The following is a 57,671-nucleotide window of genomic DNA, read 5'->3' on the forward strand; positions in this document are numbered from 1 at the left end:
ATAATGATAAAACAAATGGATCATCTGGTATCCTGATTCCAATAGTATCTAGTGATGCTGTAAAATAATCATCAATATGTGGGCGTTTCTTTAAAATGATAGTGATCATCCCTGGCATAAAAGCCGCAATAAGTTTTTTTGCATTTTCATTTACATAAGCATATTTTTCAATATCATCTGCCTTGCTAATCATCATAGAAATTGCTTTTCCTCTATCACGATGTTTTAAATCATATAAAGCTTCTAAAGCCTGATGAGAACCAAATTTAACTCCCAACCCAAAAACAGTCTCAGTTGGAAAGGCTACAACTCGACTATCGCTAACCAATTTAGCAACTTGTTCAATAGCATCTTTTTCAACTGAAACTGTATTCATGGAATCACCTCATTTGCCCCATTATACAATAAATATTTAAAAATTTGTAGCTATTTCGTAGATATTTTTTTACATTAATTTTAAAAATAAATATTATAATCTAAAGATTTCATTTTATGTAGATATTAATTATCTATATAAATATATATTGAGGAAAGAATATTATTTCATAAAATAATTAGGGAAATTATTGATTGCTTTATTACTATGTTTTAGTATTGTATAATGTGGGATAAATATAGAACTAAATAAAAAAGTAAAAGATGTCATTGAAATAACTAAGTGTTTTACAAGAATTGTTTATGAGATAAAAAATGTTAAAAATTGATGAAGTTGATACTCTTTCTTTTATTTAAAGAAAACAATAACAACGCTATTTTTCAAATCATTATTTATTTTGAAAATAGCAAATTATATTTAATAGTATATCTTTTATTACCTGCTGATCCTAATGATTATGAAAATGTAATTATTGGTTTTATTTATGCATCTAATAATATAGACAAAAAAGACAGCAAGATTGTTGAGGTTAATGAGAGTGTTATTAAAGTTACTAAAAAATTTTTAAACAAAGATGATTTAAGTCTTGATGAATTTGTTAAATACATTAAAGATGTACATATTATAAATTATCATATATTACTTAATGATATCATTTTCACTTTCGATATTTTAAATATCACTTTTTTCCTATATAACACTTATTTATTATAATTTCTTAATCAAAAAATTAATATATAATTCTTTATTCTTCTAAACTATATGCCACTTACAACTTTTTAAATCGACATTTCCATTATCTTTAAAAATAACCCCTTCTTCTAATAGCAAATAGCGTTGTTCAAACCAGCCAGGTACTAATCTTCCAGCACTATTAACAACACGGTGACATGGATAATCACCATACATTGAAGCATGACTTAATATTTTACCTACTAAACGAGCATTTTGTGGTCGCCCTATTAACGTTGCAATTTGTTTATAACTAGCTACTTTTCCTTGAGGAATTTCTGATACAATTGCTAGTACTTGAAAGATTAAATCTTCATCCATTATTCCTTCCTCTTTCCTAAATATTTATAAATAATAATATAAAACAAGCGTTTTGACACACCAATATTAATAATAGCATTTTATGTTGAAATTTAAAATAATTATAAAATCAGTTATATATCTTATTAACAAATTTTACAATTTTATTAGTTATTTTACTTTTTTTGACTATTAATATATAATATATTTTGGAACAATTACAAAGGATGGAAGAAATATGAAAAAGTTTAGTAAATTATTATTAGTTTTATTATTATGTTTTACTTTTATTGGCTGTAGCAGTGGAAAAAGCACCACTAAAATTACCAAGTTATTAAAAGATGCTGGATATACAATTAAATACAGCAAAGATGATTATACAACGGTTACTATTAGTGAATCTAAAAATGGCAAAGATAAAAGTCAATTTATTGCTTATGTTGAAAAAGAGAAGATTAGTTCAATTGCTTATATCCAATTACCTGAAGACTCTCAAAATTATGATGATATGATAATTGGTTATATCTATTCTAATAATAAAAGTAATGCAAAAGTTGACGATAAATCTAAAAAATCTGCTGAAAAAGTTTTGAAAAAACTAGATCTTTCTATTGATGAATTAGTTGACTATTGCTTAGATATTTATAAAGATAAAGGTAAGTCATTGAATGATTAATAATTCTACATATTAATCTAGAAATAATGAAAAAGACAGTGAATCTATTGGTATACAAGTAGAAACACTGTCTTTTTATTATAAATTTTTTGATTAATTTTCAGGATAAGTTATTACCATTCTTGTTAAAATACCCTTTTGATTTTCTGTTACCATTTCATACTTGTAACCTTGATCATCACTATAATGTAAATGTCCATCAGTATTTTGTGATGCCGGACCAATTAATTTATAAATTTTATTGGTTGAAAACTTTCCATCCATAGGAATTTCTTCATCTTGATTTGTTATAAATACAGTAGATTTTATTCCATAATGATTTTCTTCATTAGCAATTGTATCATAGTCTAAGGTTATTTGAGTTACTTTGCAATCAGCAACAGATAAGTCTTTTTTTGTATCATTTTTATAACGAATCCCAAACCACTGCCATTCATCATCATAATCATCAATATAAACTTTTAAGAAAGCAACCATTGATGATACTCCACCTGCATTTAATTTAGGTGCATCATCAACAGATTTACCTGTGTCACCCAACTCAACTTTACTTCCAATTTTTTCTAAATAACGAACATATTCACCAACAGTTTCTGGTAAACATATTTTTTCTTCACCAATTGTAAAATATTTAATCAATCCATTTGATTCAGTAAAAGGTCTTTCTTGATCTGTAATATTATCCGTACTATTAGTATTATCATTATCGTTTTTATCTGATTCTGAATCATTATCACTACAAGCGCTCAATCCAAACATCATTGTAAGTACTAGACATATACTTAATATTTTTTTTAGCATAAACTATCTCCTTTTATTTTATACATATACAAAAGGTATTATAAATACTTTTTTTATTTTTATCTACTATTTTTGCTATAATTATGATTTATTTATCAAATTTACTTATAAAATTAGTTATTTCAGTAATAATAGCTAGTTTTCGATTTTATTTTTTATAAGCTCAAATTTATATGCATTATTAACAATTTCATCAAGTTTAATCAAATTAGCACAAAAATAATATAACCATATTTATAAAATACGTTACATTATTTGTACATGGTTCTCTATAACATATCAATTAAATATTATTTATTAGTAAAATATGATTAGATTATTATACTCTTCCATCCATATATAAGTGCTATCACTCTTCTATATTACTTTCTTTACAAATATATATTGGCCTATTTTTTGTTTCCAGATATGTTTTAGCCTGATATTCACCCAAAATACCAACACATAATAATTGTATACCGCCCATAGCTAAAATTATACATACCATAGAGGGCCATCCAGATACTGGATCTCCAAATACAAGAGTTCGTACAATTATTATTACAATAAACAAAAATGCTAACAAGCAAAATAGTAACCCAACTATCGCTGCAATTGCTAAAGGTGCTGTAGAAAAAGCCACAATACCTTCAATACTATATATTAATAAACTCCAAAAAGACCATTTCGTCTCCCCAGCTATTCTTTCTATATTTTCATATTCGATCCATTTAGTTTTATATCCAACCCAACCAAAAAGTCCTTTTGAAAACCTATTGTATTCTGATAACTCAAGTATAGAATTTACAAACTGTCTTGTCATCAAACGATAATCACGCGCTCCATCAACAATTTCTGATGATGATATTTTATTCATTATCTTATAAAATAATCTAGCAAAAAGTGACCTAATTATTGGCTCACCTTTACGTGACACTCTTCTAGTAGCAGCAGAATCATATCCTTCTTCTATAATTGCTTTCATTAATTGTGGTAAAAGAGTTGGAGGATCTTGTAGGTCGGCATCCATCATAACAATATAATCTCCTGACGATTTTTTTAATCCAGCATATATAGCTGCCTCTTTTCCAAAATTTCTTGAAAATGATATATATTTGAAAGTATGACTTTTACTTGCTAATTCTTTTAATATTTCTAAAGTTCTATCTTTTGAACCATCATCTATGCCAATAATTTCAAACTCATAATTATTCATTTCCGCCATTACTTTTGATACCTCATTATAAAAAATAGGTAAAGTTTCTTGTTCGTTATAGCATGGGACAATTATTGATATTTTTTCCATTTAATCACCTTTTTCATTTAAACTCCAATGACTATTACTCATTTTATTAAAGATATCTTCTTGTATAATAAGCAATATTATAATAAGTATCGCATAATATAAATATATTGATGTTCTTACACCTGAAACAAAAACTGTTGGTGAAAAGCCTAGAATTATTTTTGATAGAATTCCTGAAATAAATATAACATTTTTCATAAGAAAGTTATTAGTATATTTTGTTATTATATATATTATGCTAAACAAAAAAATTGTTGATAAAATGATTACACATATAAAACTCTTTGTTGAGAAATCAACTATATCAATTTTATTAGCATAAATTTTTACATAATTATACAAATTACCAATAGTATCTAATTTACTGCTAATATATATAAGTAATATCTCACATATTGGTAATATCGATATTAAAAAATCTATTTTTTTTCCTTTATGTAAAATCACACATATAGGCATTAAACATAAAAATAATACAAAAATAATATTTTTATTTGTAAATAAACTGCTAAAGGCACCTACATAGCCCAATGCAGATTTTTCTAACATTGTTAGACTTTTAAACCCCGGAAACCATGTATTAATCTCACTTATTGTTCTCATTTGATTTCCTGGACAAGTCATGTGAAATAATAGCATTGCAATTGAAATTATAAATAATGATATATATAATTTAGAAAGTTTCTTATTTTTAAAATAATATGCTAAATTAAACAAAATCAAATATCCTAACATTAATGCACAGACTTGTTCTTGATTAGTTGCATATATTATTGAAATAAAAACAAAGAAATACTTAAGGGTAGATATGTTTTTTTCTCTAAACCGTTCTACACATATAAATAAACAATATAAACCTAATGCTAATGGCCATAAATAATTTAGGGTTGTTGCATACCATCCAGCAGTGCCAAAATAGGAGAATGGAACAAGAAAAATTAACAATAATATTAAACAGTTTGTTACAATATTTTTTGAGTTATTAAATATTTTATTTAAACTATAATAAACTATGACATACATTAAAGAATCTAAAATAACCCATACAATAGAAGGCAGTTGTAACAACAAAGTCATTAAAGCTTCTATTATCAATCTACTTGTCCAAACATTATACCTCATACTGACAAAATTTATTATTCCTAGTTCCGAGCTCTTTTGTTTAAAAAAAATATCATCATAAACTCCCAATTGTTGATTTAAATGGAAAATAACAGCGATTATAAATACTACTAAATATAATATCCATTGGTGTGTTTTTAAATACTCTTTTATGATTTTCATTAGTCCACAACCTTTATTATTAGTTATTATAATTAATTAATTTTAAATATCGAACTAAAGAATCTTGCCAAGTTAATAACCTATCAAACCTATTTTTATCTAACATTTCTTTAGACATTCTATCGTTATTATATTTTTGAACTTTTGCTAAGAAAGAGCCTGTACTAATTAGATTTTCCTCAACTTCTACACTTCTATTTTTACATTCATTAAAAATATCATATCCTAATTGATATTTAAAACTATTTACTAGTAATCTCATGATTATTCCTCCTATTTTCTTTTTGACTTCATTCTATCATAACAACCACTTATATTAAAGAGATTGTAACAAGTAAATTAATAGATCTGACTCCAATAAGATAATTCCCCTCAACTAGTACTTTGAACTTAACACATAAAAAATGATATTAAAATAAGATAATCAGTAAATCTAATTATCTATATATTATAAAGTATAATAACTTAATTTTTACTATCTTCTACTTCAACAACATAAAATTTAGTCAAAATTTTTGAAACATAATTATATCGTCTTCTGTTCTAAATCTATGATTTTTTATTTCAACTGTTGTAAATTCCTCATACACACGAAAACTACATATAAAAATTTCCCCTTCTTTTTAAAGATAGATTTTACTAAATAAAACTTGTAAGCATGCCTACATGGATTTAATAATATCTGCTATATACGATCACATAATCAAAATGCAATCATAATCATTTATCAAACTTAGACATCGACATTTTTCTATCTCTTATTGAAAATAATATAATTAATTTTATTTTAAACTAATATACTGTACACATTCTGTTCACCCTTGATTTTATAGTAATAACCAAATATAATTAATAAACTTTGATTTTTCACTATTTGATTAGAATATTTATAATTATAAATATCATCTGATATGTTATCTTTGTAAAGTTAGTTTCTCTACATGATACAAAATCATTTCCAATCCTTTACATAGCTTAAGAAATATCTAATGAATATTTGTCTACAATATATTAAATTTATTCATTTGAAATTGCTATAACAACTTTACTAGAATAACTTTATTTTAAAACAAGTTTTTCACTCCTCTAAATAAGTTAGCTAAACCCAAAAATATATGATACTCTCTTAGAGCTTATTGATAAAATCTGTTATTTCATCAATAATTCCCTGTTTATTAGCCACATATTCTTTTGGTTCGAAGTTATGAGCATTATTTACAACTTCATCAAGCCCACTTAAATCAGTACATGGAATAATATACCCTTGTTCATCAAACCGCTTCATAATCTGTACCTGATGATCATTATTCTGTTCTTTAAATTGTCCAAGACGAGGTACAACGATTACTCTTTTTTTCTGTTTAAGTGCTGATACTATTGCACCAACTCCAGCATGTGTAATAATTAAATCGGCAATACTAATTTGATGCATAAGTTCTTCTTCAGTATAATACTCTTGACAATTAATTCCTTCATATGTACCTTTTGTATATCCTAATTGAACATATACATCATTATTTTTAATAAAATCAGATTCTAAAATTGCATTTAATAATCGATCAAAGCGTTTATCCTGGGTTCCAAACATAACAAATATTCTCATTATTTTAGCCCTCCTCGATACTTTGCTTTAGGATAAAGTTTTAACATTTCTTCCCATTGTACTAAAAATAAATCTGCAATTGGATATACTAATTTTCCTGATAGTGTCTTTGTTGTAATATTTGCAAATGTTTCAATAAAAATTACTTTTTTCCCGAATACTTTTGCGATATAGCATATTGGTACCGTTGTATGCGCTCCAGTTGAAATAATAATATCTGGTCTAACTTTTATAAAAACAATAAAACTTTTAAAAATATTTATTGGAAAATTACATAAAAACTTAAATAAATGTTCTTTAGTACCTGCCGGCATATACCATGATCTTGATTTATTTGTTTTTTTATATTCTTTCATCATTTCATGGTCTTCTGTAATCAAAAATGAATTATATCGTTCCATTAACTCTTTTAATTCACATAATTCACTGAAATGCCCTCCAGCAGATGAAGTAAAAATTGCTCTAATTTTTAAGTCATGTATATTGAAATTATTAAATTCTTTTAACCACAATTTTTTTACATTTTGATAAGAAAAATATTCCGCTTTTCTTATCGCATTATTTTGCAATGTTTTAGATGTTTCATTTAAAAGCTCTACTATTTTACTTGCCATTTCATCTAAATTACGATCCTTAATAATAAAACCGTCTTTACCATCTTCAATAATATCCAAAGATCCTTTTGCACTATCAAATGATACACATGGTATTCCATAGCTCATTGCTTCTAATAATACTAGCCCAAAACTTTCATAATGAGAAGTTGTAACAAAGACACTTGTATTCATCAAGACTTCATGTTTTGCCTTACCAACAGTATTTCCATGAAAAACAACTGATTTACTTATTCCTAATTGGTCAGCTAATACGCTTAAAGAAGTTCTTTCTTCACCATCACCAAGAATATTCAATTTAGCTTCAGAATTTTTTTCTAGCACTTTTTTAAATACATTTAACATATCGTCATAAGCTTTTTCTTTTGATAAACGTCCCATAACCGTTATTTGATTTGTTTTTAATAGTGCCTTTTCAGTAGGAATCTCATCAATACATAGAGGTATGTATCTACATTGGGGACCAGTTAAGTACTCTTTATAAAAGTCATAAATTGATTTTGATGCTGGAATAAAAAGATCAAATTTTTTAACTGATTTATATACCTTTTTTGGATAGTTCTGATTACGATCTGGATGACAATGTTCCCAAGCAATTAATAACTTATCTTTTTGATACCTTGCAAATGCTTTATTAAAGGCTAATGTAGTTGAAATAATTATATCAGCATCAGTTACCTTGGCACACTGATTTATCAAACTTCGTTTTTTTAAAACTATTCTTAAAGCTTTATATCCTTCCTTAATAATTTTAATAAAATGTTTATTTTTTAAAGCATATTTTAATTCTTCTTTATTGGGTTTTAAATCTGTTGATAAATAACAGACTTGAACGCGTTCATCAAGATAAAAAGATGGCTCACATAATTTATATACATTAACAATTTCCACATCATAATCATCTACTAACATATTAGCAAGTGAGCAAATTGCTTTTTCAATTCCACCAACTTTTAAGTGTAGTGATAATATGGTTATTTTTTGTTTAGGGCTATTATGTTGATTTATAATTTCCTTTTTTGTTCTTAACCGAGCAAATTTACAAGCCAAGTTAGCTGATTTTTTTAAACGTTTTAATTTATGTTTTGAATGATTAAAACATGTTTGATGATAATATAGCTGCGACTCTTTTAAAATCCTCATTTTACGATATCTATTTATATTTTTATCTATAGTTACAGCATGGTTATGAACGATCTCAACATTATTCAATACACATACTTTAAACCCAGCTTGTCTTGCTTTAAAACATAGTATGTCTTCTTCATAGTATAAAAATGTTCCTTCATCTAAAAAACCAATTTTGTCAATCAATTCTTTCTTAATACCAAAAAAACAACCTGAAATACAATCAACTGAAGTATATACACCTGTATAATGTCGTTTGGGGTAACTTATTCTTTTTTTTAGTAGTCGATTAATTATTGGATAATTATCATATATATCATAATTAATCGTTCTTTGTTTCCAACCTCGATTAATTAGATCATGTTCTTTAACGACTGGTCCAAATATATGATACTTGCTAGTATTCATATATGCAATAAAATCAACTAAACTACATTTATCTATAATTATATCAGGATTAGCTATAATGTAATTATCATAATTTTGCTCATACAAATATTTTAGTCCTGCATTATTACCAACAGCATATCCTCGATTATCATTTAATGCAATTAATTTTACATTTGATAATTTCTTTAGCTCTATCAAAGAATTATCATTGGAATTATTATCAACAACAACAATTTCATCTACAATATCATAACTATTAATATCATTTACAAATTTAACTGTCTCTATTGCATCATTATAATTTAATACAACAATACCAGTTTTCATTATATTCATCTCCTATTCTTTCAAACCTATAATCACATTATTATAGAATTTAGAAGTTTTCTGAACTTCATTACTTAAAGTATCAAAACCAATTTCTTCCATTATCGTTTTTTTATCTGAAAATAAATTAGTTCCTAATCCCAATCTATCACCTTCAATACTTACACCCATTGCTGCTAAAATTGTTGGATACATATCAATTGTACTAAACAATCTATTTTTACTTTTAACTGGTTTAACCACACTATTAATAATACAGTTATAAGGCGTTCTAACATAGTTTTCATCAATTCCTGCAAAAAACTTTTCGGACATACTATTATGATCACCAGTAATTACAATCGTAGTATTTTCATACCAAGATTGTGTTTTACACCAATTAATGAAATTATTTACTTGTCTTGATTGACACTCAATCACATTAGCATATTGATTATTATGAATTTTTTTACATTGATTACATAAATATCCATCTGGTGTATGAGTATCAATAGTTGTAATTTCCATATTAAATGGTTTATCTCCATTAGCTAACTTAGTAATATCGGATTTAGCAAATTCAAATAATTTAGCATCCTCAATTCCCCAAAAAACAAAATAATCATTATCAATATCACCATTTTCTTTGAAACTATTATAATCACGGATTATATAATTTCCATGCTGTTTATAAAAATTTGACGTTCCACCAAAATCAGCATCAGAGCCGCACATGAATTCATTTACATAACCATTAGCTTCTAAAACTTCACCTATTGAATAACCCCCAGGTAAAAATTCACTATTATTATCATACTTTTTACTTTTAATTGATAAGTTCAAAGGAATTCCCATATTTTGAGAGACTTGAGAGGCAATGGTCCATTGCGTCCCATCGATAGTGTGACTCCCACCTATATTATCGTTATTAGAAAAATTAATATTTTCTTTAGCCAACTTTGACAATTCAGGAATATAGTTTATTTCTTCAGCGCCACCAGCTTTTTTACTGGCATAAGTATTCTCTACTGATTCTAGGTATAAATGAATAATATTTCTTTTGCCATTTTCAAAGCTAATATTAGTTTTACTTGGGTCAACATAATACTTTTCATATAAATCAGTAGTTTGACGCATATTATTAATATACCCATGAATATCATAGTTATATATTGTAAAGATTAAAGAGCAAACTATACAAACTATTCCAAATTTAACAAAGTGTTTCTTTAATACTTTTAATATTTTACCACTATATAATCGATGAATATTAAAAATAATCAAATCGACTACTGCTACTACAGCGATACTAATCGGCACAGCCCAAAGAAACCAATCTAAATATATCCCATTATCAGTACCTTCCATTGGTACCTTTAAGTGAAATATTATTTGATTCAGTGTCTTTACAGAAAATGTTCTATTTCCCCATATAACTGAAAAAACTATTACTACACTAACAAATATTAATATTGAACCGATTATATATTTATTATTTACATTTTTTATTTTATTTTTCATTGCAGACCCTCTTTAAATTTTATTTTATATTATTTTACCATAATAATAAACTAATAAAAAGTCTACAACATTTTATTATAAAAAGATAATATAACCTATTAAAAATATACTATTTATAAATATTTTATTAAAATTTTATAATTTTTCTTAATAAATTCTTAATTTTTTATTTTTTAATATATTAAATTATGTTAGAATATTTTTTAAGTAAAGTATGATAACTACTTATTTTACATTAGAATTTTACTATTTTTAATAGTATATAAATTAATTAGACAGGTGAACATAGAATGAAAAAAATTAATTCAAGAGATATTCAAATCATGGAATTAGATATCCTTAAAGAGTTTAAACAATTCGCAAAAAAACATGATATAAAATATTTTTTATGCGGTGGCACTCTTTTAGGAGCTATTCGTCATAAAGGGTTTATTCCCTGGGATGATGATATAGATATTTGTATTCCACGTGACTCATATAATAAGCTTATTTCAATAGTTAAAGAAAACCGTTATCTTGAATCTAATCAAAATTATAAATTTTATTTACCATTAGATAAAAACTACATATATCCTTATATTAAAATTGTTAATGAAAAAACAGTTGTATATGAAAAAGATATAAAAAAACAGTATTGTCTAGGAGTTTGGGTTGATATTTTCCCATTAGATAGTTTTCCTAATACAAATGATCAAATACAAAAAATATTAAAAAAACATTCACGTTATAAATTTTTTAATAAAATATACATTGCTGGCAATTTATCAACTATACCTAAAAAGATAATTGCCTTTATAGGAAAAATAGGTTATTCGATTATTTGTTTTAATAAAGATAATAAATATTGGATAACTAATATTCTATCTTTAGTTAAACCTTATGATTCTAATTTTGTAGGAAACTTAGTTTGGCCTAATCAAGATAGAGAAATATTTAATAAATCTGTATTTAAAGAAACACTTGAATGTAAATTTGAAGATGATATTTTTCCTATCCCCTCTGGATATGAAGAGTATCTTACTAGTATGTATGGCGATTATATGAAAGTTCCAAAAAAATCAGAGCGTGTTATTCATGATTTTGAAGCTTATATTTTAGATGAAAATAGTAATATTAAATCAAAGGGGTTGTAACAAAATAAAGTCACACCCCCTATTTTTATAATTATAAACAAATTTTAAATAAAAAGTTATGAAAATAAATATTACTTAATTTCAAAACTTTTTATAACTAAATTTCATTACCGTACTCATTAATACTCAATTTCTTTTAAATATCTATTTAAAGCATCTTGCCAAGAAGGTAACCTATCAAAACCATTTTTATCTAACATATCTTTAGACATTCTACTATTACTTGGTCTTTTTGCCTTAGTAAGAAACATAGTTGAATCAACTGGGGTTACTTTAACTTCCATACCTGCTTGCTTAAAAATTTCACAAGCAAATTCATACCAAGAACAAAGTCCTTCATTTGTAGCATGATAAATTCCATATTTTTCTGTTTGAATCATATCAACTACTAACTTTGATAAATCATACGTATATGTAGGTGAGCCAATTTGATCATTTACTACACTTACTGCGCCATGTTCCTTTCCTAAACGAAGCATTGTTTTTATAAAATTATTTCCATTAACCCCAAATACCCATGCTATTCTAATAATAAAATATTTATTTAAGGTTTCAACTGCTAATTCACCTTCATATTTAGTTTGTCCATATACATTTAACGGTTCTCTTTTATCATATTCCTTCCAAGGTATATCACCTTCTCCATTAAAAACATAATCAGTTGAAAAATACATCATTGGTATATCAAGTTCTTTACATACATTAACAATATTTTTAGTACCGTTAACATTTACATTTATACAAGCTTCTATTTCTTCCTCTGCCTTATCTACTGCTGTCCAAGCTGCACAATGAATAACACCATCAAAATTTCCACCTTTAATTATTTCTGTTACTTTTTTAGCATCTGTAATATCCATTTCATCAATATCCACACCAACTGCTTCAATATTTCTAGCTTTGCATTCATTTACAATATCATAACCTAATTGGCCTTTAACTCCAGTTACTAATAGCATATTTCATCTTCTCCTATTTATTTATAAGATAATTATTATACATTTTTATACCTTCTTTAAAAGTAATATTATCTTTTGTGTATAATGTTTTAATTCTAGTATTATCTAAAACAATTTTTTTTACATCTACGCTTCTACTACTTTTATAAACAACTTTGGGTTCATGCCCTAATAAATGTAATTCATTTATTATCATATTTTGAGAAATACCTTCATTTGAGGAAATATTAAAAACTTCATTATCTCCATTATAATCCAATAGTGAGTATAACATTCTACATACATCAGTTATATAAATATAATCTCTTATTATGTTTCCATCACCCCATATCTCAATTGTTTCATGATTAATTGCTTTTTTTAAAGCTGCATCAACAAAGCCAACACCTTTTTGGTAATCTTGTCCCGGACCATAAGGATTAGATACTCGAGCAATTAACATCTTTGTATGCAATTGACAATTAAATGTGCGAATTACATTTTCAATACAAAGTTTTATATTTCCATAATGATTAATTGGTAAAGGCTGTTGATATTCTGATATAGGCTGCTGTTCTTGAATCCCATATACAGTTCCCCCTGATGATAAAAAAATTACTCTTATCTTCTTTTCTATTGCTAATGAAAATAATTTAATGCTTTGAATAAAATCTCTGGAATATCCTTGTAAATATCTTTCATTTGAATTTCCAGGATTTACTGTACTTAATGAATGAATGATTACATCCATATCTTCAATCGCTTTTTCTAAATTTTCATCATCAAAGAAATCTCCAATAATATAATTAACTTTTTTATTATAATTATCAGGCTTTTGAATATCAAAAGAATAAACACATTCTCCTTGATTTGAAAAATAATCACATAAATTTTTCCCAATAAAACCATTACCACCAATAACTAAAACATTCTTATTTGGCATCTTCAGCAATTCCTTTCAATATAGCTTCCTTAACCTTTAAACCTTCTTTTAACCAAGAAGTATCTTTTGCAAAAGCTAAACCTTTCTTTCTTATTAATTCTAACTGGGTTGGATTATCTAGATAATATTTCATTGTATTAGCAATTGACACTGGTTCGTAATCAACTAAAATACAATTTTCTTCATTTACAAGCCAAGTACTGTTTTCTCCTTTTGAACATACAGCTACCGAATTAGATGCCATTACTTCTAATGGCAATAGAGATAAGTTTGTATTAGATATTATTAAACACATATCACATTGTGAATATAAATCAGATAAATCTTCCAGTCTAACAATTCCCATATTTTTATGTTTAAAAGGTATTTCATAATTACTAACATCCCATCCAGCAAATACGACCTCAAGCTCAGGAAGCATTTTGGTAAGTTCATTTAATGCCAATAACCCTAATTCAAAATCACGCCTTGGTGTCACTGGCCTAGCATAGAAAAACACCCTTTTTTTAGTATCCTTTTTTTCTTTGGGATGATATAAATCTTTATCATATGAAAATCCAAAACTATCAGCTTCCATCCCAAATTCATTTATACAAATATTTTTTAACCAATCACCTGCTGTTATACCTCTAAAACCAAATTTATATGTATTATAAGCAAATTCATATTCTGACCCTACTGCATAAAATTGAGGTTCAAAATCCTGAACAAAATAAAATTTTGAAATTGTATTATTAAATCTTTTAACAAAGTAGGCAGTATTCCATGCAGTTGCAAAGGTCCCATGGGCAAATTTAGCATACGATACATCATAATATACTTCTACACGTTCATCCAAAATAGAAAAATGTTCTTTTACAAATTTTCTAAGTGATTCGTTATCTTTAAAATTAATCGCATGATCTATATAAACACGATTGTGTATTCCTTCTGCTTCCAACATACTTATAAATCTAAATATATTAATATGTCCGCCAGATCCTTTCCCCATTTCTGGAATTATCCAATTTAAAAGAATTGTTCCATCTTTAAATTTATTATACTCTTCTTCATTTAAAGGAATCTCTTCATTATTAACAATAAAATCAAAATGATCAAATAACTGAATTTTATTAACTGATTCAGCATTTTCTAATTTTTTTGCAACTCCCCGAAAACCATTTTTCTTAATAAATAAAAATGCTTTTTTTATTAATGACATAATCTACTCTCCTATCTATTTCTTTGCTTATATTGTTGTGATATATGTTTATCTAAAAATTCTTGTTTTTGTTTAGAATATCGATGATAATTTCCCCCTAAATATCCTCCTATGTAACGATAACACGTTTTCCAAAATGAATAATTTGCCCATTTAATTTTCTCTTTTTTACTGATATTTAAAGATTTTAAATAATATATATCATTTCTTACAGTTCTATATATATTAACTATTATACTTAATTTTCGATTAACTATTACATACTGATGTAATTCATATAATCCTTTAAATTCATCATAAAACCGTGAAAAATAAGTAGTTAGTTTATAATTATGTGAATGATATACAATAGCTTTAGGACAAAATAGTTTTTTATAACCTAATTCAATCATTTTTCTTGCCCATATTTGATCTTCAGCAAAGTTCACATCATCATATGGGTATTTATTCCAAATATCCCTTCGCATACAAGAATTGTTATCTGAATAATATGCTAACAAATGTCTATATCCTTCTTCTGTCTCATACCTTTTTTTATCTTCTAACTGATAAATTGTATTCTCTTGACCAAAGCCTTGAAAATGTAAAGTTATATCCCTTTTATCAAAAATATTACAATCTTCATATGGCTTATGTGCACCAAATGCTCCTACAACATCTGGATTACGCTCCATTGCAGACACTAGTTCTTCTAACCAAACTTCATTATATGGTAAAGCATCTTGTGTAATAAAAATGATATATTTTCCAGTTCCTTTTGACGCCCCATAATTCCTCGTTTTTCCATGTCCAAAATCTGATGGTTTTATTTGATATAGTTTACAATTATGCTTTTTTATAATCTCAATTGTATCATCCTTAGATCCAGAATCAACACAAATTATCTCATATTGATACTTTGTTACCTGCTCTTCAATCTTGGTTAAAACCTTATTTAATAGTTCACCACCATTTTTTGTTGGTATAACAATAGACACATCCATTATTTTACTCCTTTATAAATTTCAACTTCTTTAATACTTTAACAAAAAAATTATTATTATATTTAGCTAACTTATTTTGATACTCTATTTTATCATTACTTATCGCAATATTTGCTTTAGTTAATTTAATAATATTAGCTATACATCTATCATTTACATAATAAAATAATAATTCTGCCTCTACCTTATCATAATTTCGATTATTTATATATACTTGTGCAAAATCATCAAAATAATAATTATTATTCTCTATAAGGGTAGCATTTGTTTTAAAATCAATCTCTTCTCTATTAAAATTATCCTTTATTCCTACAATACTCTTTATTTTAACAATACAGGGCATTGAACATAATAGTATTTTTATTTCATCTACTTTCTCTTTGATACTAGTAATTAATATATAATCACTAATATTATTACTTAATTTAATCTCATTTGTTTTTAAGTTATCTTCATACACTTTTATTATATGAATATCTTTAAATATATTCATATCTTTTCTAATAACTAAATTATTCATTTTATCAAGTATTTCTGACATTTTATTTCCTTCACCTGAAATATACTTTTGAAAATTTATTTCCATTTGTAAATACACATCTTTTAACTTATCCAAAATACCATATTTAATATATAATTCATCCTTTTTTTCTACTGATAATAAATTAAAAGCTTTACTATGAAAAAGTGATCTGAATATAATAAATGTCTTAGGTACTAAAAAATTATATACCCACTCATAATCAATAATATTAACAGTACCACTAGCATCAATAATCAAATTATCTGGTATTAAATCTATATTAGGAAAACTGACAGCCTCTAAATCCTCTAATCCCTTAATATCACCAAATACCTCTTTAAATTCATTAGAATATTTAAATTTCTCTTTTTTTTGTAAATCTATAACATCTATTAGTATTTCAATATACTTTGTTAATTCATCTTCCTTATGCTCTATAATACATTCTTTGATTAATGTTTCTAAGCTTCTACCATAAATAAAATCAAATATTACTCTATCTTCTTCTATTTTTACTGGACAATATCTGATTTTATTATTATACTTTTTACTCCTATTTATTTCTTTATAATAATTATACATTCTTTCCAAATGTATAATAGATTTATCTGTTAATGGTTTTTTAACTACAAATTTATTTTCACCATCATTAATTATACTAGTTAATATCTGATAATCTTCTTTTCTTTCTCTTGAAAACTTAGAATATTTGCTATTAATCTTAAAATCCTCTTTACTAGAAATAATAAAAAATGAATTACTAAAAAAAGGAAAACTAGAACTATTAATCAATTCATTATATACTTTACTTTCATCAAATAATTCAATTCTATCAGACTCAAAATTCCAATTATTATTATTTAAGTCTCCAAAAGTTGGTAATTTCTCATCACTATATATAGTTTCTGTAAAAAGATGATCAGGATATGGATAATAATACTTAATAAATTTGAAACCCACTTCAGTAAGTTTATTAGCATACTCATTTTTAGAATATGTATGAGTACTTGAATCTTGACAATACCCCTCTATTCCCTCAAATAATTTTTGTGAATAAAATTCATTTTCACCAGAAAAATATCTCAAACCAAATTTATTAAAAGAAATAATGATAATTTTACCATCAGGTCTTAATACTCTATCAACTATATGTAATAACTCTTCAAGATTATTTGATAATTCAATAAAATAATCAACAACTACATAATCAACTTGATTTTCATATTTTTGAATGAACTTCAATTCATCTTCGCATACCCAATCTATATTTTCATAATCACTATTTAATTTTCTATTTATACTAGTTAATTTTTGATTGCTATCTATTGCTACAACCCATTTGCACTTATCTGCTAGACTTTGCGTAATAATACCTGATCCTGATCCTATATGAATAACAACTGATTCACTGTCAAAATCAAACCAATCTATTACATTCTTGCGATGATTAGATAAATGATACAAAAGGGGAAATGAGGGATTCTTTAAAAATATATCTTGTGACATGCCATTTATAATCATATTATCAATTGATGTTAAAACATCTTCATTAAGTAATTTATCTAAAATTCCCATTATCTTGCGCTCCTTGAGATTTATTATAACATACGGCAGATGTTCTCCGCATCCTTATTTGTAAAATAAAAATCAAAACACTTCTCTACCTGTTATATAACTTATATATTGACCTTTTTGGAGAGTATTAAGCTATTCTCCTCTATTTTTGTTAAGAGTGTGTTTTGACATGTTTATCATAGAACATTAGAGTTATAAAATCAATGAGATTTTATTCTCATTTGATTGTATTATAATCAAATGTTTCTTATGTAAAAGATAATGCTGCTTATATTACTTATCTTCTCCTAAAATTAATAAGAATAAACTTGCTAATGCTATTTTTGATAATGATCCTTCTGAAACTGTATTTATTATTGTCTTTTCAGCCGCTGTACTTTGTTGAACCATGACAATAGTATATATAATCACCAGACTATAAAACCGCCTTGTCAACAAACTAAATAGAAGCATTACTATTTTTATTAAAATAAAATGAGTTAGGAAATTTAAACATGCTCTCCTTATTAATCTAAAGGTTTATATTAATGATATATAATAAGCTTTTAAGGCTGTTTAATAAAAATAAGATTATCTATGAAAATGTATCATAATTCTTTTTCCTTATTGACTATTTTGATAAAACAAAACGCTAATAATATTCCCAATAAAAAAACATCTTTATCATTTGGTGGAATGTTAAATCTTCCTGTTATTAAACAAAGGGTCTGATATATTAATAAATGTAAATTTGCAACCAATATAAACTTCAAACAAAAAAGGGTTTATCCTTTATATACAGAAAATTGGTAAAAACTTCATATTTTATTCTCTACTGGCAAGATATTATTTATTATTTGGTCAAAAATTTCAATATATAGTAAGGTTCAAAAGTAAGATTGTTTCTGATTTAATAAACATGGAAAAATTTTTGAATAAAAATCAAATGAATATATATAAATAATCCCAGAACTTAAATCACAACAAACAATCAGTTGAATATAAAGTTCTGAAGTGAGTCATTATGAAATCAGTAGCATAAGGTAAAAAGATAACAATCAATTTTCTGTCATATCCTGGTAAAAAATACCTAGTTAAAATAATACTGGATTGAAGTTATGTATCGCAATAGAAACTATTATTTTCATGCATTTTCAATACAATACCATGATTTAAAACTATGCTAACTTAAAATAAGATAGAATTAAATCTATCTTATTCAAAATTTATTCTACTTTTACTTCTACTTGTGATTCACTATCAAAAAAACCAACTGTTCCTTTATCAGCAACTACACCAACAACACAACAATTATAATTTCTATTATATACAACAAACTGATCACCTTCATAGCCTGTACATCCCAATGATAAAAGATATTGTCCAGGCTGCAAATATTGTTTTTGATTAAAACTAATTGTTACTATATCACCTGCTTTTATATATGCAGTGTCAATTCCTTCCAATAAAGTATTAGTTCCTGTCAACTCAGAACCTTTTACATCTCTAAGTTTATATGCAAAAATAGGCGATTTAATGTTTTCATTGATTCTTACTTTCATTCTAACTTCATAAAAATCACCTTTATATACATTATTTCCAATATTTCCACTCATATCAAATATTCCAAAATCAATAATTTCAGCCCGTCCATCGCCATAAACTTCAATATCGGGATTAATAAGCATATTTTCTTTCCAAAGAAGAGCTTTTTTACTGACATTATTTTTATTACCTATATTTGTTTTAGATATAATTCTTTTTTCTTCATCAGATTTCCATTGTCCAACCATAATTTTTTTATATAAATCAACCATTTCTTGAGAATTTCCTTCAGCTACCTTTTCTCCAGCATTTAATAAAACACATCTATTACAATATTTAATTACACTTCCCATATCATGAGTAACAAACAGTATTGTTTTACCACGATTTCTAAAATCTTCAAATTTACGATAACATTTATTTTGAAAAAAAACATCACCTACAGATAAAGCTTCATCAACTATTAATATATCAGGATCTACACTTATTGCTACTGAAAACGCCAATCTTGCAAACATACCACTTGAATAAGTTTTAACTGGTTGATAAATATGTTCTCCAATATCTGCAAAAGTAACTATATCATCTAACTTTTCATCCATCTCTTCTTTAGTAAAACCTATCATTTGGCCATTTAGATAAATATTCTCTATTCCTGTATATTCCATATTAAAACCTGCACCCAATTCTAATAATGCTGCTATTTTCCCATTAACTTTTGAAGTTCCACTAGTAGGAGTTAATACACTAGTTATAATCTTTAAAATAGTTGATTTTCCTGAACCATTTTTCCCTATTATTCCTAATATTTCTCCTTCATAAACATCAAATGAAACATTTTTTAATGCCATAAAATCTCGATGTAATACTTTTTTTGTAATTGAAAAAGTTTCTTTTAATCTATCAACTGGTTTATTATACAATTTATACACTTTTGTTATGTTAGATATCTCTATTGCTTTATTTTGTTTCATAACACCCTCCTATAAAGAATCTGAAAAATGTGGTTTCATCTTTTTAAAAATTATTGTTCCAATAACAAATAAAACAATTACAAACACCCAAAAATAAATTGTTAAAGAAATACTATTAGTTACAAACCATTGACTTTCCAAAACAACTGCTCTATAACCCTGTACTATATAATACATTGGATTTAACTTTAAAACTATTGATAAAGGATGAGCTGCAACCATACTAAAATCCCACATAATCGGAGTTAACCACATCCCAGCTTGTAACGCTACCTGGACTAATTGACTTAAATCACTAAAGAAAACATTAATTGATGCTGTAATATAGGCTAATGCTAATACTAATGCAATTAAACAAATAGTAAAATATAACAATTGTAAAAATTGTGGCGTTGGATAATAACCAAAAATACATGCTACTAATATTAGTAAAACAACAAAAAAACAATGTACAAATAATGATGAAATTATTTTTATTACTGGTAAAATCTCAATATCAAAAACAACCTTCTTGACTAAATAACTATATTCAATAAAACAAGTAGTTACACTATTTAAGGCATCTGAAAAGAAAAACCAAGGAATTAAACCACACATTATCCATAAAATGAAAGGATAATTTTGACCATTACTGCCAGAGGCCTTAGCTTTTAAACCAATTTCAAATACAAACCAATATATTACGATTGTAACAATAGGTTGAATAAAAGCCCAAATCAACCCAAGATAAGAACCTGCATACTTTTTCTTGATATCATTTTTACTTAAATAAAGAACTAATTTATTGTTTTTTAAAATACTCTTAAATATTTCCATATATTACCTCACCATTTTATCCTATGATACAACACTATTCTATTCAAGTCAAATTGCTGAAACTAATCATCTAATGATATAGAGATTAATCCCTCATTTGCAATATAATTTTTCTTTACACCTATTTTCTTCATCCACTTTTTAGTTTCATCTGTTTTATATAATTTATCTTTATTTTCCCACAACCAATCTGTAGTTGGCCATAAGCAATAATCCGGATTAATTATCTTATAAGCCTCTTCATTTACTCCCGCTTGTCCATGATGAGCCATTTGAACATAATCCATATTTGATATTTTATCTTTACTATTAAGTAATAATTCTTCTTGAGCTTCTACTGCTAAATCACCTAAAAATAAAATTGATTTATTATTAACCACAACCTTATATACTGTTGAAGAATTATTACCAGCATTTTTTATAATTTTAGAATTAAATGTTCTTATTATTTCAACCGTTATACTTTCTAAATTAATTTTATTTTCTTTTTCTACTTTTTCTTTATTATTAACTAAATCTAAACCTCTATTAATTTCAACTAAATCAACATATCTATTTTTTTCATACTTTTCTACCCATGACTCATCAGGAAAATTATAATAAATATTCTTTATTTTCAATTCATTTGTATTATCAAGTAAATAGGAAGCTAAAGCTCCTGTATGGTCTTTGTGATAATGAGTTATCAGCCATGCATCAACTACACCATCTAAACTGACTGTTTTAATCTGTTTGATTAGTTCACTCTTATCTTCCTTAGTTCCACCATCAATTACAATTGTTGTATCATCATAGTGAATTATGTAAGACATCATTTGACTATAGGATTGATTAGATAATTGATAGATATTATTTTTAGAATCTGTACACCCCGATATAAAAATAAGTAAAGTAAAAATTAAATAGTATTTTAAAACTTTTTTCATATATTAACTACCTTTCATATACATAATATGAAACAGCCGCATTTTCATCAATTACATAATCAAATAATTCAAAGTCCATTTTTCTCATATATTTATCGTACTCTTTTGATGGTAGTACAACACAATTAATTGGAAATTTATTTAAAACAGCTTTAAATTTTTGATACGTATCTTCACTTAATGCTGATATAAAATCTTCATAACAACGTTGATCTTCTTCTGTATATTCAAAAAAAGGATTTGATTCAACTTCACCAGCATATCTAAATTTTGCAGATACTGATGTAACAGAAGGGGCAAAAGCAGTTATACTTGTCGCTAAAGGATGAGCTGTTCCGTTCACTGCCTCTAATTCTCTAGATACAACATTTAATTGCTGATCTTTTGTTTCTGATAATCTTTTTAGAATTTCACCCAATTTTATGGTACTGTTAGGAGCAAAATATTTATTTTCAAGTATTATCGAAAGTGAAGCCTTCATATCTAAAGAGCTTAAAGTTCTTTGTTCATTCATAAAGAGATTACCACCTGCCATTTTAGTTGAATAAACTGATCCTAAAAATAAGCACATAGTAACTAACAAAGATAACGTATATACTAATATACTTTTTACTTCAAAGCTACATATAAAAATATACAGCTCCATAAAAGCAATTACAATAATCATGTAAATGATAGCTGTTCCAACTCTGCCCATAACAAAATTATAAAAAGCTGATAAAGAACTTATGTTTGATAATATTGGACAACAATATAAAAGTAGTGATACTATAACTATTATATTAAGTTTAGTAATAATTCTCTTTTTTAATATAAATGATATTAAAATTATTATAAGAGAGCCTATTATTATTGGTGATTGAATATTATTTGTAAATATTTCTAAAGCATAATTTGATACTGGTCGTATTATACTATTATTATTTAATAATAATCCACCTATAAATATTAACAATATTAATACTACTGCAAATATTTTTTCTTTTTTTTCTCCTTGAATCCAAGTTGCAATCAAATATGCAAGAGAAATTATTACAATTATAGGAATTGCAATTGTTGATTTAGAAACCAAAACTACTGCTATACAAACAACAGCACCGACATCTTTTAATCTTATTTTATCTTTAGAGATAAAGGGTACTAGTATAAGAAATGTTCCAATTACTCTTACTACAGATGAGCCATAATACATTGCATTAATAAACTGATTAGAATCTTGTAAACTCAAAATATTATTTGCCTTTAAAAACATTTCATTAAAACCAAACAATAATACTATTGCAGGAATAAATTGGAGTATTTTTTTATTAAATTTAATATCCATCTTATCAAATACTTTTTCAGCAAATGCATAAACACTACATACTAACAATAAATAATTAAACCCTGATAAAAATAACCTTGCATATAATGTAGGTGTACATTTAGTAAGATATATATAAAACGAAGCTTCTAATTCATATGTATTAAAACTGTATGTATTTAAACTTCCTGTTCCAATAAACCCTGTTGAAGGAATAACACCAAATGGTGATTTAACATAAGGTAAGATACTCATTTTATTTATATAAAAACCATCATCTAAATGATTATTAAACCAAAGAGCTATATAACAAAACATCAATATTGATAACAACATTATTACAATAATCATTAAAAATGAATAATTTGCAAATATTTTCTTTAATCCTTTAGGTAATATCTTTTTCTTATCTTTTTTCAATTTATATATAGTAAAACATGTCAAAATTATAAGAACAATAATCATATACCAAAAGAAACTTTCCCAGGTCAATTGAGCACACTGAATAACTATTCCACCAACAGCAACAAAAAAACTATAACTTAGATATCCAATAACAAAACGATATGGTACACTTTCTTCGTTGTCAACTATTGCAGTCCCCAACAAATACAGACCAAATATCATTGTAAAAAATAAACAAGATAAAACTATATATTCATTCATATCCCTTTTGTACAATCAATTTGTATCTAAATCAAATACAAACTTCATACATCTCCTTCCTCAACTATATAAAAATAAATATTTATATAATTGTAACAAAATTTACTTAATACACATATTTAAATATAAAATTACCTCTTATTAATTGCAACTATTAAATCACCTATAAAAGTCTTAAACGTTCCAAACACGCTATATTTTCCTAGAATATATGATTTAAATAGTAAAAAATATTTATTATTATTCATTCCATCTAATCTCATATTTAAATAATCTAAACGTCTAGACATTAGCAAATAATCATTATAACAAAGTTCTTTAAAAGATAAAACAAATTCAGTGATTGTCTTTTCCTCACTTGTTAATTCTATTCTATTTTTTAAACGTTTACTTTTTTCATTCATAATATCTTGTTCTAGAATAGAAGACAAACCTATTGTATTATTATCGTGAATTCTATAATCAATAAGTGCCTCATCTAAATAATAACAACTGCCATTAATTGCTCCGATTAAATTTATCTCCCAATCATGAGGATGTAATCCTATGCTATTATTTAAAAAACTTTGTTTTACACTTTTATCAAATGCCATTGTACAACCTTGTGCAAAATTATTCATAATAACTATTTCTAAATCTATTTTTGTAAGTTTTTTTTCTACACAAATTGGTAATAAATTATTATTTGACATACCTGCTCTTTTTTCAATATCAATAATCTCATCATCTTGATTAATAAAATTACAGCTAGAAGCTAATGTAAGTATTTGATTTTTTTTCATTATATCTGACATTTTTTCAATTTTATCTAAATGCCATATATCATCTTGATCAGCAAAAAAAATTATATCTCCTGTGCATAATGTTAAACCTTTACGAAAATTCTTTTTATACCCAAGATTAACTTCATTTTCTACTAATTTCCAATTATCAAGATGCTTTTCCTTTATAAACGACGTAACGATTTTTTTTGAATCATCACTAGAACAATCATCTACAATTATCACTTCATCAATTTTCTTTGTTTGCATATTTATTGATTCTAACTGTTTTAATAAGTACATACTTCCATTGTAAACAGCCATCACTACTGAAATCTTCATTTAATCACCTTTTTAATCTTTATTATAACTTTCAATAAATTCTATATATCTTACTTTAAACCTAGATGTTGTGAAATTTTCATAACTATTTAATGAATTAATAGATAATTGTTTTAATTGTTCTGTATTTGTGATCATCTCATTTATCTTCTCTTCAAATTCTTTATTATCTTTAACAATATAACCATCTACGCCATTATTAACAACTTCATTAGTTGAATCACCCCATGGTAAAACTATTGCTGGTACACCATAACGTTTTGCTTCTAAAATACTAAGAGGTAAGCCTTCATTTATTGAAGCAGAAACAATTGCTGAATAATTATTATAAACTGTCTTATCAGTAGTAAAACCTTTTAAAGAAATAAAATTTTCTAACCTATTTTCTTCTATATATTTTTTAATATTCTTTTCTAATTCTCCAATTCCATAGATATCTAATTTTACATTTTTACCTTCTTTTTTTACAGATTCAAATATTTTTATTAATCTTATTGGATCTTTATTTTTATCAAGCCGTCCCATAAAAATAAATTTTCCTATTCTATTTTCAACATTAACTTTTCTTATAATTTTTTCACCAGCAAAATTATAAATATAATCTGTTTTATATTTATTACATTTTGCTTTTTTAGCATCTATTTTAGTTCTAAAAACAACTAAACTAGGGTCAGTCATTAATTTAACCTGTAGCTTAGAAGCAATGCTACCTTTCCAAAAATACTCATATTTAGTATGAATTTCTAAAATAAAACGATTATCTTTACTCATATAAATTGCTGCAGCTGGAGAAGTAACGATAATTTTATCATTATCATAAAAATAATTTTTTAGCTTTATTCGACATATAGGTATAAATAAAAAAAACAAAATGCCACTATAAATCGCCTTAAAAACTTTCTTTAGCTCCCTATTTTTTAAATACTTAACAATTCTAAAAAAACGATTATCTATATTATAATTGTTTAGTATAATAATTTGATAATCAGAAAATTCCTTTTTATAACTTTCCTCACAATTATATATAGATACCAATTTAATATTATAATCTTTTTTCAGTTCTTGAAAAATATTTCTATATACCCCTATCAATCCCCCGCTTTGTGGTGGGGGAATTTGATCAAAAACAAAGTAAAGACTCTTCATTATAACCCTCCTTTATTTTTATTAGATAAAATTTTTAACAATGAATCTTTTGTTACTACTAGTAATAAAAGATACACAAATATTGCACAAACGATTTGAATAACAGTAGTATATATATGTATTTCTAAAATTATTCCAATAAAATAACAAGGTATTACTGCTATAATTGCAAATAATAAATATTTAAAAGATATTTTCCATAACCCCTTTAAGTTAATAACTTTAGCCATAAAATAATACTGTATAATAGTGACACTAAACTCAGCAAGTATCGTACCTAAAACTGCACCATATACACCCCAAACTGGTATTGTAATATAATTTATGATTACATTTAAAATTGCAGAAATCACACTTGATAATGTTAAATATTTAGTATTTTTTGTTGGTATAAGATATTGAGCACTAGAAATACTTGATAAGCCTCTAGCAATTATCACTGGTGATAAAGCAATAATTATTGGTGCCACCTCATCATATCCTTTTCCATAAAACCAAGGTACAAAGCCATATGAAATAGCAATTATACCTAAAGTCATTGGCATAATTAATAAAATAGTATATTTAGCAGTCATCCTTATACTTTCATTTAAAGCGTTACTATCATTATTTACAAACAAATTAGAACTTCTAGGTAACATTACTGAAGAAACGGCAGATATTGCTGTTACTGGTATTTTTACAATTTTATCTGCCTGATCATAAAATGCTATTAAAGCAGAATCATGAGTAAAATATTCCAACATAACTTTATCCATTTGATAATAAATAAGAATAACAATTTGTGGTAAAGCAATTTTTACTGTTGCTTTTAAATGTCTAAATACATGCAGCTCTTTTAAATTAATGCCAGAAACTAATTTTGAAATACTTGGATAACATATAAGAACTCCAAATACTTGGCATCCCCCCATTATAAGGATATATTTCCAAATATCATTAGGATTTTTAATAAATAAAAATATTAATATAACACATACTGTTTTTACCAAACTAGTTCTTAATACAACGGTTTTAAAATCTTCTATTCCATTATAAAACCAAATAATCTCACCAAATGATCCTACAAACCAAATCAATTGATAAAAAGAATAAACCTCGTATTTTGTTCCATTCATAAACCAATAATATAGTATAAACGTAAAAATTAATAGTATTACCCTTAAGATCAGCAATTCATAAAAAATATTTGATCTTTCTTTTTTATTATTCTTAACATATGCTATTTCTCGTATTCCATAATTAGTAAGCCCCAAAGCTCCAACCACTGCAAATATTTGACTAACAGAATCAATATAACTATAAACTCCCAAATTTTGTGGTCCTAATACTCTTGAAATATATGGGGATGTTATTAACGGAACAATTATGGCTAATAACTGAGATGCACAATTATAAAATATATTTGATATTGTTTTCTTCATTTTATTTATCCCTATTAGACAATGCTATTGCTTTAATAAAATCTTTAATTAATGGTTTATTAGTATTCCTGTTATTTATCTGATCGTGATGAATTGCTCCTTTTAAAACAACTAAAAGATTCTTTATTATTCCTTGCTTTGAAAAATTTTTCCTTTTATCCCAGAATACAATTGATTCTTTTAGTGATAAATAGTATTCTGGATTTAAATTTCTATTTTCCATATATTTATATAAATATCGTAACAACGGCAATCTTAATTCTGCATACTGATTTTCACGATTACCTTTAGTTTGTGATTTTGAAAATAATTGCTTTATCTTAGTTACTCCATATTTTTTACCTATTCCAATCGTATTGCTACTATGTTGACGATAATATATCAAAGGTTCTTCAATAGATACCAATCCTCCATATAAAGCAGCTACTATCGCAAACCAATAATCATGTGCCCAGCCATTTTGTAAATCACCAACAAAATCTAATAATTCTCTTTTAATCGCTGATGTGGCTCCCGTAACATAATTATCATTTAAAAGTTTTTTAAAAGCATTTTCTTGATTTTTTAAAAATTCATTTTTAAACCCTAGACTGTTATACAAATCACCTTTTATATTTAAATCTTCATCAGTCACATAAGCATTAGAAAATACAAGTAACGCATCTTGATTATTCATAAAAACTTTAATCATTTCTTTTGTTTTATTGGTTAGCCATATATCATCTTGATCACAAAAGAATATTATATCTCCTGTACATAAAGATATAGCCTGATAAAAATTTCTCGCAAATCCCATATTTACTTCATTACAAACTATTTTATATGATAAATTACTTTTTTCTAATATAGATTGGCAAATTTTGATTGTGCTGTCTGTCGAACAATCATCACAAATAATTATTTCATCAACTCCTAATTCCTGCTCTAAAATACTATTAAGTTGTTGTGTAATATATCTCTCTCCTCTATATGTACACATTGCCACTGATATCTTCATTAAAGTTCCTCTTTATCTTTAAGTTTTTTTTCTAATATCGCTGTATATTGAATCAAATTTTTTAACTTTTCTTCTAACATTGATACTCTTAAAAATAATGTAAATACTACAATAATAAGTAAGAAAATTATAAAAGCAAAAATCATATTAGCTGTAGATATAACCCCTATAAAGTTTGCTGCTACATATGCAATTTCAGGAAATATAGCAATTACTATTAACAAAAGTGAACAAATAATCCAAATTATTGCATAATCAGATCTTAGCTTTCCTTTTTTTACATTTTTAATCAATATTAGAAATAAAAAAATAGATAATATGATTAAAATAACCTTTAAACTAAGTGACATAAACTCCTCCTAATTAAAAAATATAATAGTAACTAATACTTTCATCATATATGATATTGAACTGCCAATACCTGTATAAATGCTTGTACCTGCTACTCTATCTTCCATTTTTACTTGTATTTCTTTAACTCTATAACCTTTTTTTATTTGATAAGCTAATGTATCCGGTTCTGGTTTTCTATTAACTTCATATGCATAATCCTTAATTAACTCCCTATTAATAATTCGCATTCCACTAGTTGGATCGTTTATTTTTTTACCAGTAGTTAACTTTATCATAAAAGTTATCAATCTACTTCCTAACATTCTTGCAGACATATGTTTTTTTTCATTTACAAATCTAGAACCAATTACAATATCATAACCATTTTCTATTTCCGTAACCATTGCTTCTATATATTCAGGAAGATGTTGTCCATCTCCATCAAATTGAATTGCAGCATCATAGCCATTTTCATATGCATATTTATAACCAGTTTGTACTGCTCCTGTTAATCCTAGATTTACTGGCAAATCAATATGATTAATATTGTTTTCATCTAATATTAATGGTGTTTTATCCTTAGAACAATCATTAATAACTATATAATCACAATTAGTGTTCTCCTTTTCTAGTCTTTTTACTACTCTTAATATATTCTCTTCTTCATTATAAGCAGGAATTATTACAAGTACTTTCATCTTAATCTCCTTTATACAATATTTTCTTATAAAAATAAACTTAATTTTTATTAATTAACTATTAATTGTAACCATAAAAAAGCGATATATTTTTTTTAAATAGTCTTTAGAAGTAAATAATAATAATATTCCCTCTTTTATAAATTCTAAATATTTTTTGTGCTCAAAAGCTTTTAACACATTATTAAATCTATTATTTGCATTCAAATATCGCTTAGCCTTTTTTTGTGTATTGTGCATATTTGTAAACTTTCTTGCTTTATTTATATCACTTATTTTACCTAATGAATATTGATTAGTTATATAATAAGCAAACAAATACTGCTCATATAAATTAGAACGTGATAAGCTTTGGGTTGTCATTCTATATTTTAGAACTGTTTTATTGATATTTGATATTTTATAGCCATTTAATATTGCTCTTAGAGTAAAATCATAATCTTCACATAAAGGTATCTCCCTATATCCTGATAGAGTATCAAAAACTATCTTTTTTCCAAACCATGTAGGATGAGAAATTACTTGATTATACCTTATACATTTTTTTATTTTTTCAAAATCACTAGGCACTTTTTTTATCGAATAAATTGCATTTCCATCTTCATCGATCATTTGTGATATACCACCAATTAAATCATAATTATTACTCTCCAAATACTCTTTTTGAATCTCTATACGATTACTAATTGATATATCATCAGCATCCATTCTACAAATATATTTACCTTTTGCAAGTAAAATAGCCTTATTTAAAGTCTTAGTTAAACCTAAATTATATTCATTAATATAAAATCTAATTCTGTGATCTTTTTTAGCATAATCTGAAATTAAATTTATATGAATATTATTATCAGGGTTATCTAATACAATTATAAATTCAAAATCATTAAAACTTTGATTTAAGATTGATTCAATAGATTGCCTTAAAAACAGTTCACTTTCTTTATATGTGGACATAATTACTGATACAAGACACATATCCATTGCTCCTTTCTACTTATTTTTTATACTTTCCAAGGTAATACTACTACAAATATAAATTAAATCAATAACTAATAAACTTTTATATTTTAATTATAGTGATCCTTTTCCGTATACAACACTTCTATTTCCTTTATTATAATTATAAAACCTATCACATACCACTATAACTAATTAGTAAAAGCAAAATAACGGGCCATATGTTCTTATTCTCATGGTAATTATGGTCCAGGTACTATATCTAATCCATTTATCCTTTTAATATATTTACAAATTCAAGTCATTTATCTTAAGATATTTTTCTAAAAAAATGACCAATAGAAGTAATTCTAAGATCATTTTTTTATTTTTTATTTAAAGGATACTCCTCTTTTGTCTTAGATACCTTTTTATTAACCTCTCTAATTCAGCTTCAGTAATAGGAATATTAATCTAAACTTATATATTTTATTTTAACTTTCCATTCTTGATAATTTTTCTTGAAATCTTCACTTGTAACAAATTTATATTTCACAAGTAATACTAATAGCAATATGCTATGTAAAAATAGAAACTTGATTTAACAAGCTATTTAATTTCATTCTATATTAAAACATGTACTTAATGAACAATGACTATTTATAAATATAAAATTCCTGAACTCAATATTAAATCTACATTTATATAAATATATGGTCATACAAAAAGATACATCACAATTCATTATTTAATAACATAATTAGCATTATTTATTCATAAATACACCTCAACAATCTTAGGATAATTATACATTAATAACACTTTTAATACCATCATTTTATTGTTATGGTCAAAAAATTACTATAACTTGTATTAATATTTTTAATTATAACAACTCAAAAAGGTGTAAAATGCTAGCTAGTACCATTTCACACCTTTATTACTATTTTTTTATAAAGCTATTAATCATATTTCCTGGTGCCTTTCCACCCTTTTCCACTAATTCTATCTTTATTGCCTCAATTCTTTTACTAAATCCTTCTGATCCTGCTTTTTCTCCATTTCTAGCCCAGCCTAACCAGCCATTTTCTTCTATACACACTTGATAATATATATCATATTGTTTTGACATTTCATCAGTTAATCTTATTTGAATGGCTTCTAATTGTTTTGCTCTTCCTACTGTTCCTGACAATTCCCCATTTGCTTTCCAATCACTTTCCCAGCCATAATCTTCTATATGTGATCTATACTCAACGCTTCCTTCATATCCAGGATTTTCTAATGTTATCTTTATTGCTTCTAACTGTTTTGCTTTTCCACTAGTTCCTGATAACTCTCCATCATATACTTTTTTCTGCCAACCATAATCTTCCACATGCCCACTATATCCTATATAGTACTTTTGTGTATACGGTCTTTGCATTGATCCTGGTGCTTCTTCTCCCTTTTCTACTAATTTTATTTCCATTGCTTCAATTCTATATGCATACCCTGCTGTTCCTGCTTTCTCTCCATTTTTAGCCCAGTCAAGCCAGCCAAGATTCTCTACATGCACCCGATAGTATATGTCATACTGGATAGACATTTCACCAGTTAACCTTATTTGAATAGCCTCTAATTGTTTTGCTCTTCCACTAGTTCCTGATATTTGACCATTTGACTTCCAATCATTTTCCCAGCCATAATCTTCTATATGTGATCTATATTCAATATTTCCACTGTATTTCTGACTTTCTAATGTTATTTTTATTGCCTCAAGTTGTTTTGTCTTACCAGTTGTTCCAGACATTGCTCCATCATAAACTTTTGATTGCCAACCATAATCCTCTACATGACTTGTATAACCTATATATCTTTGAATGTATGGTGTATTAGTATTACCTGGTGCACTTTCATTATTTTGAACAAGCTTTATCTCTATAGATTCTATTCTATATGAATAGCCTGATGTTCCAGCACTATCACCATTTTTAGCCCAGTCTAGCCAGCCTAATTTTTCTACATAAACCCGATAATAAACATTATATATATTAGCCATTTGACCAGTTAATTTTATCCTTATTGCCTCAATTCGTTTTGATAATCCTTCTGTACCTGATAAACCACCTTCATTAACCCAATTTTGCCAACCATAATCTTGCACATGACTTTGGTATTGAATACTTCCATTATTGATCTCATTATTATCTAAAAATATTTTTATAGCTTCTATTTTCTTTCCATTTATCCCACCAGATGTTTGTCCATTTGATTTAGAACTTTGCCAACCAATATCTTGAATATGTGTTGAATAAATAATATCTGGTTTATTTACAACAACTGAATTATCTTTTACCAATCGAAAATCAATTGCCTGAATATTCTTTCCACTTGTTCCAGCATTATTTTCTTGATCGACCCAAGGTTGCCAGCCAATATCTTCACTATGTACTCGATATTGTAATTTATAGCCAGATTGATTTTTTAGTGTAAAATTGACAAGTTGTAAAGCACTATTTGAATTTCCAATTATAGTAGAAGCTGTAATATTATTATAATTTAACCATGAACCATTACTATAAACTCTTCCGGATAATACAGCAGATTTGACTGCATTTTTAAGATTAATTTTAATTTGATATAACTGCAAAGAACGTCCTGTTGTTCCTGCCGTATTTGGTTCATTTACCTCATCTAACCAGCCAACATTTTGACTATTGGCTGAATAATATAAAGTTGGTTCATTTATATCTTTACCTGTAGGTTTCCCAGTAACATTTTCTGTATTTTGATCATTAGTACTACTTGTTGAATTATTTCCTTCACATACCACTGTTACACTTGATTTTGGAATATAGCCATAATCTGTATCAAAATTATATTCTGATTGACTTGGGTTTTGAATTATTCCAGTTCGGTTACTATTAACAGCTCCATCCGATTGAATCTTGTAATAATTATTTTTATCTCCATTTTTTAATACTATAAAAGCATAGTTTGAAGGTGCATAGGTGCTATATGTACTTTTAGAACTAATAGGATATGTTGAATATAATGTATTAGAATTGCTATTAGCATCACTTTTTATATTAATAATTGAATGATTAGTATTTAAAGTATCTTTTATTGCAATAGTATATTTTGATGCATCTTTTGTACCTAAATAATTATCTATTCTCCAGCAAACAGCTGCAGCTTTTTCACCCCAGTATGGATCTGAAGCATATTTAACATTCATACCACTTGCTTTATCTCCTAAATTAGCGCCATAATAACGACTATCAGTAACAGGATCTAAATACCCTTTAGAAACAAAATTTGCTGCATGATAATAAATACTATATTCTACAGAAGAATACCCATTAGCACTCCCGTTAGGATCACTATCATATGCTGCATGACCAAACAAATTATTTTTTTGTGCAGCAATATTACTACATCCCCATGCACTTTCATTTGCAGCTACAGATAACATCAATAATGCATTTGTACCATATTTGTTTTGATTTGAAATAAAACTATCTCCTAAGTTTCTTAGTTTTGAAGTTCTTCCATAACTTTTTTCAGATGTACCAACTAATGATGCTATAGCATCATTTAATTCTTTTGCTGTATATGTTGTAGTACTTCGATGTGATAAATATAAATAGTAATTATAATATGGTGAAGAACTATTAATTGCATTTGTTCTTCTGTTATTTCGATAATCACTTAACATTCTAGCATAACTTGATGCATTACTTCCTTCATAAAAATAATGCCCATCATAACTATAATAATCATAACCCTCTTTTAAATATGATGGTGCCGCACCAGCCTCTAATGAAGAGCTATAATTACTGTTTGATAAATTAGTAGAAATCCCATGATATAACTTACCATTTTTCACATAATATTTACTTAAAGTATTAACTTTAGCATCAGTATAATTTAATACCTCTACTTTATTAATATCAACCCATCCAACAACACCTGCCTGCATAAATTTAACTTTAGTAGGCTTTGATTCATTATCATAACCTAAAAAAGCTCCATCAGCTGCATAATATCCATTTGTATATCCCTCTCTATTTGTTCCTTCTTCAGAATATGAAGTATTAGTAGTTGCAGAGCTATATATTCTAAAATTGACCACAGCTGTAGATGAATTAGTAATTCTTTCATTACTTCGATCTTGAATTTTTTTAACCTTATTATTTTCAGACATATTTTTCTCAACATCTTCTAATAAATATACATTACCCTCTTCATCCATTGTTGTAACTTCTTCATCATCTTTTAAGAAATCTTCCGCAACAAACTTTTCATCTTTTGCCTCTTCTTGTGCAAATACTCCATTTAAAGGTGTACCGATAGATAAACTCATAGCTAAAACAACAAACGAAATAAACATACTCTTTATTTTATTACTCATCTTCAACCTCCATATTTATAAATTCTATTCCTACAAAATTATAACATAATATTGCTAAATTACTAGCAAAACTACAATTAAAAAAGAGCAGTCCTTACACTGCCCTAATTAGTAATTTTAATTTTTTCTAATTTTATTTCTATTGCTTCTACATGCTTAGATAACCCTGTTGTTCCTGCAATTTCTCCATTTTTAGCCCAATCAAGCCAGCCATAGTCTTCTACATGAACCCGATAATATATATCATAATTATTTGCCATTTCCCCTGTTAATTTAATTTGCATTGCTTCCAATGGCATTGATTGTCCTGTTGTTCCCACGGTCACACCATCACTTTGCCAATTTTGCCAACCTATACCTTGAATATATGTACGATATTGAACTGAACCTGTAAATAATTGATTCTCTAATGCAATTTTAATCGCTTCTAATTGTTTTGCTCTTCCTACTGTTCCTGACATTGCTCCATCATACTTTTTTGCCTGCCAGCCAATATCTTGTATGTGCGTTGAATATGATATATACCTTTGAATATGTGGTCTTTCTGTATTTCCTGGAGCTTCTCCTCCCCTTTTTACTAATTTTATTTCTATTGCTTCTAATTGTTTTGCTAATCCTGTTGTTCCTGCAATTTCTCCATTTTTAGCCCAATCAAGCCAGCCGTAGTCTTCTACATGAACTCGATAGTATATATCATAATGAGCACTCATCTCATCAGTTAATTTTATTTGAACAGCTTCTAATTGTTTTGCTTTTCCACTTGTTCCAGATATTTCACCGCTGGATTTCCAATCCTTTTCCCAGCCATAATCTTCTATATGAGATTTGTATTGAACACTTCCATTATATTCTGGATTCTCTAATATTATTTTTATTGCCTCAAGCTGCTTTACTTTTCCTACTGTTCCTGACATTGCTCCATCATATTTTTTTGCCTGCCAGCCAATATCTTGTATGTGCGTTGAATATGATATATACCTTTGAATATGTGGTCTTTCTGTATTTCCTGGAGCTTCTCCTCCCCTTTTTACTAATTTTATTTCTATTGCTTCTAATTGTTTTGCTAATCCTGTTGTTCCTGCAATTTCTCCATTTTTAGCCCAATCAAGCCAGCCGTAGTCTTCTACATGAACTCGATAGTATATATCATAATGAGCACTCATCTCATCAGTTAATTTTATTTGAACAGCTTCTAATTGTTTTGCTTTTCCACTTGTTCCAGATATTTCACCGCTGGATTTCCAATCCTTTTCCCAGCCATAATCTTCTATATGAGATTTGTATTGAACACTTCCATTATATTCTGGATTCTCTAATATTATTTTTATTGCCTCAAGCTGCTTTACTTTTCCTACTGTTCCTGACATTGCTCCATCATATTTTTTTGCCTGCCAGCCAATATCTTGTATGTGCGTTGAATATGATATTGATGAATTAGGGTTAGAAACTGTTACAAAACATTTAGCAATAATCCCATTAATTGTTGTTGCTGTAATCGTAGCAATACCAGCAGATACACCAGTCACTCTTCCATCACTATCCACTTTTGCCACATTACTATTACTTGTTTTCCATGTTAATATTTTATTATTTGTAGTATTAGATGGTTCAATTTGTGCATTTAATAACATAGATTGATTTACATTTAAAGTTAAATATGATTTATCCAATGTAATCCCAGTTATTGGAATGTTAGTACTACTTGATGGTATAGTAACATTAAATGTAATACTATTATCATTACTGCTTACAACATTTATTACAATACCACTATTGCTACCATCACTATAAAATAGTGTATCATTATCCCATTTATTTGTTGAAACTCTAGGTTTGCCAAACCTATTACGATTATATTTGTTTAATACTGCATTTCTAAGATCTCCCTCGCCTTTACCAAGCTGAGATTCCTCAGGTCTAAAAATATATAAGTAATCTTTTCTTCCATCATCAGAATTTGAAATATTACCATCTTTAATTTCACTATTTATGCGATATACTATTAAGCCATCATTATTGCTCGTTGCATCTCCTCGTACATCATTTCGTTTTTCATAAAATTCCACTACAAAAAATTCCTTATTATTATAGGGTGAATATAATTTAACTGCTCTTTTTTCACCTGGATTTGCATATTGAGGACGATTTAAAGTAATTGTCCCTGATGTCATTATTTCAGGTAATTTATTGCTCCATCCTAAATTATTATATTCACTACTCATGTATGCTAATATTCCCTGCGGATTATAATACGTTGTTTCTGCCATAACATCATAAAAGCCAACTGGATTACCATTATTATTATAACGATATAAATCAGGTAATCCTAAAATATGCATATACTCATGAATTATTGTTCCATAAGTACTTTGATTTAATGAAAAAACCCCTCCAGCATGCATACTATCGTATGTATTGATTAAATTATAAGTATCAACTGTCTTACCATGTAATTTAACATTAGGATTCATACCACTAATTTTATGTGACCATAGTAAATCAGACCATTGTACTTTATCCTCTGTTGCGCTATCTGCCTCAACAAAAAATGATATAGCGTCAATATATCCATCATTATTTTTATCTAAATCTCCTGCTGATAATACTCTTTCAATACTCTCTTTTGATTTAGAAAGAACTTCATTAATCAATTCCTTTTCTCTTTGTGACTTTTGACTATTAGAAGTATAACCTTCTTTATTACTATTACTCCACTTCATGTAATAACTTCTATTCTTTGAAAGCTTTACAGAAGTTACCTTTCCATTTATATCTTGTGGGAAAAAACTAGTTGTTGTAGTCATTTTATTATATGTATATTTTTCAACATACTGTTTCATTGATAATACAGGTACTTTATCATTTACAATATCCATATTTACATTGCCAGTATTCATTAAAGAATTTGCTTTGCTTAATGTTAGACTATCATCTAAACTAGTTGTTGGTTTATCTGGAAACTCCACTAGAATAGCTAAATAATTATTTTCCTGGGTTGCTGTAGATCTTTGAAATCTATTATAGGTGATTGGTTTAGACTTGCTTTTTTCTAATCCATACATTTCAGTATAATCAACAAATCCCCCTTTATGTTCTTCTAATAATGGTGTATCCATTACATTATTTTGTGCATTTACTGATATTAATGTGTAATTTCCTATTACTAGTATATTTATTAATAACATCATCAGTATTTTTCTTAATCTTTGATGCATTTTATTTTCCCCCTTTTTATTATTATAATAATATATATTTTATCATAATAAGCCCTTAAAAACTATTAAAAATCAATATATTGATTTTTAATAGTTTTTATTTACTAATTATAAAAAAAGAAATCTTACTTTTGTAAGCTTTCCCTATTTTTTGAATGTATTTAATTGTTAGAGCTTATATATTTGAGTTATTATCAGATAAGATGTAAAATAATTTTCTATTATATTCGATTGGCTTCATCCTACCATTTTCTTCTTTATCTATATGAATCTACTTTGACATTCTACTATATTATTATTAATAAGTTACTCTAAAATATTAGATAATATTCTCAAGTAATAAAATTGTTTTGAAAATAGTGATTCCCATTTGACAATTCTAAATACCAATTTAATTAAAAAATATAAACTCTTTTTTCGATTTTTGCCATTATAAGCATATAGAATGGTGTTTTATTTCACTATAAAATTAAAACAGGTATTAAGAACATTACAGTACTTCCTACTCGCAAACTTATGTCAAATCTTTATATAATTTTTTATAATCTCATTTGCATCTATACTATTGCATATTTAATAAAATCATTATCAAGCTCCCACCATGAACTTCCAAAATCAAACCCTAATCTTGCTGTGTTTTTCTCTTAAAAATTATTACTTTATACATCCCTCCTGTAATCAGGATGTATGGATGCTTTAAAATAGTTATTCCAATAGATTGATTAGTAATAAAATGCCTCTTTAATTAAATTAATAGTAGCATGTATCATTTGACTTTATCCCCATTTAATATCAAAAGTTTTACTATCCGGTAAAAGAAAAATATTATCTTTTTTTATTATTTCGCTTGTTATATCACATTTCTAATCTACATGTAAATAAAAATTTCTAGTTACTATTCAATGTATATCTCCACAATACCTTTATACTTTAAATATCAATATTATGTCTATTTTTCTAAACTTAAAAGATTCATTCACCATTACTTTCTATATTTAGTTATAGTAAAATCTTTCTTATAATTCTAATAACTTGTATACTTCCTTTTAGAAAAATCAAAATCTCATAGTTTAGATTTCCTAATGAAATACCGTAATATACTTATACATTACTGTTATCTGTCTCTATAATGATCCTTTTCCATAAACCACACTCTTAATAGTCTTATAAATAATTGTAAAATCTAGCCAAATTGACCAGTTATGATAATAATAATCATCTAACTTACAACGATAATTAAACTCCACATCACTTCTTCCGTTTGCTTGCCACATTCCTGTAACTCCTGGTTTTAATTTTATTATTGTGTCATAGTATTGTCCCATATCTTCTTTTTCACGAGGTAAATACGGTCTCGGACCAATAAAACTCATTTCCCCTTTTAATACATTTATAAACTGTGGCCATTCATCTAAAGAAGTTTTTCTCAAAAATTCTCCTACTGTTGTAATTCTAGGATCATCTTTCAATTTTTTATTAGTTAAATACTCTTCTTTTATTTTAGGATCTTCTTCCATCATTCTTTCAAGTTCTGCCTCAGCATTAGGAATCATTGATCTAAATTTATATATTTTAATCATCCTCCCATTTTTGCCAATCCGATCTTGCGAAAACATGATATTATCATGATCTCCACTTTTTACATATTTATATTTTACATAAATCATTAGTGGTAATAGCGTAATAACACCTGCAATACCTGCTAAAATATCTATTAAACGCTTTAGAATTCTGTCTAGTGTCCCCATCTCATCATTTGATGTTGCAATTAATAATTGACCATCAAAATCTTGCACTTCTGATGAAAAAGTCATTGTACCATTAACATTTGGTAAATATTTTACAGCCTCTACTTTACCGTATATATCACTCATCACTTTATCGGTTACCCTTTGACTTGCTTCTGGTAATGCAATTATTATCTGTTCTATTTTTAAAGTATTTATAGCCTCATCAATTTTACAATAATCATATACTCTACTATGTTTAATAACATTTTCTTGTTTAAACCCATATAATTCATTAGTTTTATTTACATCTACATAACCTTTTACATCAGTTAATGCAAAACGGTTATTATTAGAAATTTTTCCTAGTCTAGCCGCTTCATATCCCGTTCCTATAACCAATGTTCTTCTAGCAAACTGTTCTCTAAAAGCTATTCTTAAAAATCTTGAAGCTAATAAACTAATTATAAACATTGAAACAACCATTAATGTTAAATGCATCCTACGCTCATAACCAGTTGCTTTTGGTACTAATACTAGTAAAGCAATAAAGAAACAAAAACTTGATTTAACTAATTGCTGTATTTCATTCCAAATCAAACATGTATTTAATGAATAATGACCATATATAAATAAGAATAAAAAATATAATGTCCCTGAACCAAGTATTAAATCAATATCCATATGAAAATATAAACAGATGAAATAATACATAACTGCCTCAATCCCAAATAACATAAACGGCATTATTTTCCTATTCATAAACTCACCTCAACATTCATAGAACAATTATACCCCAATATACTATTTATTTCTATCTTTTATAATTTTAAACATTATTATTAATTGTTTAAAATTATAAATATAGTATAATATTTATATATCTTTATGATGGAGGCAAAAAATGAAAAAGTTTTACACTAGTATAAATAAATTCATGTGGACTCATCCATTTATTAAATCATGCACTCACTTTTTATCAAGATTTTGTCCTTATATGGTTGCAATATTTTATATGTTATTTTTACTAAAGATTTATTTAGACAGACCTAATAATTTATTTATTTTAGCTGCTGAACCAATTGGAGTTATTTCAATTACATTGATTCTAAGAATCATAATAAACCGCCAGCGTCCATCAGAAAAATATAATTTACTTCCTATTGATGGAAGTAAAAAAACTGGACACTCTTTTCCTAGTATTCATGTTGCAACTTCATTATCAATTGCCCTAGCAGTTTTAAGGTATGGTCCAAATATGGGATTATTATTATTTACACTTACTATTTTTATAACCATAGCAAGATTACTTTCAGGAGTTCATTATATAAGTGATATTATTGCAAGCATTTCAATTGCTCTTATCATTAATATAATCTAATATTAATTTTAGAATCACGAATTAATATAAGTGATTCTTTTTATTTTAATTAGTATTTTTTAGATTCAATACTGATTTTGTTTTTATTTTTTTACAAAAACAAACATCTAAAACCACAAAATGTGATACTTATGATATAATAATGTCAAAACTATAGAAAGGAGCGATAACTATGGCAACAATTACTTGCCCATCATGTGGTAAAGAATTAAGCGATGATGCGTCTTTTTGTCCAAAATGTGGAGCCCCAATCAAAACAGATTTATCAGAAAAGACAACTGATTCATCTCAAGAAAAAATAACTGAAACGGAGGACTTAACAGAATTAAAAAATACTGAAAAACAAAAAAAGAAACCAACTAAAAAAACAATTATTATAATATCAGTTATTGCACTGGTTGTAATTATTGTTAGTATCTTTGGTATTAAATCATATACGGATAAGAAAGAACGCCAAGAATATGTTGAATCATACAATACATATATAGATGATATTGATGATTTAAGTGACTTAATGTTAAAAGGTGCTGCAAGTTCTGAAGCCCTTTGCAACTTAACAACCAAAGTATGGTATAACTCTATTTGGGAAAAAGCAGATGATGAAACTGATAAATTTACTCAAACTAATGGTATATTTGTATCTGATTTTAATGATGCATTATTTAATTTAAGTATTGATTCAGATACTATTATTAAAATTAAAGAAATAAATACTAATGTTGATGACGTAAAAGTTAAATTTAAAAAAATGAAAAATTATCCAGAAGAATTAAAAAGTGAATATGAAACACTTGAAAAGATGTATGATAGTTATATAAGTTTTACTAATTTGGCTATTGATCCTACTGGATCATATAAAACATATAATGATAAATTTATTGAGATAGATTCAGAATTTATGGATTTATATAAAAAAGTAAAAGATTTTGATCTTTCACATTTAACTGAGTAAAGTAGATATTATATTTTTAAACAAAAATGACAACTAATCTAAAACATAAAAAATTAAATATATTATAAACTTATTTTAAATAATAAAGGATTTTCTCAAAAAATAGAGAAAGTCCTTTATTTCTAGATAAGATATATCTTGTTTACTTCATTTCTTTTATTATTTCAATCTTAACTTTTCTTTATATGATCAGATAAATATATTTTTTAAATAAAAAATATATTTAAACATACAAAATAGATTTATTTAGTTTTGATCATTTTGATCCATAATAATTCAAATGAGCTTTTTCATCAACTTCTATATTTCATTAAAAGACATATATCTTTTATTCTAAATCAGCTCTCTGTTTTATTATCACTTTAGCTGCGACATCTAGCTATCAATACTTAATTTTTGATTTCATTTTATTTCCTTTTTAAAATTATTCTGTATTAATATTTTTTTAATAATTATTCATCTTATTTATCAATCGTTTCATATGTCCTTCAAACATTACATACATCCCAATATATATAACTTCTGCAACTAAAGTAAAAGAAATCATAATTACTACAAACGATGCTAATGGACCATAAACAGTTGTATAATCAGCTATACTAAAATATAGTTCTAATCCTGATAATAATATCAACATCAACAAACTTGCAAATGCCGCTCCTTTTACAATATCTACTACATGAACCTTAACATCAGGTATTATTTTATAAAGTAAAAATAAAATAATAAACATAATTAAAAATAAATATATTTCATCAAAAATAAATATGTTACTTAAATTCATGAAAACATTAATTACTGGAACGATAGTTAATAATGAAATAATTAGTAACAACAGTACAAACACAGCCAATGTTTTAAATAACATAATTATTTGTTCAATAATAAAGTTTCTTTGGTGAGTTGAAGGAAAAAGGTTTTTTGATATCCCATATAATTGATTTATTCCCCTACTTACAACAAATAAAGAAGTAATTATTGCTATTATCGAAGAAATACTAATATGACTAGATTTTAAAGATACAATTATAATACTAGAAAACTCAGGTGTTAAATATCTTTTTAATAACTCTTCTAGTGATGTTAAATCAACGTTAAATATTGATGCTAAAAAAGCACATAAAGAACAAATTGGAATAATTGACATAATTAAGTAATATGCAAAACATATTCCTGCATTTTTATTTACTTTATAACGATAATCTAAAACCCGATTATTTATTCTATTATATAACTTAACAATTATTTTACTCATATTTCTTCACCTAAGTACCTTTTATTTAAGTATATCTTAGATAACTTGAATTGCATAGCACTCGAACTAAATTTAGCTCTTATTTCATCAAAATACTTTATATACTTAGAATTGTATTTCAATTCTAAAACAAAAATAACTTACTAAATTTGTTTATATTCACAAAAAAGTAATGATTGGAATATTCCAATCATCACTTTCTTAATATTTTTCACCACTTAATAAATATTTCCATGTATTTTTTCCAACTATACCATCTTGTTTTAAATCACGATTTTTTTGAAATACCTTTACTGCATTTTTAGTTTTAGTCCCAAAGATTCCATCTTCTACAATATTAAAACCAACACTATTTAACCTCTCTTGAATTAGTTTAGTTATATTACCACATGCATTTAATTTTACCATTGGACAAGCTATTAAAATATTAATAGAATTTATACCATTAACTATTAGGTTACTTGAATATTGTCTATTTAATTCCTCTTGTAATCTAGCAATCCAATCATCATATTTACCACTTGGATTTTCATTACAAATTCCTCGATAAATTGCTTCTGCAAATTTATCAGAACCTAGCATTAGATATCTATTAGCATCCTCACTATCAACAAAACAAACTTCAACTAAGATACTTTTAGCTTTAGTTTTCTTGATCACGTATAAATTACTTCCATCTTTAACTCCACGATTATTAAAATCTAATAATTGAATATTTTTACATATATTTAAAGCTGGTTGTAATTTCTTACCCTTATATGTATATACTTCAATGCCCTTTCCACCACCTGCATTAAAATGAACTGATATAAAATAATCCACATCCTCTCTATTAGCAAGTTCAACACTTTTCTTTAAATATTCTACTTGAGTATTAGCTTTATCAACTGTACAGTTAATTACTTTATGTCCACTATTTTCTAATAGTCTTATTAACTTTTCTCCTACTTTGCGTGTTTCAATGCTTTCTTCTATGATTCCTACAGCACCACTTCCCGGCCCTTTTAGTGTATGACCACAGTTAATTGCAATTTTCATATAATCTTCTATCTTTCAATCCAGGGGTTGTTGGGTCATTAATTGCATTAAACACACTAACAAATACCAAACTTAATACATAGGGATTTTTAAAAGCATCAATTAATAAATTGATTAGAGTACCCCAAGTAGTTATATCTTCTGCTCTTAATCCAGCATATGCTAAAATTGGCGTTAAGACAGCTAATATCATTTGTACTAGAAAAACAGGATTCTTTAATCTGACTCTTAAATTTATATTTTTCATAATATTATTTTATTAAGCCGTTCTTTTCCACATATAACAAGTAATATAAGGTTGTACCTTTGATGGAGTTCCACCATTTGCTTCCAATACTACTGTACTATGATTTACAGCAAATGAGGAAGTAGTAGTTGCATGTAAGTTCAAATTATACTCTCCATGACCTGGAACTGGATTGGAAGCTTGATATCCTATTTTATTTGTATCTCCACCTATTGCTCCAATTAATGCTCTTAATTCAACACTTTTTGAGCCGCCTGTTTTTTCTACATAACTAAAATCATTATCACTAGAATCTACACCAACTGGAACTCTACCATTACCCCATCTAATCCATGTACCACCAAAAGTTGTTTGAGGTGATACAGAAGATGTACTCATATATATACAACCGATAGGATGCATTAATAAAAATAATTGTTTTGTTAGAGCTGTTACAGAATTAAAAGCATTTTTTAATTCTGTTATTTGATCTAAAGCAATCATATTAAATTTTTTATTCCAAGCTGTATTACTTTTTAGATAAAAATCTCCATTAGCTGTATTAACATAAAAGTCACCATTTTTACCTAAAGAAGATGCTGGAGTTGTAGTTCCATTTCTAATAATCACGACACTATTAGCTGCATCATTTGCTCTTTGAGTAGCCTGATTGGCATTAGTTGTTGCAACTTTTGCATCATTGGATGCATCTTGAGCATTTTTAGCTCCCTGGGTAGCTAATATAGTAGCATTTCTTGTGTTACTTGTAGCACTTATTGAATCTGCTACTGCTGAAGTAATTTCATTTTGTTGGGTTATCGCTCTTTCAATTAATTTATTCACTTCGTTTTGATGATGATTAGATGTGCTAAGTAATTCGCTAACTACATCTTTTACATTTAAATCAATATAATCATCGGCCACTTTAATTACCAGATCCTGCCAAGTATTTTCTTCAGGTAAAATATTACCCTTACCAGCAGTAGCTTTTACTTTATAGATAATAGGATTAGTCTGTATTGTTTCACTTCCATTTGAAAGTGAAAAAGCTATTGCTAGATAACCATCTAACTCAAAAGCTTGGGGTGGTAATTTAAAAATATCATTATTTATCATTAATTGATATGTTTTAGAATCCCTATTATTTTCTAAAAAACGATTATTTAAATACTTATAGTGTGGTACCACAACATAATTTTCATATTTACCATCTTTTATAAATCTGAATTCAATATCTCCACTAAACTGTGCTGGAATATCAGTAATATCACATGATAAATCATACCCTATTTGGGTAATTGTTGATACAATCATTTAATTATTTCCTCCTTCTATTTTTTCATTTAACTCCTGAATTGCTTTATAGACAATTGCTAAAGCATTAATAATATTAATCTTTTTTTTATCGCTACTAAGTAGCTTATCTGATATTTGATAATTATTGCCTGTTAAAAAACTAATCTGATTATCATTATCTTGTTGATAAGTATAAATATTTGTATTAATTATTTCATTTAAAGCATTTTCATTAAATAATTTAATATCTTGATTTATTTTTTCTTCCTGATTTAAATAAACATTATTAATATCAATTTTATTTACCATTAGTTCATCTGGTTTTAGATGACCGTTCTTATAACTATTTCCATCTGGTAAAATTACTTTCCAATCTAAAATACTAGTCGAATTACTATTCATATTAAAAGATAGTTTTCCTTCTTTAGGATTATCATTAACCTGATAATCACTTGTACTTTGTAATCCTCTATCAGTTATCTTCCAGCCACCAATAAATCCATCATTACATTCAATCATTATATCTTTTAAACATCCTTTTTTTATATATGAAGCATCTAATTCTTTATTTATTCCCCAGGCAATATTAAACGGTCCTTCCTTACCACTATTACTAAAGGCTATTCCACTAGCATCAATTCTTAAAATATTTTGAGCCGAATTAATATCATCACTATCCATATAATAAGTAGCTCTTGGTTTACCAAAGCTATCAGTTTTAGTATATACATAACCACCATTAGTACCATTTATTAAATCTACTTTGTCTTGTACCAGTTCTTGAAATAACTGTGTATTCAAATTGAGATTATTATTTACTTTTGATATATCTCGATTAGTCGTAATTGCTAAATCTGAACTTGTTGCAATAGTTTTATCTAAAGTTATTTTTGAATTAGAGGGATCAAGATAATCTTTTTCTAAAACTACACATAAAAAATAATCATCTATTTTATGTTCTTTTGAGACACACTTTAAATTATCCCCTAATCTAATCTTTTCAATATCAACTTCAACTAATGATAAGTCAATAGCTGTAATTGTTAATGATAAAGACATTTTAGTAAGCTGGGATAAATCCTGTTTTGCCCTTTCCAACAAATCATCAGGATCACTGATTTTAGGATATTCTCTAACCCCATAGATCCAGCCATATTTTAATATGGCATCTTCATCATAGATATACTCTTTACCATCATTTACTTTTTCTATTGTTATTGGTAAATCTGTTTTTGGATCCTTTTCACCTAACGGAATCAGAGCTGTTATTAGATCTACAGATGTTATGTATTGTTCTAAGTCTAGAATATTTTTCTTAAACTTTATTTCTTGCGAATTTAAATGATTATAGTAGTAGTTATAATCAAGATAATTTTTATTATCTTCTTCTCTTATTGATATATAACCTCCACATTGATCAATTAATATATCTTGAATACTACTCATTGTAGTTGTTCTTTTTTTATCCATATTAGAGATACAAATTCCATTATCAAATACATCTCCAACATATATATTTTTTTCTTTTTCAACCATCTGATTATGCTTATCCAAACACACTTTTAAATATTCATTAACACTAATATTTTCTCCTGTCTTTAATAGCTGAATAGTATCATTTAAGTATCCTAATACTCCTTCACAAATAAAAGTCCTAATGCCATCAATAGTATCAGTACTTTCAATTACACGCCCCTTAAACATTAATTCTTGACCATCCTGATTTATCTCAATAAGTCTTATTATTGAAACGAGTTTATTAATTTTATTATAATTAGGATGATTGGGTAATATAGTAAAAATTAATGTATTTGATGTATTAATTTTTTGTTTTAAATTAAGCTTAACACAACGATAATCATAATCTGAAGTATCATGAATAATATAATCATCACTTAACAATTTAACTATCATAACTTTTTGTCCTCATCATTTAAATAATGTTTTTTAAAAGGTTCAGCAAGAATATTAATTGTTATCTGATTAACTAAATTATTATCTCGATTATCCACCTCTATTGATACTCTGCCTTCATAATAATATTCACTATCACTAGTTATAACCGCTTTAACTTTTTGACCATGAAATAAATTAAATAATTCTTCAATATATTTATGCCATAATTCTGTTTTTTCAACACTATCAACATTAATACTAATTACTCTTTGCTGGTATGTTGGCTTACCATACACCTCAGTTAAATCTACATAATTATTTGAATATGGAATTGCAACAATATTAGTTATTACTTCAGGCGCACCAATATGATAACTAAGAATTCTCATTTTAAAATCATCTCTTAATGAATAACTTTTTTTCTCATCTTGATATAAAATCAAATCTATCATGCCCCATGTCTCCCCCTTCGGCTAGTTTCTCTACCTAATTCAATATCTACAGTTGGGGTAACGATTTTACCAACTGCTGTTTTATCCATATATACATCCATTTTAATTTTTGCCATACTAGTTGCCAGCTTATCATAATCAATTAAATCTTCATTAGCAGTATTTTGTTTACTAAACTCTAAAGATATGTCATTACTAAACCATCTAGCAGAAGATCTAGCTGACTGTCTTAATTTCTTAAATCCTGAATCAGTAACATTTATCATATCTTTTGTTGCTGAGGGCATTGCTAATTCAAAGCCAACTGCAATACCACTTGGTAAATATCTACCAATTTCATCACGCATCTTATGTGATGGCGAAAAAATATCAAAGAAACCGGTTATTGCATCCATTACCCCTTTACAAGCTTCCATTGCTATGTCTAATAGACCACCAATCCCTTTTTTAAATCCATCAATAATTCCACTAATGATATCTTTTCCTAATTGCAGCCAATTAGTATTGACGATCGTATCTTTTATATTTGATACAATTGTTTTAGCTAATTCTTTTATATTATTGATTAAATTAGAAATACCATTTAAAATAAACGTCATTACATCTTTACCTAACTGATACCAGTCTATTTCTTTAATTTTAGCCATAAAGTTGCTCATTAACTCATATCCAACTTCAATTAAACTACCAACTAAATTTTTTATTCCATCAATAATATTTTGTAAAATCTGTTTACCACTTTCTAATAACTCTGGTCCTTTTTCAATTAATGCCATAATAAACTGAGATATTATTTCTGGTACCCTTTCAATTAAACCTGGTAAAGCATTAAAGATACCGGTTATTAAACCATCTAATAAATTCATTCCAGTTTCTAAAATTGCTGGTAAATTTACAATTAATCCCTCAATTAAAGCCATTACCATATCTAATGCAGCTGGTATAAGTACAGGAAGCTGGGCAGCTAAACCATCAACTAAACTCAAAATAAGAGTTAACGCTGTTTCTGCCAACATAGGTAAATTTTCCATTATCCCTAATAATAATTGACTAATTATTCCAAATCCAACTTCTGATAATTGTGGAGTTAGTTGGTTAATCGTTTCACATACTGTTGTTAATATCCCACTTGCAGTATCAATAATCCCAGGTAAAGCTGCTATTATTCCTTCCATCATTTGGGTTAATAAGTTTGATCCGGTTTCTAACATTGCATCAGTCCCGCCACTATTAAACGACTCTTGCAATTGTGCTACGGCATCAATTCCAAAATCTGCCATTTCATTAAGCGGAGCTTCAAGACCAGCAACTAAACTTTGACCTAAAGCATTTACACCTTGATCAATCGTTTTCATCTTTCCTGAAAAACTCTCAAATGAATTACCTATTTTTAATACCTGTTCAATACCACCTTTAGCCATATTGATGATTGAACTTCCAACCCCTTTTATAACACTGCCAATACTCTTAGCTACACTTCCAATTTGCTTAACACTTTGGCTCCAATTTTTAGACTGTTTATCCGCTGATTCCCTAGTGACTTTATTAGCTTTTTCATTACTACTAGTCAATATATTTAAAGCATTGCTATTAACTGAATTAATTACTTTACCTGTTGCATCCACAATTCCACTCGATGCAGTTGCTATTCCTGAGGCTATATCTGAAATAGTACTTCCTAAAGTTTTAGCAAGATTTCCAATTGTTTCACCTAGTGCACTAGCAATATCGCTAATCATATCCATGATTGCCCCACTTGCTTCTTTAACAACTGTGGGAATTACTTTAATTGCAATCTTTAATTTATCTATCTTACTGCCTTGATCTTTTTTATCCATATTATCATCTCCTTTAACAAGAAAATGTAATGGCTCAAAGGCTCGATTAAATTACTTTTCCATTTTTAATTTCTATTTTATTTTCATAACCACATTTTTTACATTTAATAAATAGTCCCCCACAATTGGCTTTATTGTCATATAATAAAATCTTTTTATTGCAATGATAGCAACGAAACCAGTCTTTTCTCATTGGTGGTATTTTTATCATCTATCTATCTCCTTACCATAAAACCTGAGCAATCATTTCATCATTTATCTCAATTTTATCTAGACTTAATTCATGTTGAATTTTACGGATTCTTGCTCGTTCTTTTTTATCACTTATGTTAGATAAATCTATTCCCCGATAATACATTCTCTGTTTTAATTCACAATCACCTAAACCATGAAATAATGCTAAAAAATGAAACCAGTGCATATTTTCTTTTAAAAGATTTATTTGATAATGTTGTTGAAAAGCGGCAATAAAATAACCACTATCTATTTTGTAATCATAAATTCTTTTTTTACTACTTAATTTATTATTTGTTGATAATTGTTCTTTTTTATTATCAACATTCCCAATTAAAAAATCTTTTATTGCTACAAAAACTTCATGATCAAATTTTTCAGGTATTTCATCATAAAAAATATTCATTAAAACATTAGCCAAATATTCTTTATTGCAATTAGGGATATTTAAAGCATCGCTCAACTCAATCCAATATTTAAAATCTGTATTGATTAAAAAGTCTTTGTTCCTAACAGCGATGCTGTTAGGTAAAGACTCATATAATAGATTAATCATTTATTGTAGATAATTTACGACGTTGGGCTCTGTTTTTTGGTTGTAAAGACATTCTTCTTAAAGTCATTTCTTCATTTGCTTTTTTATTCATATTTACTAAGCTGATAAAAGCTTCTTCATACAATCTTAGATTACGTTTATTTTTGAATAATTTTTGTGATGTTCCTTTGCCAAATACACTATCAAAAAATCTGTGATAACATGTACATAACTCTTTTATTCGATCCATATCTCTGCCATCCTTGGGCATATCTTTACAATTATCGCTTAGCTCATACATTGCTTTACTATAAGACTCTAAAAAGTCTACATCCTCAAAATCTGCATTCAATTCGATTTCATTATATTTCCATTTTACTTGGCTCATAGGCTCCTCCTTTATTTTATTTAAATGTTACTGATGCTCCTTCAGCATCTAAAGTGGCAATACCTTTAATACTACTTGATTTAGATTTTAAAGTTCCAGTGTAAGAATACGTATCTGCATTATCTCCATCAGTTCCCGGAATAATTGCAAATAATCGTTTTCTTGCTTCAAATTCATTATTATTTTCACCTACTGGTGATGTCATATCAACAATTACGATTTCACGTACAGCAGCACTTCCTGTTTTTTCGTCTTCAGTAATTTCTATAATATCCTTATGTACCTCATTATTTGTATATTGATCAAAGGTATATTCAATTGATGGACTATATCCTGTAACATCTGTGATTTCTCCAGTTTCATCAACATACTGACGAGCATATTCTTTTGGATTTGCACTTTTAGACATAGCTGTAAACCCTGTCATTCTAATAAATTTTTCCCCTACTTTATAAAAAGCAACTTTTTTATTTCTTGTTACTAATGTTTGTTCTCCTGCCATGATTAATTCCTCCTATATAAAATTCTTAACTTTACTTGGTATTTCGCTGTATTTGTTTCTCTAGTAATTTGATTACTATTTTCAATAACCTCAATTGCATAAACTTCTTCTTGAAGATTAGGATAATTACCAATTGTATTTTGCGTTTGAATCCATTTTTCAAACATTTCATAAAATTCAATATTTTTTTGATTAATACTATAATCATTACTATATGATTCTATTGAAGTTATAGCAAACTGATATTGTTGAATTGATGATCCATCTACATACTGTTTTACAACTGGTTCACATGGTATTTTATCAACAGAATATTCATTTGCTTCATTTCCAAGATAATCAATATTTATATTTTTCTGACTTAGATAAGGACATGTATACAAATACTCCCTTACTGCTTTAATTACACTCATATTAATACTCCTTTTGTTTTACACCTAATTTAGATATTACTTTTTTAATTAAATAAACACGGGTGTAACTGTTTTATTAGTTTGATTTGTTCATCTAAACCATATAACTTTCCATTTTGATAAGATATTTTATTCATATCTATTAATTTTTTTAATAAATTAATATCTTTGACATTATAATTATTTGTTTTTTCTATAAATGTATATTTAAAGTTAATCTCTTTAATATCTTTTTGATATTTACTTTTCCAATATTTTAGCTCTTGTTCAAGTTTTCCGATATTAATCTCATTTATTCCGCTCTTTAAATATCCTAAGTCTTCTTTTAATTTTTTTATTTGACTATCCTTTACACTCATTTTCCTTTTCCATTCAATAATATCCAGTTGATGTAAAAGCATGATATCTTCCATTTGCTTCTTTGTTAAATTATTAACTCTTTTTAAATCTTTTCTTTTCATATTCAATTTTACCTTTTATCTACGCTTTATTAATGTGAGTTGCTCTCACTTGACGGCTTGCCTTTTTACGCCTTGCGCTATGGCTTAGATAATATGCATATTATTTTTAGTAGCCATCACTGACTACACTCATATCTTATCATTTAAATTAACTAATTTAGTCCCAAATAAATCCCAATATTTATAATTCCTTAGTGCTATGTTTATTCGCAATTGGTGCTAATACCTTGTCAAGTTTATTACATGCATTACTTAGTATCTTATAATATGTTGTTCTTGAAATGCCTTTTTCTAAAGCGTTATATTCACGTTTTGAGGAATTATCTGGATCATTTGCGTATATTAAAACACAATTTTTTTCTTCTTCATTAAGTAAATCATTTATTGAATGCTCTAATCTTTCTATAAAAAATTGATAATAAAATATAATTTCATCATACTGCTTACATTCTTCTATTAAATTATTTGTTTTTTCTATTATTTCACTATGGTCATCGTTTACCAAACTAGTCTTTTTAATTTCTACTTGTTCTTTAGTATTATTTAATAACATTAATGTATGTTTCCATCTTTTCCAATTCTTTAATTCATATTTACTTTCCTTCATCCCTTACCGCCTTTCTTTGTAGACAATTTATCTACTTATAGTTAAAAAAACATAAAGCATCTCTGCTTTATTCTTCTCTAATTATACTTATTATTGTTCTAATTAAATCACCTTTCCTCCCCCTTTTATTGCAGAACCAACTTCTACATTAAATATCTTAATATTTTGTAGAAAAATTGTCAACACATTAAGATATAAACATTGATTTGTTGAAAAAAAGGATACAAAATGTTAAAATATTATTACTATGATAAAAGGAAGTGAAAATCATGTCACATATGGGAAATAGAATAAAAAAACTAAGAGAACAGCATAAAATGACTCAGGATGATCTTGCTCAACAGTTAGGATACTCCTCTCGCTCATCAATTAATAAAATAGAAATTGGAAGAAGTGACCTTCCACAATCAAAGATTCCTTTAGCTGCTAAAATTCTTCATACTACTCCTGCCTATATCTTAGGGTGGCAAGAATCACTTAAACCAATAGATCATGAATTTGAAAAGATTCCTGTCTATCCTCCCCTATGTTGTGGTGATGGATGGTTTACAGAGGATAATATTATAGATTATATATCTATTCCTAAAAAAATGCTGCAACCCCACAAACAATATTTTGCAAACTATGCTATGGGTGATTCCATGAAAGATGAAAATATTAATGATGGTGATCTTGTAATATTTGAACATACTAATCTTATAAATAATGGTGAAATTGGATGTTTTAATATTGACAACAATGAAGCTACATGTAAGATATTTAAACGTGATCCAAAAACTTCAATTATTATGCTTTTACCTGCAAATAATAATTATCAACCAATTATTATTACCTCACAAAATATTGGTTTTAAGGTTATTGGTAAATTAGCTCTTGTTATAAATAATCGTCAACGATAAAAGGGACAACACATTAGTGAAGTCCCTTTATATATTTAAACTTAAAACTCTTTATTAAATTAACCTCTTTTTTTACGTAAAACTTGTACCCCTAAACCACCTGAGATTATTAATAATAACATCATAGGTACTAAATTAATTGTATCTCCTGTATTTGGATTTGGTTTACTTTCGTTTTGTTCAGGTTTTTTATCTTCTTTTAATACTAATGCTGCGACTGCATCTTGAATTGATTTTGCCATAGCATTAACTTCATTTTGTTTAGTTATATCTAAACCATATACAACTGCTGCTTTAGCATCATTTAAAAGTTTAACAGTTTCTTCAGTATAAATAGTTAAATCATTTGGAATTGAGGAAATTGCTTCTTCTACTTTTGTATAATCTGCTGATTTAATTACTAACTCTTTAATTGCACTTTCAATAGCTATTGCATATCCATCTACAATATCTTGTTCAGTAACTCTTTTATTTCTAATAACTGCATTAATAGCATTATTTAATTTTGCTACTGTTTCCTGCGTATAGATTTCTAAGTTTGTTGGAACTGAAGCAATTACTTCATCTACTCTAGTATAATCTGCAGGACGAATTAAATAGTCAGCATGTTTAGTTGAAAACTGATCCATTAAAGCAAATATTCTATCAAAATCATGCTCTTTGCTTGGATCATCACACCAAACACATTGCATACTTCCAATAATATTTATTTTACTAGTTGCTCCAGTTACATCAGTAAATTCTTTTTGATCAATATTGACAGTAGTATTTTCATATTTATATCCACCGTCTGTAACGTTTCCTAATACCCAATACCAGGCATCATTAGTATTAAGAATTTTATGTCCTTTTTCTGCTAAATATTCTGGTTTAGCAACATAGAATCCCCACCATCCAGCAGTCCAATAAGAAATAATAATATCTTTGTCAAAAGTACCAAAATTATCTTTACTATTATAGTAGATACCATCATTGAAACACATTGGTTCCATTCCAGCGTCTTTAATAATTTTTGCATTTTCATTTACATATGCAATAAATTCATCATATAATCCTAAATCTTGTAAATAGCTCCATCCTGGATTTCCAAATACATCATTTGCATATTCATCTGCACCAAAGTTAAAGATTTCAGATGCTCCAGAGTTTCCAAAATAAGTAGCATATTTTTTTACTAATTCATGTGTAAATTTAACTGCTACATCATTTTCAATATTAACAGTACGCTCAGATACTTTATTGTCATGTGTAAAACGTACATCTTCTAATCCTAACTCTTCCATTGCAACTAGAATAGAATCCATGTGTCCTGGACTATTAATAACAGGAACTACACTTAAACCTCTCTCTTTTGCATAAGCAAGAATACGGTCCATTTCAGCTTCTGTTAAAGCATTACCATTAGGATCATCATAATAATGTTTATTACCTTTTGTTAAAGCTGCTTTTACATCATCACTAGAATATGTAATCCCATTTACTTCCATTGTCATATCAGCTAAAAAGAATCTTAACGCATCATTACCTAATAAAATCTGTACATCTGTATATCCATTTTTATAAGCTTTATCAATTATCGACTTTAGTTGTTCTTCAGAAAAATACTTTCTACCTGCATCAATAGAAAATATGCTTTTTAATTGTTGTGTTTCATTTTCTTGTGCTTGAATTTTAGTAACCCCACCAACTGTAAATACAGCACCAAAAATCATTGTACAACAAAGTACAAATGATATAACTTTATTAAATATTTTTTTCATAATATTTCCTTTCTTTATTTAATAATTTATTTATGATATATTTAGCTATACTCACCTACTTTCAATATCGAATTTAAAAGCAATTAGTAAAATATCTAATTGCTACTAATTATAATAATATAAAGGATGATACTATGCAAGCACTTTCCTACCTAATCAGTAGTAATTCTAATACGAAATAAATATCTGATACTAGAATTAAATTTCCTGGGGAATATCTTTTTTTTCTTAACTAAATATTTTATAATATGTACATGGAAAAATTATACTCAACCGGTGAATTTGCTAAAATAGCAGGTGTCACACTAAGAACAATTAGATATTATGATAAAATTGGTCTTTTAAAACCAACAAAGATTCTTGATAATGGATATCGTAAATACTGTAATAATGATCTTATTACTCTTCAAAAAATACTTTCTTTAAAAGAATTAGGTTTTTCTTTAGAAGAAATCCATCCTTTAATTCAAGATGACGATAAAGACAGTTTTAAAAAATCAATAAATATGCAAACTAATTTAATAGATCAAAAAATACAAAAGCTTACCGCCTTAAAAGAATCATTAAAGGCAACAAAAAAAATCTTAACAAAAAATGAAATAGCTTGGGATAAAATAATTGAACTTATCAAACTTTCATCAATTAATGAAGAAGTAATTAATCACTATATGAATGCCAAAAACCTTGAAACTCGTATTACACTTCACGATAAATTTTCTATCAATAAACAAGGATGGTTCCCCTGGTTATTTGAACAAATTGATTTTTCAACTGTTTATCGTTTACTTGAAATAGGTTGCGGTAATGGCAAGTTATGGAATTATAATCCATATAATTTACGTAATCGGGAAATATTCTTATCTGATATTTCAAGCGGTATGCTTGAAAAAGCAAAACATAATTTAGGTAATGATTATAATTATTTAAACATTAACTGTCAAAATATACCGTTTAAGAATAATTATTTTGATACAATAGTTGCAAATCATGTTATTTTTTATTTAAAAGACCCACATCAAGGTTTATCAGAAATAACAAG

At 26.7% G+C, this 57,671-nt stretch carries 51 protein-coding genes (1 of these 51 running past the window's edge); 7 read left to right on the forward strand and 44 right to left on the reverse strand.

Going from position 1 to position 57,671, the window contains the following annotated elements; genetic code table 11:
• Positions 1-376: L-threonylcarbamoyladenylate synthase (locus tag ACLR9T_RS02015; RefSeq protein ID WP_413107861.1), on the reverse strand; the 376-nt coding region annotated here is incomplete at its 3' end.
• A 327-nt stretch (positions 377-703) separates the two neighbouring features.
• On the opposite strand from ACLR9T_RS02015, the gene ACLR9T_RS02020 reads away from it, so the two are divergent.
• Positions 704-1,090 carry a hypothetical protein gene (locus ACLR9T_RS02020; RefSeq protein WP_413107862.1) on the forward strand — a complete coding sequence of 129 codons (387 nt, stop codon included), beginning with the start codon at positions 704-706 and terminating at the stop codon, positions 1,088-1,090.
• 39 nt (positions 1,091-1,129) lie between these two features.
• Here ACLR9T_RS02020 and ACLR9T_RS02025 read toward each other — a convergent pair whose 3' ends face one another.
• Entirely contained in the window at positions 1,130-1,429 is a 300-nt protein-coding gene (locus tag ACLR9T_RS02025) for an MGMT family protein (RefSeq protein ID WP_413107863.1), read from the reverse strand.
• A 217-nt stretch (positions 1,430-1,646) separates the two neighbouring features.
• Between ACLR9T_RS02025 and ACLR9T_RS02030 the strand changes: the two genes are divergently transcribed.
• Positions 1,647-2,084 (forward strand): hypothetical protein, encoded by a 438-nt coding sequence (locus ACLR9T_RS02030; RefSeq protein ID WP_413107864.1) that lies wholly within the window; start codon positions 1,647-1,649, stop codon positions 2,082-2,084.
• Between the two features lie 93 nt (positions 2,085-2,177).
• Here ACLR9T_RS02030 and ACLR9T_RS02035 read toward each other — a convergent pair whose 3' ends face one another.
• The 7 genes from ACLR9T_RS02035 to ACLR9T_RS02065 form a co-directional block, all read right to left on the reverse strand.
• Positions 2,178-2,885 (reverse strand): hypothetical protein, encoded by a 708-nt coding sequence (locus ACLR9T_RS02035; RefSeq protein ID WP_413107865.1) that lies wholly within the window; start codon positions 2,883-2,885, stop codon positions 2,178-2,180.
• Between the two features lie 349 nt (positions 2,886-3,234).
• The gene (locus tag ACLR9T_RS02040; protein ID WP_413107866.1) at positions 3,235-4,170 is read right to left on the reverse strand and encodes a glycosyltransferase family 2 protein; all 936 of its coding nucleotides are present in this window, start codon (positions 4,168-4,170) and stop codon (positions 3,235-3,237) included.
• Complete coding sequence (locus tag ACLR9T_RS02045; RefSeq protein ID WP_413107867.1) at positions 4,171-5,454, reverse strand: DUF6056 family protein; 1,284 nt, start codon at positions 5,452-5,454, stop codon at positions 4,171-4,173.
• 19 nt (positions 5,455-5,473) lie between these two features.
• Complete coding sequence (locus ACLR9T_RS02050) at positions 5,474-5,716, reverse strand: hypothetical protein (RefSeq protein WP_413107868.1); 243 nt, start codon at positions 5,714-5,716, stop codon at positions 5,474-5,476.
• 864 nt (positions 5,717-6,580) lie between these two features.
• Positions 6,581-7,057 (reverse strand): PssE/Cps14G family polysaccharide biosynthesis glycosyltransferase, encoded by a 477-nt coding sequence (pssE, locus tag ACLR9T_RS02055; protein WP_413107869.1) that lies wholly within the window; start codon positions 7,055-7,057, stop codon positions 6,581-6,583.
• Positions 7,057-9,516, reverse strand: coding sequence for a PssD/Cps14F family polysaccharide biosynthesis glycosyltransferase (gene pssD / locus ACLR9T_RS02060; RefSeq protein WP_413107870.1), 2,460 nt, complete (start codon positions 9,514-9,516; stop codon positions 7,057-7,059). Before pssD ends, pssE begins: the two co-directional genes overlap by 1 nt.
• Before the next feature lie 12 nt (positions 9,517-9,528).
• Entirely contained in the window at positions 9,529-11,016 is a 1,488-nt protein-coding gene (locus tag ACLR9T_RS02065; protein ID WP_413107871.1) for an LTA synthase family protein, read from the reverse strand.
• Positions 11,017-11,306: 290 nt separating this feature from the next.
• Between ACLR9T_RS02065 and ACLR9T_RS02070 the strand changes: the two genes are divergently transcribed.
• Positions 11,307-12,149, forward strand: coding sequence for a LicD family protein (locus ACLR9T_RS02070; RefSeq protein WP_413107872.1), 843 nt, complete (start codon positions 11,307-11,309; stop codon positions 12,147-12,149).
• Positions 12,150-12,268: 119 nt separating this feature from the next.
• Here the strand turns inward: ACLR9T_RS02070 and rfbD are convergent, their stop codons facing one another.
• The 20 genes from rfbD to ACLR9T_RS02170 form a co-directional block, all read right to left on the reverse strand.
• The gene (rfbD, locus tag ACLR9T_RS02075) at positions 12,269-13,108 is read right to left on the reverse strand and encodes a dTDP-4-dehydrorhamnose reductase (RefSeq protein ID WP_413107873.1); all 840 of its coding nucleotides are present in this window, start codon (positions 13,106-13,108) and stop codon (positions 12,269-12,271) included.
• Positions 13,109-13,121: 13 nt separating this feature from the next.
• Complete coding sequence (locus ACLR9T_RS02080; RefSeq protein ID WP_413107874.1) at positions 13,122-14,030, reverse strand: NAD-dependent epimerase/dehydratase family protein; 909 nt, start codon at positions 14,028-14,030, stop codon at positions 13,122-13,124.
• On the reverse strand, positions 14,020-15,231 hold the full coding sequence (locus ACLR9T_RS02085; protein WP_413107875.1) for a hypothetical protein: 1,212 nt from the start codon (positions 15,229-15,231) through the stop codon (positions 14,020-14,022). The genes ACLR9T_RS02080 and ACLR9T_RS02085 overlap by 11 nt, the downstream gene beginning before the upstream one ends.
• Before the next feature lie 11 nt (positions 15,232-15,242).
• Complete coding sequence (locus ACLR9T_RS02090; protein ID WP_413107876.1) at positions 15,243-16,214, reverse strand: glycosyltransferase family 2 protein; 972 nt, start codon at positions 16,212-16,214, stop codon at positions 15,243-15,245.
• A 4-nt stretch (positions 16,215-16,218) separates the two neighbouring features.
• Positions 16,219-18,312 carry a class I SAM-dependent methyltransferase gene (locus ACLR9T_RS02095; protein WP_413107877.1) on the reverse strand — a complete coding sequence of 698 codons (2,094 nt, stop codon included), beginning with the start codon at positions 18,310-18,312 and terminating at the stop codon, positions 16,219-16,221.
• A gap of 273 nt (positions 18,313-18,585) precedes the next feature.
• Complete coding sequence (locus ACLR9T_RS02100) at positions 18,586-18,723, reverse strand: hypothetical protein (protein ID WP_413107878.1); 138 nt, start codon at positions 18,721-18,723, stop codon at positions 18,586-18,588.
• Positions 18,724-19,517: 794 nt separating this feature from the next.
• Entirely contained in the window at positions 19,518-20,810 is a 1,293-nt protein-coding gene (locus ACLR9T_RS02105) for an ABC transporter ATP-binding protein (RefSeq protein ID WP_413107879.1), read from the reverse strand.
• A gap of 9 nt (positions 20,811-20,819) precedes the next feature.
• Entirely contained in the window at positions 20,820-21,626 is an 807-nt protein-coding gene (locus tag ACLR9T_RS02110) for an ABC transporter permease (protein ID WP_413107880.1), read from the reverse strand.
• Between the two features lie 62 nt (positions 21,627-21,688).
• Positions 21,689-22,552: an MBL fold metallo-hydrolase gene (locus ACLR9T_RS02115; RefSeq protein ID WP_413107881.1), complete on the reverse strand. Its 864-nt coding sequence runs from the start codon at positions 22,550-22,552 to the stop codon at positions 21,689-21,691.
• A gap of 7 nt (positions 22,553-22,559) precedes the next feature.
• Positions 22,560-24,521, reverse strand: a complete 1,962-nt coding sequence (locus tag ACLR9T_RS02120) for a DUF6077 domain-containing protein (protein WP_413107882.1) — start codon at positions 24,519-24,521, stop codon at positions 22,560-22,562.
• A gap of 131 nt (positions 24,522-24,652) precedes the next feature.
• Positions 24,653-25,624, reverse strand: coding sequence for a glycosyltransferase (locus ACLR9T_RS02125; protein ID WP_413107883.1), 972 nt, complete (start codon positions 25,622-25,624; stop codon positions 24,653-24,655).
• 12 nt (positions 25,625-25,636) lie between these two features.
• A complete protein-coding gene (locus ACLR9T_RS02130) occupies positions 25,637-26,770 on the reverse strand; it encodes a glycosyltransferase (protein ID WP_413107884.1) in 1,134 nt (377 codons plus the stop codon).
• The gene (locus tag ACLR9T_RS02135) at positions 26,770-28,194 is read right to left on the reverse strand and encodes a flippase (RefSeq protein WP_413107885.1); all 1,425 of its coding nucleotides are present in this window, start codon (positions 28,192-28,194) and stop codon (positions 26,770-26,772) included. Before ACLR9T_RS02135 ends, ACLR9T_RS02130 begins: the two co-directional genes overlap by 1 nt.
• Before the next feature lies 1 nt (position 28,195).
• Positions 28,196-29,191 carry a glycosyltransferase family 2 protein gene (locus ACLR9T_RS02140; protein WP_413107886.1) on the reverse strand — a complete coding sequence of 332 codons (996 nt, stop codon included), beginning with the start codon at positions 29,189-29,191 and terminating at the stop codon, positions 28,196-28,198.
• On the reverse strand, positions 29,191-29,541 hold the full coding sequence (locus ACLR9T_RS02145) for a DUF2304 domain-containing protein (RefSeq protein ID WP_413107887.1): 351 nt from the start codon (positions 29,539-29,541) through the stop codon (positions 29,191-29,193). Before ACLR9T_RS02145 ends, ACLR9T_RS02140 begins: the two co-directional genes overlap by 1 nt.
• A gap of 9 nt (positions 29,542-29,550) precedes the next feature.
• Positions 29,551-30,222 carry a glycosyltransferase family 2 protein gene (locus ACLR9T_RS02150; RefSeq protein WP_413107888.1) on the reverse strand — a complete coding sequence of 224 codons (672 nt, stop codon included), beginning with the start codon at positions 30,220-30,222 and terminating at the stop codon, positions 29,551-29,553.
• A gap of 54 nt (positions 30,223-30,276) precedes the next feature.
• Positions 30,277-31,200: a glycosyltransferase gene (locus tag ACLR9T_RS02155; RefSeq protein WP_413107889.1), complete on the reverse strand. Its 924-nt coding sequence runs from the start codon at positions 31,198-31,200 to the stop codon at positions 30,277-30,279.
• A gap of 904 nt (positions 31,201-32,104) precedes the next feature.
• Positions 32,105-35,557 (reverse strand): glucosaminidase domain-containing protein, encoded by a 3,453-nt coding sequence (locus ACLR9T_RS02160; RefSeq protein ID WP_413107890.1) that lies wholly within the window; start codon positions 35,555-35,557, stop codon positions 32,105-32,107.
• A gap of 104 nt (positions 35,558-35,661) precedes the next feature.
• Complete coding sequence (locus tag ACLR9T_RS02165) at positions 35,662-38,772, reverse strand: Ig-like domain-containing protein (RefSeq protein WP_413107891.1); 3,111 nt, start codon at positions 38,770-38,772, stop codon at positions 35,662-35,664.
• 1,124 nt (positions 38,773-39,896) lie between these two features.
• Positions 39,897-41,261 (reverse strand): exopolysaccharide biosynthesis polyprenyl glycosylphosphotransferase, encoded by a 1,365-nt coding sequence (locus ACLR9T_RS02170; RefSeq protein WP_413107892.1) that lies wholly within the window; start codon positions 41,259-41,261, stop codon positions 39,897-39,899.
• Positions 41,262-41,403: 142 nt separating this feature from the next.
• On the opposite strand from ACLR9T_RS02170, the gene ACLR9T_RS02175 reads away from it, so the two are divergent.
• Entirely contained in the window at positions 41,404-41,880 is a 477-nt protein-coding gene (locus tag ACLR9T_RS02175; RefSeq protein ID WP_413107893.1) for a phosphatase PAP2 family protein, read from the forward strand.
• Between the two features lie 172 nt (positions 41,881-42,052).
• The gene (locus ACLR9T_RS02180) at positions 42,053-42,832 is read left to right on the forward strand and encodes a zinc-ribbon domain-containing protein (protein WP_413107894.1); all 780 of its coding nucleotides are present in this window, start codon (positions 42,053-42,055) and stop codon (positions 42,830-42,832) included.
• 445 nt (positions 42,833-43,277) lie between these two features.
• Here ACLR9T_RS02180 and ACLR9T_RS02185 read toward each other — a convergent pair whose 3' ends face one another.
• The 14 genes from ACLR9T_RS02185 to ACLR9T_RS02250 all read right to left on the reverse strand — a co-directional run bounded on the left by ACLR9T_RS02185 (position 43,278) and on the right by ACLR9T_RS02250 (position 53,973).
• Positions 43,278-44,087: a YhjD/YihY/BrkB family envelope integrity protein gene (locus tag ACLR9T_RS02185; protein ID WP_413107895.1), complete on the reverse strand. Its 810-nt coding sequence runs from the start codon at positions 44,085-44,087 to the stop codon at positions 43,278-43,280.
• A gap of 201 nt (positions 44,088-44,288) precedes the next feature.
• On the reverse strand, positions 44,289-45,125 hold the full coding sequence (locus ACLR9T_RS02190) for an N-acetylmuramoyl-L-alanine amidase (protein WP_413107896.1): 837 nt from the start codon (positions 45,123-45,125) through the stop codon (positions 44,289-44,291).
• Entirely contained in the window at positions 45,109-45,372 is a 264-nt protein-coding gene (locus ACLR9T_RS02195; protein ID WP_413107897.1) for a phage holin, read from the reverse strand. The genes ACLR9T_RS02190 and ACLR9T_RS02195 overlap by 17 nt, the downstream gene beginning before the upstream one ends.
• Before the next feature lie 12 nt (positions 45,373-45,384).
• Positions 45,385-46,665, reverse strand: a complete 1,281-nt coding sequence (locus ACLR9T_RS02200) for a phage baseplate protein (protein WP_413107898.1) — start codon at positions 46,663-46,665, stop codon at positions 45,385-45,387.
• Positions 46,666-48,561, reverse strand: coding sequence for a phage tail protein (locus ACLR9T_RS02205; RefSeq protein ID WP_413107899.1), 1,896 nt, complete (start codon positions 48,559-48,561; stop codon positions 46,666-46,668).
• Positions 48,558-48,995 (reverse strand): hypothetical protein, encoded by a 438-nt coding sequence (locus tag ACLR9T_RS02210; protein ID WP_413107900.1) that lies wholly within the window; start codon positions 48,993-48,995, stop codon positions 48,558-48,560. Before ACLR9T_RS02210 ends, ACLR9T_RS02205 begins: the two co-directional genes overlap by 4 nt.
• Positions 48,992-50,833, reverse strand: a complete 1,842-nt coding sequence (locus tag ACLR9T_RS02215; RefSeq protein ID WP_413107901.1) for a hypothetical protein — start codon at positions 50,831-50,833, stop codon at positions 48,992-48,994. The genes ACLR9T_RS02210 and ACLR9T_RS02215 overlap by 4 nt, the downstream gene beginning before the upstream one ends.
• A 46-nt stretch (positions 50,834-50,879) precedes the next feature.
• Positions 50,880-51,044 (reverse strand): hypothetical protein, encoded by a 165-nt coding sequence (locus tag ACLR9T_RS02220; RefSeq protein WP_413107902.1) that lies wholly within the window; start codon positions 51,042-51,044, stop codon positions 50,880-50,882.
• A 12-nt stretch (positions 51,045-51,056) separates the two neighbouring features.
• Positions 51,057-51,623 (reverse strand): Gp15 family bacteriophage protein, encoded by a 567-nt coding sequence (locus ACLR9T_RS02225; protein WP_413107903.1) that lies wholly within the window; start codon positions 51,621-51,623, stop codon positions 51,057-51,059.
• Positions 51,616-51,990 carry a DUF6673 family protein gene (locus tag ACLR9T_RS02230; protein WP_413107904.1) on the reverse strand — a complete coding sequence of 125 codons (375 nt, stop codon included), beginning with the start codon at positions 51,988-51,990 and terminating at the stop codon, positions 51,616-51,618. Before ACLR9T_RS02230 ends, ACLR9T_RS02225 begins: the two co-directional genes overlap by 8 nt.
• 16 nt (positions 51,991-52,006) lie before the next feature.
• Positions 52,007-52,492, reverse strand: coding sequence for a hypothetical protein (locus tag ACLR9T_RS02235; RefSeq protein WP_413107905.1), 486 nt, complete (start codon positions 52,490-52,492; stop codon positions 52,007-52,009).
• A gap of 2 nt (positions 52,493-52,494) precedes the next feature.
• Complete coding sequence (locus ACLR9T_RS02240) at positions 52,495-52,905, reverse strand: hypothetical protein (protein WP_413107906.1); 411 nt, start codon at positions 52,903-52,905, stop codon at positions 52,495-52,497.
• A 44-nt stretch (positions 52,906-52,949) separates the two neighbouring features.
• Positions 52,950-53,366, reverse strand: a complete 417-nt coding sequence (locus ACLR9T_RS02245; protein ID WP_413107907.1) for a phage scaffolding protein — start codon at positions 53,364-53,366, stop codon at positions 52,950-52,952.
• A 181-nt stretch (positions 53,367-53,547) separates the two neighbouring features.
• On the reverse strand, positions 53,548-53,973 hold the full coding sequence (locus ACLR9T_RS02250; RefSeq protein ID WP_413107908.1) for a hypothetical protein: 426 nt from the start codon (positions 53,971-53,973) through the stop codon (positions 53,548-53,550).
• Between the two features lie 269 nt (positions 53,974-54,242).
• On the opposite strand from ACLR9T_RS02250, the gene ACLR9T_RS02255 reads away from it, so the two are divergent.
• The gene (locus ACLR9T_RS02255) at positions 54,243-54,872 is read left to right on the forward strand and encodes a LexA family protein (protein WP_413107909.1); all 630 of its coding nucleotides are present in this window, start codon (positions 54,243-54,245) and stop codon (positions 54,870-54,872) included.
• A gap of 59 nt (positions 54,873-54,931) precedes the next feature.
• Here the strand turns inward: ACLR9T_RS02255 and ACLR9T_RS02260 are convergent, their stop codons facing one another.
• Entirely contained in the window at positions 54,932-56,632 is a 1,701-nt protein-coding gene (locus tag ACLR9T_RS02260) for a family 20 glycosylhydrolase (protein ID WP_413107910.1), read from the reverse strand.
• 254 nt (positions 56,633-56,886) lie between these two features.
• On the opposite strand from ACLR9T_RS02260, the gene ACLR9T_RS02265 reads away from it, so the two are divergent.
• On the forward strand, positions 56,887-57,671 hold the 5' portion of the coding sequence (locus tag ACLR9T_RS02265; RefSeq protein ID WP_413107911.1) for a MerR family transcriptional regulator. It continues 379 nt past the right edge of the window; the window shows 785 of its 1,164 coding nt (coding positions 1-785); it begins with the start codon at positions 56,887-56,889; its stop codon lies beyond the right edge, outside the window.

Origin of the sequence: Thomasclavelia sp., from assembly GCF_047249845.1 — a bacterium.
GTDB lineage: Bacteria > Bacillota_I > Bacilli_A > Erysipelotrichales > Coprobacillaceae > Thomasclavelia.

Coding starts and splice junctions, on each gene's coding strand:
- ACLR9T_RS02020 (WP_413107862.1), top strand. CDS start 704: ATGAAGTTGATACTCTTTCTTTTATTTAAAGAAAACAATAACAACGCT.
- ACLR9T_RS02025 (WP_413107863.1), bottom strand. CDS start 1,429: ATGGATGAAGATTTAATCTTTCAAGTACTAGCAATTGTATCAGAAATT.
- ACLR9T_RS02030 (WP_413107864.1), top strand. CDS start 1,647: ATGAAAAAGTTTAGTAAATTATTATTAGTTTTATTATTATGTTTTACT.
- ACLR9T_RS02035 (WP_413107865.1), bottom strand. CDS start 2,885: ATGCTAAAAAAAATATTAAGTATATGTCTAGTACTTACAATGATGTTT.
- ACLR9T_RS02040 (WP_413107866.1), bottom strand. CDS start 4,170: ATGGAAAAAATATCAATAATTGTCCCATGCTATAACGAACAAGAAACT.
- ACLR9T_RS02045 (WP_413107867.1), bottom strand. CDS start 5,454: ATGAAAATCATAAAAGAGTATTTAAAAACACACCAATGGATATTATAT.
- ACLR9T_RS02050 (WP_413107868.1), bottom strand. CDS start 5,716: ATGAGATTACTAGTAAATAGTTTTAAATATCAATTAGGATATGATATT.
- pssE (WP_413107869.1), bottom strand. CDS start 7,057: ATGAGAATATTTGTTATGTTTGGAACCCAGGATAAACGCTTTGATCGA.
- pssD (WP_413107870.1), bottom strand. CDS start 9,516: ATGAAAACTGGTATTGTTGTATTAAATTATAATGATGCAATAGAGACA.
- ACLR9T_RS02065 (WP_413107871.1), bottom strand. CDS start 11,016: ATGAAAAATAAAATAAAAAATGTAAATAATAAATATATAATCGGTTCA.
- ACLR9T_RS02070 (WP_413107872.1), top strand. CDS start 11,307: ATGAAAAAAATTAATTCAAGAGATATTCAAATCATGGAATTAGATATC.
- rfbD (WP_413107873.1), bottom strand. CDS start 13,108: ATGCTATTAGTAACTGGAGTTAAAGGCCAATTAGGTTATGATATTGTA.
- ACLR9T_RS02080 (WP_413107874.1), bottom strand. CDS start 14,030: ATGCCAAATAAGAATGTTTTAGTTATTGGTGGTAATGGTTTTATTGGG.
- ACLR9T_RS02085 (WP_413107875.1), bottom strand. CDS start 15,231: ATGTCATTAATAAAAAAAGCATTTTTATTTATTAAGAAAAATGGTTTT.
- ACLR9T_RS02090 (WP_413107876.1), bottom strand. CDS start 16,214: ATGGATGTGTCTATTGTTATACCAACAAAAAATGGTGGTGAACTATTA.
- ACLR9T_RS02095 (WP_413107877.1), bottom strand. CDS start 18,312: ATGGGAATTTTAGATAAATTACTTAATGAAGATGTTTTAACATCAATT.
- ACLR9T_RS02105 (WP_413107879.1), bottom strand. CDS start 20,810: ATGAAACAAAATAAAGCAATAGAGATATCTAACATAACAAAAGTGTAT.
- ACLR9T_RS02110 (WP_413107880.1), bottom strand. CDS start 21,626: ATGGAAATATTTAAGAGTATTTTAAAAAACAATAAATTAGTTCTTTAT.
- ACLR9T_RS02115 (WP_413107881.1), bottom strand. CDS start 22,552: ATGAAAAAAGTTTTAAAATACTATTTAATTTTTACTTTACTTATTTTT.
- ACLR9T_RS02120 (WP_413107882.1), bottom strand. CDS start 24,521: ATGAATGAATATATAGTTTTATCTTGTTTATTTTTTACAATGATATTT.
- ACLR9T_RS02125 (WP_413107883.1), bottom strand. CDS start 25,624: ATGAAGATTTCAGTAGTGATGGCTGTTTACAATGGAAGTATGTACTTA.
- ACLR9T_RS02130 (WP_413107884.1), bottom strand. CDS start 26,770: ATGAAGAGTCTTTACTTTGTTTTTGATCAAATTCCCCCACCACAAAGC.
- ACLR9T_RS02135 (WP_413107885.1), bottom strand. CDS start 28,194: ATGAAGAAAACAATATCAAATATATTTTATAATTGTGCATCTCAGTTA.
- ACLR9T_RS02140 (WP_413107886.1), bottom strand. CDS start 29,191: ATGAAGATATCAGTGGCAATGTGTACATATAGAGGAGAGAGATATATT.
- ACLR9T_RS02145 (WP_413107887.1), bottom strand. CDS start 29,541: ATGTCACTTAGTTTAAAGGTTATTTTAATCATATTATCTATTTTTTTA.
- ACLR9T_RS02150 (WP_413107888.1), bottom strand. CDS start 30,222: ATGAAAGTACTTGTAATAATTCCTGCTTATAATGAAGAAGAGAATATA.
- ACLR9T_RS02155 (WP_413107889.1), bottom strand. CDS start 31,200: ATGTGTCTTGTATCAGTAATTATGTCCACATATAAAGAAAGTGAACTG.
- ACLR9T_RS02160 (WP_413107890.1), bottom strand. CDS start 35,557: ATGAGTAATAAAATAAAGAGTATGTTTATTTCGTTTGTTGTTTTAGCT.
- ACLR9T_RS02165 (WP_413107891.1), bottom strand. CDS start 38,772: ATGCATCAAAGATTAAGAAAAATACTGATGATGTTATTAATAAATATA.
- ACLR9T_RS02170 (WP_413107892.1), bottom strand. CDS start 41,261: ATGAATAGGAAAATAATGCCGTTTATGTTATTTGGGATTGAGGCAGTT.
- ACLR9T_RS02175 (WP_413107893.1), top strand. CDS start 41,404: ATGAAAAAGTTTTACACTAGTATAAATAAATTCATGTGGACTCATCCA.
- ACLR9T_RS02180 (WP_413107894.1), top strand. CDS start 42,053: ATGGCAACAATTACTTGCCCATCATGTGGTAAAGAATTAAGCGATGAT.
- ACLR9T_RS02185 (WP_413107895.1), bottom strand. CDS start 44,087: ATGAGTAAAATAATTGTTAAGTTATATAATAGAATAAATAATCGGGTT.
- ACLR9T_RS02190 (WP_413107896.1), bottom strand. CDS start 45,125: ATGAAAATTGCAATTAACTGTGGTCATACACTAAAAGGGCCGGGAAGT.
- ACLR9T_RS02195 (WP_413107897.1), bottom strand. CDS start 45,372: ATGAAAAATATAAATTTAAGAGTCAGATTAAAGAATCCTGTTTTTCTA.
- ACLR9T_RS02200 (WP_413107898.1), bottom strand. CDS start 46,665: ATGATTGTATCAACAATTACCCAAATAGGGTATGATTTATCATGTGAT.
- ACLR9T_RS02205 (WP_413107899.1), bottom strand. CDS start 48,561: ATGATAGTTAAATTGTTAAGTGATGATTATATTATTCATGATACTTCA.
- ACLR9T_RS02210 (WP_413107900.1), bottom strand. CDS start 48,995: ATGATAGATTTGATTTTATATCAAGATGAGAAAAAAAGTTATTCATTA.
- ACLR9T_RS02215 (WP_413107901.1), bottom strand. CDS start 50,833: ATGGATAAAAAAGATCAAGGCAGTAAGATAGATAAATTAAAGATTGCA.
- ACLR9T_RS02220 (WP_413107902.1), bottom strand. CDS start 51,044: ATGATAAAAATACCACCAATGAGAAAAGACTGGTTTCGTTGCTATCAT.
- ACLR9T_RS02225 (WP_413107903.1), bottom strand. CDS start 51,623: ATGATTAATCTATTATATGAGTCTTTACCTAACAGCATCGCTGTTAGG.
- ACLR9T_RS02230 (WP_413107904.1), bottom strand. CDS start 51,990: ATGAGCCAAGTAAAATGGAAATATAATGAAATCGAATTGAATGCAGAT.
- ACLR9T_RS02235 (WP_413107905.1), bottom strand. CDS start 52,492: ATGGCAGGAGAACAAACATTAGTAACAAGAAATAAAAAAGTTGCTTTT.
- ACLR9T_RS02240 (WP_413107906.1), bottom strand. CDS start 52,905: ATGAGTGTAATTAAAGCAGTAAGGGAGTATTTGTATACATGTCCTTAT.
- ACLR9T_RS02245 (WP_413107907.1), bottom strand. CDS start 53,366: ATGAAAAGAAAAGATTTAAAAAGAGTTAATAATTTAACAAAGAAGCAA.
- ACLR9T_RS02250 (WP_413107908.1), bottom strand. CDS start 53,973: ATGAAGGAAAGTAAATATGAATTAAAGAATTGGAAAAGATGGAAACAT.
- ACLR9T_RS02255 (WP_413107909.1), top strand. CDS start 54,243: ATGTCACATATGGGAAATAGAATAAAAAAACTAAGAGAACAGCATAAA.
- ACLR9T_RS02260 (WP_413107910.1), bottom strand. CDS start 56,632: ATGAAAAAAATATTTAATAAAGTTATATCATTTGTACTTTGTTGTACA.